Origin of the sequence: Phycicoccus flavus (assembly GCF_004025965.2) — a bacterium.
GTDB lineage: Bacteria > Actinomycetota > Actinomycetes > Actinomycetales > Dermatophilaceae > Phycicoccus > Phycicoccus flavus.
The window spans coordinates 1-56,051 of record NZ_SAYU02000022.1 but is presented as its reverse complement, the minus strand read 5'-3'; the positions used below and the strand labels follow the sequence as shown (position 1 = coordinate 56,051).

The 56,051-nt window shown below is 74.6% G+C and carries 48 protein-coding genes and 1 pseudogene; 37 read left to right on the top strand and 12 right to left on the bottom strand.

The genetic code is table 11. The features are described 5' to 3' along the window. Positions 1–128: 128 nt before the first annotated feature. Entirely contained in the window at positions 129–806 is a 678-nt protein-coding gene (locus EPD83_RS08570; protein ID WP_128368513.1) for a maleylpyruvate isomerase family mycothiol-dependent enzyme, read from the bottom strand. A gap of 58 nt (positions 807–864) precedes the next feature. On the opposite strand from EPD83_RS08570, the gene EPD83_RS08565 reads away from it, so the two are divergent. Further along, positions 865–1,353 (top strand): MarR family winged helix-turn-helix transcriptional regulator, encoded by a 489-nt coding sequence (locus tag EPD83_RS08565; RefSeq protein ID WP_128368512.1) that lies wholly within the window; start codon positions 865–867, stop codon positions 1,351–1,353. A 146-nt stretch (positions 1,354–1,499) separates the two neighbouring features. Here EPD83_RS08565 and ppc read toward each other — a convergent pair whose 3' ends face one another. Both ppc and EPD83_RS08555 read right to left on the bottom strand, forming a co-directional pair. Next, entirely contained in the window at positions 1,500–4,328 is a 2,829-nt protein-coding gene (gene ppc / locus EPD83_RS08560) for a phosphoenolpyruvate carboxylase (protein ID WP_205859470.1), read from the bottom strand. 214 nt (positions 4,329–4,542) lie between these two features. Continuing rightward, the gene (locus EPD83_RS08555) at positions 4,543–5,484 is read right to left on the bottom strand and encodes a 1,4-dihydroxy-2-naphthoyl-CoA synthase (protein WP_128367474.1); all 942 of its coding nucleotides are present in this window, start codon (positions 5,482–5,484) and stop codon (positions 4,543–4,545) included. A gap of 105 nt (positions 5,485–5,589) precedes the next feature. On the opposite strand from EPD83_RS08555, the gene EPD83_RS08550 reads away from it, so the two are divergent. Next, positions 5,590–6,591: an o-succinylbenzoate synthase gene (locus tag EPD83_RS08550; protein WP_165566469.1), complete on the top strand. Its 1,002-nt coding sequence runs from the start codon at positions 5,590–5,592 to the stop codon at positions 6,589–6,591. Between the two features lie 81 nt (positions 6,592–6,672). Here the strand turns inward: EPD83_RS08550 and EPD83_RS08545 are convergent, their stop codons facing one another. Further along, the gene (locus tag EPD83_RS08545) at positions 6,673–8,070 is read right to left on the bottom strand and encodes a mycothione reductase (RefSeq protein WP_165566468.1); all 1,398 of its coding nucleotides are present in this window, start codon (positions 8,068–8,070) and stop codon (positions 6,673–6,675) included. A gap of 133 nt (positions 8,071–8,203) precedes the next feature. On the opposite strand from EPD83_RS08545, the gene EPD83_RS08540 reads away from it, so the two are divergent. From EPD83_RS08540 to menD, 4 genes are all read left to right on the top strand, one after another. Further along, positions 8,204–8,476 carry a hypothetical protein gene (locus EPD83_RS08540; RefSeq protein WP_128368321.1) on the top strand — a complete coding sequence of 91 codons (273 nt, stop codon included), beginning with the start codon at positions 8,204–8,206 and terminating at the stop codon, positions 8,474–8,476. Continuing rightward, positions 8,473–9,633, top strand: coding sequence for an alpha/beta hydrolase family protein (locus tag EPD83_RS08535; RefSeq protein ID WP_165566467.1), 1,161 nt, complete (start codon positions 8,473–8,475; stop codon positions 9,631–9,633). The genes EPD83_RS08540 and EPD83_RS08535 overlap by 4 nt, the downstream gene beginning before the upstream one ends. Before the next feature lie 41 nt (positions 9,634–9,674). Further along, positions 9,675–11,789: a PQQ-dependent sugar dehydrogenase gene (locus EPD83_RS08530; RefSeq protein WP_165566466.1), complete on the top strand. Its 2,115-nt coding sequence runs from the start codon at positions 9,675–9,677 to the stop codon at positions 11,787–11,789. A 105-nt stretch (positions 11,790–11,894) separates the two neighbouring features. Beyond that, the gene (gene menD / locus EPD83_RS08525; RefSeq protein WP_128367379.1) at positions 11,895–13,625 is read left to right on the top strand and encodes a 2-succinyl-5-enolpyruvyl-6-hydroxy-3-cyclohexene-1-carboxylic-acid synthase; all 1,731 of its coding nucleotides are present in this window, start codon (positions 11,895–11,897) and stop codon (positions 13,623–13,625) included. 9 nt (positions 13,626–13,634) lie between these two features. On the opposite strand, the gene EPD83_RS08520 is transcribed toward menD, so the two are convergent. Continuing rightward, on the bottom strand, positions 13,635–14,891 hold the full coding sequence (locus EPD83_RS08520) for a GNAT family N-acetyltransferase (protein ID WP_164896551.1): 1,257 nt from the start codon (positions 14,889–14,891) through the stop codon (positions 13,635–13,637). A gap of 98 nt (positions 14,892–14,989) precedes the next feature. Here EPD83_RS08520 and EPD83_RS08515 point away from each other — a divergent pair, with 98 nt between their 5' ends. Next, the gene (locus EPD83_RS08515) at positions 14,990–16,225 is read left to right on the top strand and encodes a geranylgeranyl reductase family protein (RefSeq protein WP_165566465.1); all 1,236 of its coding nucleotides are present in this window, start codon (positions 14,990–14,992) and stop codon (positions 16,223–16,225) included. An 87-nt stretch (positions 16,226–16,312) separates the two neighbouring features. Here the strand turns inward: EPD83_RS08515 and EPD83_RS08510 are convergent, their stop codons facing one another. Further along, complete coding sequence (locus tag EPD83_RS08510; RefSeq protein WP_165566464.1) at positions 16,313–17,623, bottom strand: isochorismate synthase; 1,311 nt, start codon at positions 17,621–17,623, stop codon at positions 16,313–16,315. A gap of 59 nt (positions 17,624–17,682) precedes the next feature. On the opposite strand from EPD83_RS08510, the gene EPD83_RS08505 reads away from it, so the two are divergent. The 17 genes and pseudogenes from EPD83_RS08505 (at position 17,683) to EPD83_RS08430 (ending at position 36,215) form a co-directional block, all read left to right on the top strand. After that, positions 17,683–18,396 carry a demethylmenaquinone methyltransferase gene (locus EPD83_RS08505; protein WP_165566463.1) on the top strand — a complete coding sequence of 238 codons (714 nt, stop codon included), beginning with the start codon at positions 17,683–17,685 and terminating at the stop codon, positions 18,394–18,396. 239 nt (positions 18,397–18,635) lie between these two features. Beyond that, positions 18,636–18,998 carry an NADH-quinone oxidoreductase subunit A gene (locus tag EPD83_RS08500; RefSeq protein ID WP_128367584.1) on the top strand — a complete coding sequence of 121 codons (363 nt, stop codon included), beginning with the start codon at positions 18,636–18,638 and terminating at the stop codon, positions 18,996–18,998. 40 nt (positions 18,999–19,038) lie between these two features. Continuing rightward, positions 19,039–19,638, top strand: coding sequence for a NuoB/complex I 20 kDa subunit family protein (locus EPD83_RS08495; protein WP_128367583.1), 600 nt, complete (start codon positions 19,039–19,041; stop codon positions 19,636–19,638). Next, positions 19,635–20,486 (top strand): NADH-quinone oxidoreductase subunit C, encoded by an 852-nt coding sequence (locus EPD83_RS08490; RefSeq protein ID WP_128367582.1) that lies wholly within the window; start codon positions 19,635–19,637, stop codon positions 20,484–20,486. The genes EPD83_RS08495 and EPD83_RS08490 overlap by 4 nt, the downstream gene beginning before the upstream one ends. After that, positions 20,486–21,889, top strand: a complete 1,404-nt coding sequence (locus EPD83_RS08485) for an NADH-quinone oxidoreductase subunit D (protein WP_128367581.1) — start codon at positions 20,486–20,488, stop codon at positions 21,887–21,889. Before EPD83_RS08490 ends, EPD83_RS08485 begins: the two co-directional genes overlap by 1 nt. Continuing rightward, positions 21,889–22,692, top strand: a pseudogene (nuoE, locus tag EPD83_RS08480) (NADH-quinone oxidoreductase subunit NuoE); the annotation flags it as partial. The gene EPD83_RS08485 and the pseudogene nuoE, both read left to right, overlap by 1 nt. A gap of 180 nt (positions 22,693–22,872) precedes the next feature. After that, positions 22,873–23,280, top strand: coding sequence for a sunset domain-containing protein (locus tag EPD83_RS21125; RefSeq protein WP_456107191.1), 408 nt, complete (start codon positions 22,873–22,875; stop codon positions 23,278–23,280). Next, positions 23,277–24,605 carry an NADH-quinone oxidoreductase subunit NuoF gene (nuoF, locus tag EPD83_RS08475; RefSeq protein ID WP_128365592.1) on the top strand — a complete coding sequence of 443 codons (1,329 nt, stop codon included), beginning with the start codon at positions 23,277–23,279 and terminating at the stop codon, positions 24,603–24,605. The genes EPD83_RS21125 and nuoF overlap by 4 nt, the downstream gene beginning before the upstream one ends. Next, positions 24,602–27,082, top strand: a complete 2,481-nt coding sequence (locus EPD83_RS08470; protein ID WP_128365593.1) for an NADH-quinone oxidoreductase subunit G — start codon at positions 24,602–24,604, stop codon at positions 27,080–27,082. The genes nuoF and EPD83_RS08470 overlap by 4 nt, the downstream gene beginning before the upstream one ends. Then, positions 27,079–28,467 (top strand): NADH-quinone oxidoreductase subunit NuoH, encoded by a 1,389-nt coding sequence (gene nuoH, locus EPD83_RS08465; protein WP_128365594.1) that lies wholly within the window; start codon positions 27,079–27,081, stop codon positions 28,465–28,467. The genes EPD83_RS08470 and nuoH overlap by 4 nt, the downstream gene beginning before the upstream one ends. After that, positions 28,460–29,077, top strand: a complete 618-nt coding sequence (gene nuoI / locus EPD83_RS08460) for an NADH-quinone oxidoreductase subunit NuoI (RefSeq protein WP_128365595.1) — start codon at positions 28,460–28,462, stop codon at positions 29,075–29,077. The genes nuoH and nuoI overlap by 8 nt, the downstream gene beginning before the upstream one ends. Next, the gene (locus EPD83_RS08455; RefSeq protein ID WP_128365596.1) at positions 29,074–29,850 is read left to right on the top strand and encodes an NADH-quinone oxidoreductase subunit J; all 777 of its coding nucleotides are present in this window, start codon (positions 29,074–29,076) and stop codon (positions 29,848–29,850) included. Before nuoI ends, EPD83_RS08455 begins: the two co-directional genes overlap by 4 nt. Then, positions 29,847–30,146: an NADH-quinone oxidoreductase subunit NuoK gene (gene nuoK / locus EPD83_RS08450; RefSeq protein WP_128365597.1), complete on the top strand. Its 300-nt coding sequence runs from the start codon at positions 29,847–29,849 to the stop codon at positions 30,144–30,146. Before EPD83_RS08455 ends, nuoK (EPD83_RS08450) begins: the two co-directional genes overlap by 4 nt. 9 nt (positions 30,147–30,155) lie before the next feature. Further along, positions 30,156–32,087 carry an NADH-quinone oxidoreductase subunit L gene (gene nuoL / locus EPD83_RS08445; RefSeq protein ID WP_128365598.1) on the top strand — a complete coding sequence of 644 codons (1,932 nt, stop codon included), beginning with the start codon at positions 30,156–30,158 and terminating at the stop codon, positions 32,085–32,087. Next, on the top strand, positions 32,084–33,625 hold the full coding sequence (locus EPD83_RS08440; RefSeq protein WP_128365599.1) for an NADH-quinone oxidoreductase subunit M: 1,542 nt from the start codon (positions 32,084–32,086) through the stop codon (positions 33,623–33,625). Before nuoL ends, EPD83_RS08440 begins: the two co-directional genes overlap by 4 nt. Next, the gene (gene nuoN / locus EPD83_RS08435; RefSeq protein WP_128365600.1) at positions 33,625–35,196 is read left to right on the top strand and encodes an NADH-quinone oxidoreductase subunit NuoN; all 1,572 of its coding nucleotides are present in this window, start codon (positions 33,625–33,627) and stop codon (positions 35,194–35,196) included. Before EPD83_RS08440 ends, nuoN begins: the two co-directional genes overlap by 1 nt. Continuing rightward, positions 35,193–36,215, top strand: a complete 1,023-nt coding sequence (locus EPD83_RS08430) for a polyprenyl synthetase family protein (protein ID WP_128365601.1) — start codon at positions 35,193–35,195, stop codon at positions 36,213–36,215. The genes nuoN and EPD83_RS08430 overlap by 4 nt, the downstream gene beginning before the upstream one ends. A gap of 8 nt (positions 36,216–36,223) precedes the next feature. On the opposite strand, the gene rarD is transcribed toward EPD83_RS08430, so the two are convergent. The 3 genes from rarD to EPD83_RS08420 are packed head-to-tail and all read right to left on the bottom strand — an operon-like array spanning position 36,224 to position 40,166. Further along, complete coding sequence (gene rarD / locus EPD83_RS08425; protein WP_235950417.1) at positions 36,224–37,219, bottom strand: EamA family transporter RarD; 996 nt, start codon at positions 37,217–37,219, stop codon at positions 36,224–36,226. After that, complete coding sequence (locus tag EPD83_RS20640; RefSeq protein WP_128365602.1) at positions 37,216–38,304, bottom strand: 2-oxoacid:ferredoxin oxidoreductase subunit beta; 1,089 nt, start codon at positions 38,302–38,304, stop codon at positions 37,216–37,218. The genes rarD and EPD83_RS20640 overlap by 4 nt, the downstream gene beginning before the upstream one ends. Further along, positions 38,301–40,166, bottom strand: a complete 1,866-nt coding sequence (locus tag EPD83_RS08420; protein WP_128365603.1) for a 2-oxoacid:acceptor oxidoreductase subunit alpha — start codon at positions 40,164–40,166, stop codon at positions 38,301–38,303. The genes EPD83_RS20640 and EPD83_RS08420 overlap by 4 nt, the downstream gene beginning before the upstream one ends. Before the next feature lie 150 nt (positions 40,167–40,316). Here EPD83_RS08420 and ndhC point away from each other — a divergent pair, with 150 nt between their 5' ends. Genes ndhC through EPD83_RS08405 form a run of 3 tightly spaced genes read left to right on the top strand, consistent with a single transcriptional unit; the run spans position 40,317 to position 41,670 of the window. Further along, complete coding sequence (gene ndhC / locus EPD83_RS08415) at positions 40,317–40,682, top strand: NADH-quinone oxidoreductase subunit A (RefSeq protein ID WP_128365604.1); 366 nt, start codon at positions 40,317–40,319, stop codon at positions 40,680–40,682. Continuing rightward, on the top strand, positions 40,679–41,260 hold the full coding sequence (locus EPD83_RS08410) for an NADH-quinone oxidoreductase subunit B (protein ID WP_128365605.1): 582 nt from the start codon (positions 40,679–40,681) through the stop codon (positions 41,258–41,260). The genes ndhC and EPD83_RS08410 overlap by 4 nt, the downstream gene beginning before the upstream one ends. Next, a complete protein-coding gene (locus EPD83_RS08405) occupies positions 41,257–41,670 on the top strand; it encodes a DUF2568 domain-containing protein (protein WP_165566462.1) in 414 nt (137 codons plus the stop codon). The genes EPD83_RS08410 and EPD83_RS08405 overlap by 4 nt, the downstream gene beginning before the upstream one ends. 72 nt (positions 41,671–41,742) lie before the next feature. Here EPD83_RS08405 and arr read toward each other — a convergent pair whose 3' ends face one another. Continuing rightward, positions 41,743–42,204, bottom strand: a complete 462-nt coding sequence (arr, locus tag EPD83_RS08400; RefSeq protein ID WP_128368518.1) for an NAD(+)--rifampin ADP-ribosyltransferase — start codon at positions 42,202–42,204, stop codon at positions 41,743–41,745. Positions 42,205–42,414: 210 nt separating this feature from the next. On the opposite strand from arr, the gene EPD83_RS08395 reads away from it, so the two are divergent. The 9 genes from EPD83_RS08395 to htpX are packed head-to-tail and all read left to right on the top strand — an operon-like array spanning position 42,415 to position 51,083. After that, on the top strand, positions 42,415–42,936 hold the full coding sequence (locus EPD83_RS08395; RefSeq protein WP_128368517.1) for an NADH-quinone oxidoreductase subunit C: 522 nt from the start codon (positions 42,415–42,417) through the stop codon (positions 42,934–42,936). After that, positions 42,933–43,889 (top strand): complex I subunit 1/NuoH family protein, encoded by a 957-nt coding sequence (locus EPD83_RS08390; protein WP_205859469.1) that lies wholly within the window; start codon positions 42,933–42,935, stop codon positions 43,887–43,889. The genes EPD83_RS08395 and EPD83_RS08390 overlap by 4 nt, the downstream gene beginning before the upstream one ends. Beyond that, the gene (locus tag EPD83_RS08385; protein ID WP_235950416.1) at positions 43,886–44,521 is read left to right on the top strand and encodes a NuoI/complex I 23 kDa subunit family protein; all 636 of its coding nucleotides are present in this window, start codon (positions 43,886–43,888) and stop codon (positions 44,519–44,521) included. Before EPD83_RS08390 ends, EPD83_RS08385 begins: the two co-directional genes overlap by 4 nt. Further along, entirely contained in the window at positions 44,518–45,045 is a 528-nt protein-coding gene (locus tag EPD83_RS08380) for an NADH-quinone oxidoreductase subunit J family protein (protein ID WP_165566460.1), read from the top strand. The genes EPD83_RS08385 and EPD83_RS08380 overlap by 4 nt, the downstream gene beginning before the upstream one ends. Beyond that, on the top strand, positions 45,042–45,356 hold the full coding sequence (gene nuoK / locus EPD83_RS08375) for an NADH-quinone oxidoreductase subunit NuoK (protein WP_128367838.1): 315 nt from the start codon (positions 45,042–45,044) through the stop codon (positions 45,354–45,356). The genes EPD83_RS08380 and nuoK (EPD83_RS08375) overlap by 4 nt, the downstream gene beginning before the upstream one ends. After that, on the top strand, positions 45,353–47,233 hold the full coding sequence (locus EPD83_RS08370) for an NADH-quinone oxidoreductase subunit 5 family protein (RefSeq protein ID WP_165566459.1): 1,881 nt from the start codon (positions 45,353–45,355) through the stop codon (positions 47,231–47,233). The genes nuoK (EPD83_RS08375) and EPD83_RS08370 overlap by 4 nt, the downstream gene beginning before the upstream one ends. Continuing rightward, a complete protein-coding gene (locus EPD83_RS08365; RefSeq protein ID WP_128368386.1) occupies positions 47,224–48,702 on the top strand; it encodes a complex I subunit 4 family protein in 1,479 nt (492 codons plus the stop codon). Before EPD83_RS08370 ends, EPD83_RS08365 begins: the two co-directional genes overlap by 10 nt. Continuing rightward, positions 48,699–50,153: a proton-conducting transporter transmembrane domain-containing protein gene (locus EPD83_RS08360; protein WP_128367077.1), complete on the top strand. Its 1,455-nt coding sequence runs from the start codon at positions 48,699–48,701 to the stop codon at positions 50,151–50,153. Before EPD83_RS08365 ends, EPD83_RS08360 begins: the two co-directional genes overlap by 4 nt. Positions 50,154–50,192: 39 nt before the next feature. After that, positions 50,193–51,083 (top strand): zinc metalloprotease HtpX, encoded by an 891-nt coding sequence (htpX, locus tag EPD83_RS08355; protein ID WP_128367076.1) that lies wholly within the window; start codon positions 50,193–50,195, stop codon positions 51,081–51,083. A 41-nt stretch (positions 51,084–51,124) separates the two neighbouring features. Here the strand turns inward: htpX and EPD83_RS08350 are convergent, their stop codons facing one another. Then, positions 51,125–51,913 carry a glucosamine-6-phosphate deaminase gene (locus EPD83_RS08350; RefSeq protein ID WP_128367075.1) on the bottom strand — a complete coding sequence of 263 codons (789 nt, stop codon included), beginning with the start codon at positions 51,911–51,913 and terminating at the stop codon, positions 51,125–51,127. A gap of 50 nt (positions 51,914–51,963) precedes the next feature. Here EPD83_RS08350 and pepN point away from each other — a divergent pair, with 50 nt between their 5' ends. After that, positions 51,964–54,462 (top strand): aminopeptidase N, encoded by a 2,499-nt coding sequence (pepN, locus tag EPD83_RS08345; RefSeq protein ID WP_165566458.1) that lies wholly within the window; start codon positions 51,964–51,966, stop codon positions 54,460–54,462. 22 nt (positions 54,463–54,484) lie between these two features. Here the strand turns inward: pepN and EPD83_RS08340 are convergent, their stop codons facing one another. After that, entirely contained in the window at positions 54,485–55,663 is a 1,179-nt protein-coding gene (locus tag EPD83_RS08340; RefSeq protein ID WP_235950415.1) for a zinc-binding dehydrogenase, read from the bottom strand. Positions 55,664–56,051 lie beyond the last annotated feature (388 nt).

Genomic DNA, 56,051 nt, shown 5'->3' with positions numbered 1-56,051 from the left:
AGTCAGACGAGCGTTAGCGTGGGCCACGAGAACCTCCGGGCGGAGTAGGACTTAGACACCCACACCCCACCCGGAGGTTCTCCTCGTCGTCAACGCCTATCCGTCACCAACGTCCTGGCCGGGTACATCTAGGCGGGGGCGCCCTTCGGCTCGGCGACCACCGCGCGGGCCCGGTCGGCGCCGGGGCCCTCGAGGCGCGGGTAGGCGCCCCGTCGACCCGTGGACACCAGCAGCAGGTCGGTGACCGGGCCGCGGACCTCGTCGCCGGCACCGCGGGCCCAGTCGACGTCGGTGGCGACGAGACGCAGCCCGCGCAGCCGCCAGGTGGGCAGGAACGGGAAGCCCAGCGGCGGCCGGCCCCACGCCCAGTCGGCGGCGGTCGCGGCGGCCTCGGGATGCTCGGTGACCGGGAGTCCGAGCGGGTCGGCGAGGTCGTGGACGTGGACCAGCGCGTCGATGAGCGGGTCGCGCCACATGGTGCTGGGGGCCAGCCGGCGGACCCCGACGAGCCCGCGCAGGCTGCCGCTGACGGCGGCGTCGTCGAGGCCGCGGGACCACGCGAGGGTGCCCTCCCGGATGACGGCGTCGAACCGGAAGCCCTGCCGGGCCGCGGTCCGGAGGGCGAACCCGGTGCTCGCCAGGGCCGCCATCGACAGGTGCGCGGCGACGTCGCGCACCGTCCAGGCGTCGCACAGGGACGGCCGGCGCCGCTGCTCGGGGGTCAGGCCGTCGAAGAGGTCCGCGACCTCGACCCGGACCGCGTCGATGACGCGCCAGCTCTCATCCTGCGTGATCGGTGTCGGCACGGCGTCCTCCCGTTGGTCGTCAGGCTATCGAACCAATTAGTACGATACTCTGACGATCATGGCGCGGCAAGGGTGGCGGGCAGATGGCGACGGACCGGGTGTGGGGGTGCTCATGTTCGTCGCTCACCGGGCCATGGAGCAGCGGATCCTCGCCGCGGTCCACGCCGCCGGGTTCACCGACACGACGATCGCGCAGGGGCGGGTGGCCGCCCGGATCCGCGGCGACGGGGTCCGGCTCGGCGAGCTCGCGGAGTCGGCGCAGGTGACGAAACAGACGGCGTCCTTCCTCGTCGACCGCCTGGAGGAGAACGGCTACGTCGAGCGGGTCGTCGACCCCGACGACGCGCGGGCGCGGATCGTCCGGATGGCCGCGCGCGGGCGGGCCGTCCAGGAGGTCGCCGCCCGCGAGGAGGCCGCCATCTACCGGGAGTGGGCCGAGCACCTCGGCGCCGACGAGCTGGCCCGGCTCGTCGAGACCCTGCACCGGCTGCGCGAGGTCACCGACCCCTACCGCCACCTCGACCCGGACGTGCCCGCCGAGCGCTGACCTGCCGGCGCCGGCGGCCGGGGGACGGCGGCCGGGAACGGGCGGACGACACGCAGCGGCCGGTCGGCCTCCGGTGCGGCGGGTCGACGGTCGGCGGCCCCGTGCTGGTCGTCGGCCCGTTCCCGGGACCCAGCCCGGCAGCCGGGTCAGCCGGTGTTGCGCAGCCCGGCGGCGATGCCGTTGATGGTCAGCAGCAGCGCGCGCTGCAGGTCGCTGTCCTCTGGCAGGTCCCCGCCGGCGTCCCGTGCGCGAGCCAGGAGCGAGGTCTGCAGCGCGTGCAGCGGCTGGAGGTAGTCGTCGCGGATCTCCAGCGTGCGCTTGAGCAGCGGCGCGGACTCCAGCAGCTCCGACTGCCCGGTGACGGCCAGCACCTCCTCGACGGTGCGGGCGTGCTCCTCGCGGATGGCGTCGAACAGGTGCGACGCCTCGTCGGGCACGAGGTCGCGGACGTACCGGGCGGCGATGTCGAGGTCGGTCTTGGTCAGCGTCATCTGCACGTTGGACAGGAAGGTGCGGAAGAACGGCCACGAGCCGTACATCTCGGCCAGCGTGTCGCCGCGGCCGTCGGCGCGGGCGGCAGCGAGGCCGGACCCGACGCCGAACCACCCGGGCAGGATGATGCGGGACTGGGTCCAGCCGAACACCCACGGGATGGCGCGCAGGTCCGACAGGTCGCCGTCGCCGCCGGGACGCCTGGCCGGCCGCGAGCCGATGTTCATCTTCCCCAGCTCCTCGACCGGGGTGGCGGTGACGAAGAAGCGGAACAGCGACGGGTCGCGCACGAGGGCGCGGTAGGCGGTCTTGCCGTGCTCGGCGACGAGGTCCATCGTCGCGTTCCAGCCGTCGAGGACGTCCGGCGGCAGCAGCTGGCGGCGGTGCAGGACCGAGGCCTCGAGGACGGCGGCCAGCGCGGTCTCGAGGTTCCAGCGGCCCAGCCCGGGGAGGGTGTACTTGTCGGAGATGACCTCGCCCTGCTCGGTGATCTTGATCGGGCCGTCGAGGCTGCCGTTGGGCTGGGCCATGATCGCCTCGCCGGTCGGGCCACCGCCGCGGCCCACCGAGCCGCCGCGGCCGTGGAACAGCCGCAGGACGACCCCGTGCTCGCGGGCGATGTCGCGCAGCCCCCGTTGGGCCCGGTGGATCTGCCACTGCGAGGCCGCGATCCCGGCGTCCTTGGAGGAGTCGGAGTAGCCGAGCATGATCTCCTGCACGTCGCCCCGGGCCGCGACGACGCGGCGGTAGGCGGGGTCGGCGAGCATGGCCTCGAGCAGCGGGCCGGCCTGCTCGAGCTCGGCGACGGTCTCGAAGAGGGGCGCGAACCCGATCCGGGCGCTGGCCGGCACAGAGTCGCTCCCGGTGTCGACGAGCCCGGCCTCCCGGGCCAGGACGACGACGGCGAAGATGTCGTCGACGTCGTGGGTCATCGAGACGATGTAGGTCTCGACGACGTCCGGGCCGAAGCGGTCCAGCGCCTCGCGGACCGCGCCCATGAGCTCGAGCGAGGCGGCCGACGCCTCCGGCAGGTCGAGCCGGTTGGTCCCGAGCAGCGGCCGGCGGGAGGCGAGCTCGCGGGAGAGGACCGCGGTGCGCGCGGCGCGGTCGAGGTCGGCGTAGGGGGTGTCGAGCTCGCCGATGCGGTCGAAGAGGCCGGCCAGCGCCTCGTGGTGCTTCTCGCTGTGCTCGCGCACGTCGAGGGTGGCCAGCCCCATGCCGACGGCCGTCGCGGTGCGCAGCAGGCGCAGGATGCCCCCGTCGGCGGTGAGCCGGTCGCCCTCGGCGAGCATCGCGTCGCGGACCAGGGCGAGGTCGTCGACGAGCTCGGAGAGGCCGAGGTAGTCGCGGCCGGGCTCGTGCGGCGAGCCGTGCGCCAGCCGGTCCCGGGTGCGCTGCAGCCGGACCCGCACGTAGGTGAGCTTGAGCCGGTAGGGCTCCTCGGCGTTGAGGCGCTTGACCGCCTGGTAGGTGATGGGCAGCGCCTCGGCGTCGCGCTCCAGGCTCTCGCGCAGGGCGTCGGTGACGCCGACGACCCGGCTGGAGGGCGACATCTCGACGAGCAGGGCGTCGACGGCGTCGGCGAGCGCCCGCAGCCCGAAGTCGTGCTGCAGGCCGAGGACCTCGAGGGTCACCTGCGGCGTGACGAAGGGGTTGCCGTCGCGGTCGCCGCCGGCCCAGCTGCCGAACCGCAGCGGGCGCGCGCCGACCGGCAGGGTGACGCCGATCGACCCGAGGGTGCGGTCGAGCTCCTGCAGCAGGTCGGGGACGACGTCGTGGGTCAGCGAGCGCAGGTAGTAGATGGCCGTGCGGGCCTCGTCCTTGGGCTCGGGGCGCGAGACACGCAGCTCGTCGGTCTGCCAGAGCAGGTCGACGAGCTCGGCCAGGCGCCGCTCCAGCCGGGGGGTGTCGGCGCGCGGGCGCAGCGGGTCGGACAGGTCGGCGACGGTGTCGGCGGTCTTGCGCAGCAGCTCGAGCACCGACCGGCGGCTGGCCTCGGTCGGGTGAGCGGTGAAGACCGGGCGGTACTCGACGCGGGCCAGCACCTGCTCGACGAGGTCGCGGTCCAGGACACCCTCGTCGACGGCGTTGCCGATGCGGGTGGCGGTGGCGGCCAGCGGCCCCTCCTCGGCGCCGGCCAGCTCGCGCCAGCGGTGCAGCTGCTCGGTGATGTTCACGAGCTGGAAGTAGGCGGTGAAGGCGCGGGCCAGCCGGACGGCCGTCGCGTCGTCGACCCCGGTGAGGACCTCGTGCAGCTCGTCCTCGCGGTTCTCGCGGGAGAGCAGGCGCACCCGCTCGACGAGGTCGAGGAGCTCCTGGCCCTCGTGCCGGATGAGGGCCTCGCCGAGCAGCCGCCCGACGAGGCGGACCGAGGCCCGCAGCGCCGCGTGGTGGGCGTCGCTGGACACCCCGCCCGCGTACTGCGCGACGTCGGGGACGCGGCGGTCGGCCTGGATGAGCTGCTCGGTGCTCGGATCCGTCATGCCGCCCATCTTGCGCGAGTCACGTGACGGGCGTGTGTCCGCGTCCGACCGGCGAACCCGCAGAGGCGGTGCGGGTGGTGCGGGTGGGGCGGGCGGGGACGCCGACGGGCGCGACACCCCGGTTCGTCACCGAGACCCCGGTTTCGTCACGGGGGTCTCGGTGACATTTCGGGGTCACCCCGAAATGTCACCGAGGCCGGGAGGCGGTGAGGGGTCAGAAGTGCCAGGGGAAGGGGGACCAGTCGGGGTCGCGCTTCTCGAGGAACTGGTCGCGGCCCTCGAGCGCCTCGTCGGTCATGTAGGCGAGGCGGGTGGCCTCGCCGGCGAAGACCTGCTGGCCCATGAGCCCGTCGTCGACGAGGTTGAAGGCGAACTTGAGCATCCGCTGCGCCTGCGGCGACTTGCCGAGGATCTCGCGGGCCACGGTGACTGCCTCGGACTCCAGCGACGCGTGGTCGGCGACGAGGTTGACCGCGCCCATCTCGCGCATGTCGTCGGCGGAGTAGGTGCGCCCGAGGAAGAAGATCTCCCGGGCCCGCTTCTGCCCGACCATCCGGGCGAGGTAGGCCGACCCGTAGCCGCCGTCGAAGGAGCCGACGTCGGCGTCGGTCTGCTTGAACCGGGCGTGCTCGCGCGAGGCGATCGTCAGGTCGCAGACGACGTGCAGGCTGTGCCCGCCGCCGGCCGCCCAGCCGTTCACGACGGCGACGACGACCTTGGGCATGGTCCGGATCAGGCGCTGCACCTCGAGGATGTGCAGCCGCCCGCCCTCGGCCTTGACCCGCAGGGTGTCGACGGTGTCGGCGGTCTCGCCGGCGGCGTACTGGTAACCCGACCGGCCGCGGATCCGCTGGTCCCCGCCGGAGCAGAAGGCCCGCTTGCCGGCCGCCCCGGTGCCCTCGGGCCCGGGTCCGTTGCCCGTGAGGAGGACGACGCCGACGTCGGGGGTGCGGCGGGCGTGGTCGAGGATGCGGTACAGCTCGTCGACGGTGTGCGGCCGGAAGGCGTTGAGGACCTCGGGGCGGTCGAAGGCCACCCGCACGCACCCGAGCCCGGCGGCGCGGTGGTAGGTGACGTCGGTGAGGCCCTCGAAGCCCGGCACCGGCTCCCAGGCCGCGGGGTCGAAGGTCTCGCTCACGCCGTCGATCGCCGTCACGGGGGTCAGGCTAGCCGGGCCCGGGTGCCGGGCCGGTCGCCCCGGCGACCACCCGGGCACCCGACCCGGGACCGCCGGGGCGGCGCCGGGCCCTACGGTGGCCGGGTGCCCGTCCCGCCGCTCGCCGACCTCCTCGACGGCCTGCACGTCGTCGCGGTCCCGATGCGGATGCCCTTCCGCGGCCTGCAGGTGCGCGAGGCCGCGCTGTTCCGTGGGCCGGCCGGCTGGGGCGAGTTCGCGCCCTTCCTCGAGTACGAGGCGCCCGAGGCCGCACGCTGGCTCGCCGCCGCGGTCGAGTCGGCGTGGCAGGCCCCGCCGGCGCCGGTGCGCGACCGGGTACCCGTCAACGCCACCGTCCCGGCCGTCGCCGCGGCCGACGTGCCGGCCGTGCTCGCCCGCTACCCGGGCTGCACGACGGCCAAGGTCAAGGTGGCCGAGCCCGGGCAGACCCTTGCCGACGACCTCGCCCGGGTCGCCGCCGTCCGCGACGGGCTCGGGCCCGCCGGCCGGGTCCGGGTCGACGCCAACGGCGCGTGGGGTGTCGACGCCGCCGCCGACGCCCTCGCCCGCTTGGCCGTCCACGACCTCGAGTACGCCGAGCAGCCCTGCGCCGGCGTCGAGGAGCTGCGCGACCTCCGGCTCCTGCTGGCCCGGCGCGGCGTCGAGGTCCCGGTGGCCGCCGACGAGTCCATCCGCAAGGCCGAGGACCCGCTGCGCGTGCGCGACCTGGAGGCTGCCGACCTCGTCGTCGTCAAGGTCGCCCCGCTCGGCGGGGTGCGGCGCGCCCTGGAGGTCGTCGACGCCTGCGGCCTGCCCGCCGTCGTGTCCTCCGCCGTCGACACCAGCGTCGGCATCGCCGCCGGGGTGGCCCTGGCCGCCGCGCTGCCCTCGCTCGAGCACGCCTGCGGCCTCGGGACCGTCGCGCTGCTGGAGGGCGACGTCGCCGCCGACCCGCTGCTGCCGCGGGACGGCGCGCTGCCGGTCCGCCGGGTCGACGCCGACCCCGGTCTGCTGGAGCGCTGGGCCGCCGCGCCGGACCGCGTCGCCTGGTGGCGCGAACGGGTCGCCGCCGCCCACCGCCACCTCACCGGGGGAGACCGCCGATGACCCCGCCGCTCACCGTCCGCCGGACCCGGCTGTTCCTCGGCACCCCGCGCGCCGACGGCCACGACCGCGCGGCGCCCGGCGTCAGTGCTCGAGCGGCAGCCCGAGCAGCGCGTTCTCGACGACCTCGGCGAGCGCCGGGTGGATCCAGTACTGGCCGCGGGCGACCTCCGCGGCGGTCTGCCCGAGCGAGGCCGCCTGCACGAGCGGCTGGATGATGCTCGAGGCCTGGTGGCCGACCATGTGCGCCGCGAGGAGGTGCCCGTCGGGGGAGGCGTGGACGGTGAGGTGCCCGACCTCGTCCTCCAGCGCCCAGCCGTAGGCGACGTCGCCCACCTGCTGGGTGTAGGTGACGTACGGGGTGCCGTCGGCCTCGAGCTCGCGGGCCGTCGGGCCGAAGGAGGCGACCTGCGGGTTCCCGAAGACGGCGTGGGGCACGGGGAAGAGGTCGTTGTGTTGCGGCGGTCCGGGGACCCGGCCGAGGTCGACGGCCAGGTTGTGGGCGACGACCTTCGCGTCGTGGTTGGCGACGTGCTTCAGCTGCCACTCCGAGCTGACGTCGCCGAGGGCCCAGACCCGCTCGGCGCTCGTGCGCTGCTGGGAGTCGACGACGATCCGCCCGTCCGGGTGGGTGTCGATGCCGCCGTCGACGGCGTCGACGAGGTCGGCGTTGGGCCGGCGGCCGACGGCGAGCAGCACGGCGTCGGTCTCGAGCGTCGACGAGCCGTCCGGGCCGGCGATCTCGAGGAGCCAGCCGCCGTCGACGGGCGTCGCGCTCGTCACCGTCGAGCGGAGCCGGACGTCGTAGCGGCCGCTCGCGACGTCGGTGTAGGTCTGCGAGACGGCCTCCTCCTCGTTCATGAGCAGCCGCGACGAGCGCTGGACCTGGGTCACCTGCACCCCGAGCCCGGCGAACACGTGCGACATCTCGCAGGCCACGTAGCCGCCGCCGATCATCACCATCCGCTCGGGCAGGGTGTCCATGCGCATGACGGTGTCGGAGGTGTGGATGCCGCGCTCGGGGTCGGGGCCCTCGAGGTGCTCGACGGGCAGGCCGACGGCGCGGCTGCCGGCGGCGACGACGACCCGGTCGGCCGTGAGCTCCTCGCCGGTGTCGAGGGCCAGGCGGCGCTCGCCGACGAAGCGGGCCCGGGTGCGGTACAGGGTCACGTGGTCCTGGCCGCGCCGGTACTCCTCGCCGCCGCGGGAGATGGGGTCGATCCGGCCGAAGATGCGGTCGCGGATCGCCGGCCAGTCCACGCTCGGCGCGGGGAAGTCCACGCCGAGCCGGGAGGCGTCGTCGGCCTCGACCACCCGGTCGGCGGGCATGACGAACATCTTCGTCGGGATGCAGCCGACGTTGAGGCAGGTGCCGCCGAAGACGCCCTTCTCGACGATGGCGACGTCCAGCCGGGCGAGGTCGGGGGTGAGGAGCGAGTTGCCCGACCCGCTGCCGATGATGACGAGGTCGTGGTGCGGCATGGGGCTCAGCGTAGGTGCCGCCACCGTCATCCACAGGGGACGGGGTGGGCCGTCGTCGTCCACATCCTCGCCGGTCGGGGTGGTGTCCGGCCGGTCCGCGGGGTGGGGTGGAGGCGAGGAGAGGGGGCGGCCGGTGGGGCACGCGACGGGGGAGATCGAGGCGCTGGCGGTCCGGGTGCGGCTGGCGCGCGAGTCGGTGGAGGCACGGCGGGTGGCCCTGGCCCGGTACGCCCTGGTGTGGTGGGAGGGGGAGGCCGCGGACCGCTACCGGGAGCTCGTGGACGAGCGCCGCGCCGGGCTGGCCCGCCTGGCCGACGAGCTCGGGTGGCTGGAGGAGTCGGTCGTGGCCCTCGCGGCCGTGGCCCGCGCCGAGGGGGCCGCGGACCCCGTGCGGGAGGCGTCGTGAGCCGGGTCTCGGTGCGCTCCGAGGCGTTGGCGGCGGTCGCGGCGCGGCTCACCGAGGCCGCGGAGCTGCTGCGCGAGGACGCGGCGCTGCTCGCGGCCGCGGTGCAGCGGTGCCGCAGCCCGGACCTGATCCGCCGGCCCGGGCTGCTCGGGTCCTGGCTGCGGGTCGAGGCCGACGGGGTGCGGCTGACGGGCCCGACGGGCCTGTGGGGTGCGGCCCTCGGCCTCGAGGTGCTGGCGGCGCGGCTGTCGGTCACGGCACGGGCGTACGTCGAGGTCGAGCGGGCGGTGACGGCCGTCCTCGATGGGGTGCACCGGGGCGCGGTGACGGCGGCCCGGGCCGGGCTGCTCACGGACGGTCCCCGCGGGGTGGACGTCCGTCCCGTGCCGGTGGACCGGGCGGTGCCGTCCCCGGCCGGCCCGGCGGACCTCGTCGCCTTGGGCGAGGGGCTGGACGGCGGGCGGGTGCGCGTCGTCGAGCTCGACGACGGAGCCGGCGGGTCGGCCTGGGTCGTGGCCGTGCCCGGGACCCAGCAGTGGTCACCCCGTGCCGGCGACAACCCGTTCGACGCGACGAGCGACGTCCGGGCGGTCACCGGCGACGCCACGCTGGCCGCGGCCGGCGTCGTGGCCGCCCTCGACCGGGCCCGGGCCGCGTCGGGGCGGGCCCGCCCGGACGACCCGGTGCTGCTCGTCGGCCACAGCCAGGGCGGCATCCACGCGGCGGCGCTCGCTGCCGACCCCGGCTTCACCCGCACGCACCACGTGACCCACGTGCTGACGACCGGGGCTCCGGTCGGGGTGTTCGCCGTGCCGGAGACCGTCCGGGTCCTCTCGGTCGAGCACGCCGACGACCCCGTGCCCACCCTGGACCTCACGCCCAACCCCGCCACGCCGTCCTGGCTCACCGTCCGGGCCGGGGCGGGACCACCGGTGGACGTGCGCCGCCATGCCCTGTCCGGGTACGAGCGCACGGTGCGCGCCGCCGAGGACGCGCCGGCGGGCGCCGTCCCGGGGCTGGCGGCCTGGGAGGTCTCGGCGGCGGCCTTCCTCCACCGCCCGGTCCGCGGGGTCACGGAGGTGGCGGTGACCCGGTCGGCCGGCGGCGCGGCCCGGCTCGGCAGGGTCCGCCCGTCCGGGGTGCGGGCCCCGCCGTGAGCACCTACCGTTCTCTCACGCTCTCGGAGGGGATGACCACCATGACCTCACGCCGGTCCGTCCGCATCCGCCGGCCCGCGGCCCTCGCCGCCCTGCCGGTCCTCGTCCTGGCCCTCGCGGCGGCCACCGCGACCCCCGCTCCGGCGCTGCCGGTCGCGACCCCGGTCGCCCGGGCCGACGTGGCGCCGACCACGACGACGCGCACGGTCCTCGACCAGAGCGTGCCGATCCCGTGGGACGTCGGCTTCCTCCCCGACGGACGGATGGTGACGACCCTGCGCGAGGGCAGGCTCGTCTTCTCCAGCGACGGCGTGCCGGGGCCCGAGGAGGAGCGGGTCGTCACCATCCCCGACGTGCGGGCCTCCGGTGAGTCCGGCGCGCTCGGCGTCGCGGTCGACACCGACTACGAGCGCCACCCCTACGTCTACGTCTGCGCCTCCCGCGACCCCGACGGCCCGACGGGCGGCGCGCCGTGGGTCAACGAGGTGCTGCGCTACCAGGTCCTCCTCGGGCCGACGCTCTCGGTCGGCAGCCCCACGGTCATCCTCACCGGCATGGCGGCCGCGACCACCCACAACGGGTGCGCCCTGGAGATGGACGGCGACGGCCTGCTGTGGGTCGGCATGGGCGACGCGGCCGTCGCCTCCCGGGCCCAGGACCGGGGCAGCCTCAACGGCAAGGTGCTGCGCATCACCCGCACCGGCAGGGTTCCGGTCGGCAACCCGGTCATCGACGGTCGCCGGGACGCCGTGTGGTCGATGGGGCACCGCAACCCGCAGGGGATCGCCTTCCAGCCCGGTACCGGCCGCGTCTACGAGGTCGAGCACGGGCCGAGCGTCGACGACGAGGTGAACCTGCTGCGGCCCGGCGGGAACTACGGCTGGCCCTGCTACACCGGTGCCGGTCGGCCGAACAGCACGTCCGGGTGCGGGCCCGCCGGTGACTACCTGCCGCCGGTCTGGGCGTCCGGGGACCGCACGGTCGCGACGTCCGGGGCCTCCTTCGCCCGCGGCTCGCAGTGGCAGGACTGGCAGGGCGACCTCTTCGTCAGCGTCCTCAAGGACTCCGAGGTGCTGCGCTTCGACGTCGCGGCCGACGGCTCCCTCGGTGCACCCCAGATCCTCCTGAAGAACGCCTACGGCCGCCTCCGCGGCTCGGTCGCCGGACCGGGGGGCCGGCTGTACCTCACGACGTCCAACGGCAGCGACACCATCCTCCAGGTCTCGCCCGCCACGACGTCGTCGTCCCGCGTCGACGGGGCGAACCGGTACGTCGTCGCGGCGAACGTCAGCCGGATTACCTACCCGGGCGGCGCCGACGAGGTGATCGTCGCGACGGGCTCCCGGTTCCCCGACGCGCTGGCCGGCAGCGCCGCCGCGGCGAAGCGGGGGGCGCCGGTGCTGCTCACCGGGCGCAGCGGCCTGCCCGTCGTCACGCGCGAGGAGATCGCGCGGCTCGCGCCGGACCGGATCGTCGTCGTCGGGGGCGCCGAGGCCGTGGACGACGACGTCCTCGTCGAGCTGCGGCGTCTCGCGCCGACGGTCGAGCGGGTCGACGGCGCCGACCGGTACGCCGTCGCCGCGGGCGTCGCGGCCCGGCCCGGCTGGTTCCCCGCCGGCGCCTCGCCCGTCTTCCTGACCTCCGGCGAGGACTTCCCCGACGCCCTCTCGGCGACGCCGGCAGCGGCGCGCAGCGGGGCGCCGGTGCTCCTGACCCGCGCCGGCCGGCTGCCCGCGGCGACCGAGCGGGCGCTGCGTGACCTGCGGCCGACCCGCGTCTACGTCCTCGGCGGCGAGCAGGCCGTGCGCTCGGAGGTCCTCGCGCGCGTCGGCGAGATCCTGCCGGGCACCGGGGTCGAGCGGGTCGGCGGCGAGAACCGCTACCAGGTCGCGCGGAAGGTCGCCGAACGGTTCTGGTCGAGCTCGCGCGGTGCCTGGGTCGCCTCGGGGCGGACCTTCCCCGACGGGCTCACCGGTGGGGCCGCGGCGGGCCGGGGCGGGTTCCCCGTGCTGCTCACCCGGAGCGTCGCCGTCGCCCCCGACGCGGGCCAGGCCCTGCTCGAGCTCGCGCCCACGCGGGTCACGGTCGTCGGCGGGACGAGCGCGGTCAGCGGGTACGTCGGGCTGCGGTTCGGCGCGCTGGTCGGTGACGCCTGAGCCCGCCCCCGCCCCGTCCCGGTGACGGGACGCGCCCGAGGCCTCGCCGACGCCGTCGGACGTCGTGACCGGTCCGAGGCGCCCGGGCTGGAAGACTCGACACCCGTGAACCCCTCGACCGCGCTCGCGACCGTCCTCGTCGACGAGCTCGCGCGCGGGGGGGTGCGCGACGTCGTCCTCTCGCCCGGGTCGAGGTCGGCTCCGCTGGCGTACGCCGTGCTCGCGGCCGAGGCCGCCGGCCGGCTGCGGCTGCACGTGCGGGTCGACGAGCGCTCCGCCGGGTTCCTCGCCCTCGGGCTGGCCAAGGGGTCGGGGCTGCCGGTCGTCGTCGTCACGACGTCGGGGACGGCGGTCGCGAACCTGCACCCGGCCGTCCTCGAGGCGTCGCACGCCGGCGTGCCGCTCGTCGTCCTCTCCGCCGACCGCCCGCACGAGCTGCGGGGCACCGGCGCCAACCAGACGACGACCCAGCCGGGCATCTTCGGCCGGGCCACCCGCTTCGACGCCGACCTGCCCGCCCCCGACGTCGTCCCCGAGGCCGCGGGCGGCCGGGCGGCCTCGTGGCGGACGACGGTCGTCCGCGCGCTGAGCGCCGCGCAGGGCGCTCTCGGCGGCCCCGCGGGACCCGTCCACGTGAACGTCGGGTTCCGCGAGCCGCTCGTCCCCGACCTCGGTGACGACACCCTGCCGGACGCCCTCGCCGGCCGTCCGGACGGCTCGCCCTGGAGCCGCGCCACCGGGGCGGCGGAGGTGGTCTCCGAGGGGATCGCGGACGTCGAGCGCACCCTCGTCGTCGTCGGCGAGACCGGTCGCGAGGACGCCCTCCGCGCCGTCGCGTGGGCGGAGGGACGCGGGTACCCGGTCCTCGCCGAGCCCTCCGCCGGACCGGTCGCCCGTTCGCGCGCCCTGCCCCACGGGCCGCTGCTGCTCACCCCGACGGAGTGGGTCGACGCGCACGCGCCGGACCGGGTCGTCGTCGTCGGCCGGGTCACCCTGGCGCGCCCGGTCGCGGCGCTGCTGCGGCACCCGGGCCTGGCCGTCGAGGTCGTGACGACCCGCGCGGACTGGCCGGACCCGTCCCACGTCGCGGGCCAGGTCCACCCCTGGGCCGCCCTGGCGGCGGGGCCCGACGACGTGCGCGGCGAGCGGCCGCGGTCGGCGTGGGCGCGGGCCTGGGACGACGCGGGCCGCCGGGTCGCGGACGCCGTCGCGGCGGCCGGGCTGCCCTGGCCGAGCGGGCTCGCCGTCGCCTCCGTCGTCCACGACGCCCTGCCCGCCGACGGCGTCCTCGTCGTCGGCTCCTCGAACCCGGTGCGCGACCTCGACCTCGCGACGACGGGGCGTCCGCTCGAGCCGCACGGCCCGGTCCGGCTGTCCGCCAACCGCGGGCTGGCGGGGATCGACGGCCTCGTGTCGACGGCCGTGGGCGTCGCCCTCGGAACGGGCCGGCCGACCCACGGCCTGATAGGCGACCTGACCTTCCTCCACGACGCGAACGGCCTGCTCGTCGGCCCCGACGAGCCTCGGCCGGACCTCACCCTCGTCGTCGTCGACGACGACGGGGGTGGCATCTTCACGACCCTCGAGCCGGGCGCCCCCGAGCGGGCCGGGTCGTTCGAGCGGGTCTTCGGCACCCCGACCGGCACCGACCTCGCCGCCCTGTGCGCCGCGCACGGCGTGCCCTTCCGGGACGTGACCACCCGCGAGGACCTCGCCGCCGCCGTCGCGCAGCGCCCCGCCGGCCTGCGGGTCGTCCGGGTCCGGGTCGACCGCACCACCCACCGGCGGGCGCACGCCGACCTGCGGGCCGTGGCCGCCGCGGCCCTGCGCGACTGACCGGCCGGGTCAGAACTCCAGCGCCGCCGCCGGGGGAGAGGTGGTGACGAACGCGCGCGCGAGCCGCTCCACCGCGTCGGCCGTCCCCGTGACGACGCCCTGCCGCGCCATCTCTGCCAGCGACCGGCCGCCGAGGTACGCCCCGGCCAGGGCCTGGACCGGCAGCGCGACGTCGGCGGGATCCTCGGTGCGCTCGCACGACGCCGACCCGGCGGTCGCCCTGAGCCGCCAGCGGCCGGCGTTCCACGGGCAGCGCTCGTCGCTGACGTCGAGGACGACGTCGACGTCGGCGGCGTACCCGCGCAGCGACAGGGCGGCGGGCAGGTCGACGATCCGCAGCCACAGCGCGTCGTGGACCCGGGCCTTGACCGCCCGGGGACCGCCCAGCCACCACACGACCTCGTCCTCGACCGAGTCCGCCGGGAGCGAGACCCTCCCGATGAGGTCGAAGGCGACGAGCCGTCGCAGCAGGGCGAACCGGGCGGCCGGGTGGACCGTGACCAGCGCGTCGCAGGTCAGGGAGCCCTGGGGCAGCGAGTCGGCCCAGCGGTGCCTGCGGCGCACGAGCGCGTACCCGACGTCGACGCCGCCCCGGACCGCGAACAGAACCCGGCGCGGCTCGCTGTCCCGCTCCGCCGCGGGGTGGCGGCGCAGGATCCGCCCCACGTGCCGCTCGGTGAGCGTGACGTGGCCGACGTGGGCGGCCGCGGCGGCGTGCTGGACGGCCAGGACGCGCGCGGCGAGGTCATTGGCGTCGCTGCTCGCGAGCTCGGTACGGACGTCAGCGTCCTCCAGCCCCTCCGGCGCCGTGACCTCGGCGCCGCCGCCGACCTCGACGTGCACGCCGAACGAGGCCTGGGCGTAGCCGAAGCGCCCGTAGATCGAGGTCTCCGAGGCGTGCAGCGCCCCGAGGGGCACGCCCTGGGCGTGCACGTCGGCGAGGTGGTGCTCCAGCAGCGCGGTGAGCACGCCGCGGCGCCGCTCGTCGGGGTGGACCCCGACCCAGGTGAGCCCGGCGCTGCGGACCTGCCGCGGCCCGCCCGGGCCCGGCACGGTGAGGCGCTGGTCGAACCACGAGGAGATCCCGGCGAACGGCGGGTCCCCGGTGCGGCTGGCCGCGAAGCTGCGCCCGGGGTCGAGCCCGCCGCTGGGGTCCTCGTCGGTGGGGTCCGGCTCGTCGAACCAGACGATCTCGTCGACGGCCTCGAAGGCGGCCTTGCTCTCCGGCGTGACGCCGACGACCCGCCACGGACTGCGCTGCTCCATGCCGCCCATCGTCACGGACGCCCGCCCCCGCGTCGACCGGGTTCCGCGCTGTCGAACCCCGGCTCGGTCACGGGCGCCGCTGTTGCGAGAATCGACCCGTGCCCGACACCCCCGCCTCCACCGACGTCCTCGTCGTCGGCGCCGGCCCCGCCGGGTCCGCGGCCGCGGCCTGGCTCGCCCGCGCCGGGCGCGACGTCGTCCTCGCCGACGCCGCGACCTTCCCGCGCGACAAGACCTGCGGCGACGGCCTCACCCCGCGGGCCATCCACGAGCTGGACCGGCTCGGCCTCGGCGACTGGGTGCGCGGCCACGCCGTGAACCGAGGGCTGCGGGCGCACGGGTTCGGGCAGACGCTGCACCTGCCGTGGCCGGGCGGCACCCTGCCCGACCACGGCTCGGCCGTGCCGCGCACCGAGCTCGACGCCGGCATCCGGCAGGCGGCCCTGGACTCCGGCGCCACCGGCGTCGAGGACGCCAAGGCCGTCGACGCGACGGTCGAGGACGGGCGGGTGCGCTCGGTGACCTTCCGGCGGTCCGACGGCACGACGGACGAGATCGCCTGCGAGCGGCTCGTCGTCGCCGACGGCGTGCGCTCCGGGCTCGGCAAGGTCCTCGGCCGGCAGTGGCACCAGGACACGGTGTACGCGGTGGCCGGGCGCTGCTACGTCGACTCCGAGCGCTCCGACGACCCGTGGATCAGCAGCCATCTCGAGCTGCGCGGCGAGTCCGGCGAGGCGCTGCCGGGCTACGGCTGGATCTTCCCCCTCGGCGGCGGCCAGGTGAACGTCGGCGTCGGCACGCTCGCGACGACCAGGCGTCCCGCGGCGGTGGCGATCAAGCCGCTCATGCGCCACTACACCGAGGAGCGGCGGGCCGAGTTCCGCCTCTCCGGCGAGGGCCGGATGCCGACGAGCGCGCTGCTGCCGATGGGCGGCGCCGTCAGCGGGGTGGCCGGACGCAACTGGGCGCTCGTCGGCGACGCCGCGGCCTGCGTGAACCCGCTCAACGGCGAGGGCATCGACTACGGGCTCGAGACCGGCCGGCTCGTCGCCGACCACGTCGACGAGGACCTCTCGGCGGTGTGGCCGGCGCTGCTGCGCGAGCAGTACGGCGAGGCGTTCTCCGTCGCCCGGCGGCTGGCCGGGGTGTTCACCGTGCCGCGGATCCTCTCGGCCCTCGGGCCGGTGGGGATGCGCAGCGACTGGCTCATGACGCTGGCGCTGCGGTGGATGGGCAACCTCATCACCGACGAGGACCGCGACACCGCCGCCCGCGTGTGGCGCTGGGCGGGCACCCGGTCGGTCGCCGTCGACGCCCGGCCGCCCTTCACCTGACCCCGACCCCCCCACCTCTCCCGAACGTGTGTGAACACGCCGGGGATCCCCGGCGTGTTCACACACGTTCGGGAAGAAGCAACGAGGTCAGCGGGGCGCGGCGGTGAGGGCGTCGCGCATCGGGACGAGCTTGGCCGAGGACTCGGCGAGCTCGGCGTCCGGGTCGGACCCGGCGACGATGCCGCAGCCGGCGAAGATCCGCATCCGGCTCGGGTCGAGCGGGTCCACCGCGCCCGAGCGCAGCGCGATGCCCCACTCGCCGTCGCCCGCGGCGTCCACCCAGCCGACCGGGCCGGCGTAGCGCCCGCGGTCGAGCTGCTCGAGCTCGGCAATGACGGCGTCCGCGGCGGCGGTCGGGGTGCCGCACACCGCCGCCGACGGGTGCAGCGCGGCGGCCAGCGCCAGCGAGGACGTCGCGTCGTCGAGGACGCCGGTGACGTCGGTGGCGAGGTGCATGACGTTGGAGAGGTGCAGGACGAACGGCGCCTCGGGGACGTTCATCGACGAGCAGTGCGGCGCGAGCGCGTCGGCCACCGACCGCACGGCGTACTCGTGCTCCTCGAGGTCCTTGCTCGAGCGCGCCAGCGACGCCGCGAGGGCGAGGTCGTGGGCGTCGTCGCCGGTCGGCCGGATCGTCCCGGCGAGCACCCGGGAGGTGACCAGGCCCTTCTCGCGGCGCACGAGCAGCTCCGGGGTGGCCCCGACGAGGCCGTCGACGGCGAAGACCCACGTCGTGTCGTACCGCTCGGCGAGCCGCCGCAGCAGCCAGCGCACGTCGACCGGGGCGCCGGTGCTCACCTCGAGGTCACGGGCCAGGACGACCTTGTCCAGCTCGCCCGCGGTGATCCGCCGGACGGCCTCGGCGACGGCGCCCGCCCAGTCGCCGGGGGAGAGGGCGCCGTCGGCGAACGCGACGTCGCGCGGCGGGTCGGCCTCGGGCCGGGGCCGGACGTCGACGGGGCCGGGGAGGCCCGCGACGTCCGGGCCGACGGCGACGGTGGTGATCCACGCCCGCCCGCCGCGCCGGCCGACGACGACCTGCGGCACGACGAGCGTCGCCCCGGCGGGCGAGGCCTCGGAGTAGGCGAAGGAGCCGAAGGCCACCGGCCCGGTGCCCGGCAGCGCGACCTCGTCGCGGACGACGGCCGAGCCGGCCAGCGCCGACCACCACCGCTCCAGCTCGGCGAACCGGCCGGGTCCCGACGCCGACGCGGACGCGGCCCGGCCCCAGCCGACGACGCCCTCGCCGCGGCGCACCCACGAGGCGGACGAGGTCGGGTCGCCGGGCGGGAGGAGCGCGAGCAGGTCGGCGGCCAGTGCCGGGTCGAGCGGCACGGTGCGGGCGACGAGCGGGGCGGCCGCGGGGTGCGCGGAGCGGTCCGCGGGCAACGTGGTCATCGGGACCCCACGATACGGCGCACCGGCGGGCTCCCCGGCAGCGGTGCGAGGATGGCGGCATGTCCCGCGCCTCCCTCGAGAAGGACCCCCGCGACGTCGCCGCGATGTTCGACGACGTCGCGCGCCGCTACGACGTGACCAACGACGTGCTCTCCCTCGGCCAGGACCGGCTGTGGCGGCGGGCCGTCCTCGCCGCCTGCGCCGCCGAGCCCGGCGAGCGGGTCCTCGACATCGCCGCCGGAACGGGCACGAGCAGCGAGCCCTTCGCGGACTCCGGCGTCGACGTCGTCCCGGCCGACTTCAGCCTCGGGATGCTGCGCGAGGGCCGGCGCCGGCGCACCGACCTCGGGTTCACCGCCGCCGACGCGATGCGCCTGCCCTTCGCCGACGGCTCCTTCGACGTCGTGACGATGTCCTTCGGGCTGCGCAACGTCGCCGACCCCGCCGCCGCGCTGCGGGAGTTCCTCCGGGTCACCCGGCCCGGCGGACGCCTCGTCGTCTGCGAGTTCAGCAGCCCGACCCTCGCCCCGCTGCGCACCGTGTACTCCCGCTACCTCATGGGCTCGCTGCCGCGGGTCGCCCGGCGGGTCAGCAGCAACCCCGACTCCTACGTCTACCTCGCGGAGTCGATCCGGGCCTGGCCGGACCAGCGGGGGCTCGCCGAGCAGGTCGCCGACGCCGGCTGGACCGGGGTGCAGTGGCGCAACCTCTCCGGCGGGATCGTCGCGCTGCACCGGGCGCGCCGGCCGGGCGGAGGCACCGTCGAGGGTTAGGTGAGCCTCAGTGCGCGTCGCTGGGGGCCCGTCCTAGACTCGGGGCGTTCGTGAAGACGTTCACAAGCGAAGGCACCGGTGACCGGCACAGAGCGCGCGCAGCGCAGCGACCCCAGGGGCGTCCCGCCCCTGGATGCGGCGTCGGTCCCTCCCCCTAGGATGACCAGGGACCAGCACGTGGACCAGGCGCCCGGCGCCCACCCGACGCAGTCGAGCAGCGAAAGGGGAGTTCTCCCGCGATGAGCAACCCCTACGTCCCTCTCCTCATCCTCCTCGCGCTCGGCTTCGGCTTCGCGGTGCTGTCGGTGGGGACGAGCCTCGTCGTCGGGCCCAAGCGCTACAACCGGGCCAAGCTCGAGGCCTACGAGTGCGGGATCCAGCCCACGCCGCGCGCGGTGGGCGGCGGGCGCGTGCCGATCAAGTATTTCCTCACGGCGATGCTCTTCATCATCTTCGACATCGAGTCGGTGTTTCTCTACCCGTTCGCGGTCGCCTTCGACCAGCTCGGGCTCTTCGCCCTCGTCGAGATGGTCCTGTTCATCGTCACCGTGTTCGTCGCGTACGCCTACGTGTGGAAGCGGGGCGGTCTCGAGTGGGACTGAGCACGGACCACCTATTCCTGACGACCGCCGAGGAGGCGTGATGGGACTCGAGGAGAAGCTGCCCGCGGGGTTCGCCCTCACGACGTTGGAGAACGTCGTCGGCTACATGCGCAAGGGCTCGATCTGGCCCGCGACCTTCGGGCTCGCGTGTTGCGCCATCGAGATGATGGCCGTCGGCACCCCCGACTACGACATCGCGCGCTTCGGCATGGAGCGCTTCGCCGCCACGCCGCGCCAGGCCGACCTCATGATCGTCGCCGGACGGGTGAGCCAGAAGATGGCGCCCGTCGTGCGGCAGGTCTACGACCAGATGCCGAACCCCAAGTGGGTCATCTCCATGGGCGTCTGCGCGTCCTCCGGCGGCATGTTCAACAACTACGCCATCGTCCAGGGCGTCGACCACGTCATCCCGGTCGACATCTACCTGCCCGGCTGCCCGCCGCGCCCGGAGATGCTGCTCAACGCCATCATCGAGCTGCACGGCCAGATCCAGCACAGCAAGCTCGGGGTCAACCGGGTCGCCGCCGCGCGCGCGGCCGAGGCCGCCGCCCTCTCGGCGACGCCCACCTCGCAGATGGCGCCGACGCACGACCACTTCGCGCACATCGCGGCGCCGGCCGGGAAGAACCTCCTGGCATGAGCGACGAGAAGGCCGAGAAGAACACCTCCCCCGAGGGCACCGGGCTCGAGTCCGGCGAGGGCACGACGCTGCCCGACAAGGAGGTCGACTCCGCTGACACCCGCACCGACGACGACCGCCAGGCCGTCGACGTCGCGCACGCCACCGGCGTCGGCCGCTGGGCCGAGCTGTCGCCGGTCGACAGCGAGCCGGTGAAGATCGGCGAGCGGCGCGGCATGTTCGGGGCCACCCGCGGCCAGGACACCTCCGGCTACGGCGGGCTCGTCACCCCGACCCTCCTGCCCGGCGCCAGCGCCCGCCCGTACGGGTCCTACTTCGACGAGGTCGCCGACATCCTGGGCCGTGCCCTCGGCGAGTCCGTCGGCTACGACGACGCCGTCGAGAAGGTCGTCGTCGACCGCGGCGAGATGACCCTCTTCGTGGCCCGGGAGCACCTGGTCGCCGTCGCCCGGGTCCTGCGCGACCACCCCGACCTGCGTTTCGAGTTGTGCATGGGCGTCTCCGGCGTCCACTACCCCGGCGAGCCCGGCCGCGAGCTGCACGCCGTCTACCCGCTGCTGTCGATCACCCACGGCAGCCGCCGCCTGCGCCTCGAGGTCACCTGCCCCGACGACGACGCGCACGTCCCGTCGGTCGTCGAGGTCTGGCCCGGCAACGACTGGCACGAGCGCGAGGTCTGGGACATGTTCGGCATCGAGTTCGACGGCCACCCGGCCCTCACGCGCATCCTCATGCCGGACGACTGGCCCGGCCACCCGCAGCGCAAGGACTACCCGCTCGGCGGCATCCCCGTCGAGTACAAGGGCGGCGTCGTCCCGCCGCCCGACGAGCGGAGGGCGTACAGCTGATGACGACCCACGACGAGACGATCTACGACGACACCGCCGCGAGCCCCGGGCTCGACCCGGCGCTGCCCGGCGACCCCTACGGGGCGTCGGTCGACGACGACACCGACGACGCGCCGGTCTTCACCGTCTCCGGTGGCGACTGGAACGACCTCGTCGACGAGGCCACGGCCCTGTCCGAGGAGCGCATCGTCGTCAACATGGGCCCGCAGCACCCGTCGACGCACGGCGTGCTCCGGCTCATCCTCGAGCTCGACGGCGAGACCGTCACCGAGGCGCGGGCCGGCATCGGCTACCTGCACACGGGCATCGAGAAGAACATGGAGTTCCGGACCTGGACGCAGGGCGTGACGTTCTGCACCCGGATGGACTACCTCACCCCGATGTTCCAGGAGGCGGCGTACTGCCTCTCCATCGAGCGGCTGCTCGGCATCACCGAGCGCATCCCGGAGCGCGCGTCGGTCATCCGCGTGCTCATGATGGAGCTGACCCGCGTCAGCAGCCACCTCATCGCCCTCGGCACCGGCGGCATGGAGATGGGCGCGACGACGGTGATGACCGTCGGCTTCCGCGAGCGCGAGCGGATCCTGCGGGTCTTCGAGGCCGTCACCGGCCTGCGGATGAACAACGCCTACATCCGTCCCGGCGGCGTCGCCCAGGACGTGCCGCACGGCGCGGTCGACATGGTCCGCGGCGTCGTCACCGAGCTGCGCACCGGCCTCGGCGAGCTCGAGAAGCTGCTCGTCGAGAACCCGCTGCTCAAGGGCCGCACGGTCGGCGTCGGCTACCTCGACCTCACCGGCTGCACGGCGCTCGGCGTCACCGGCCCGGTGCTGCGCTCCACCGGCCTGCCGCACGACCTGCGCAAGTCCGCCCCGTACTGCGGCTACGAGACCTACGACTTCGAGGTCATCACCCGCAGCGGCTGCGACGCCTACGACCGGCTCCGCATCCGCATCGACGAGATGTACGAGTCGCTGAAGATCGTCGAGCAGACCCTCGACCGGCTCCAGCGCACCGAGGGCCAGCCGGTCATGGTCGAGGACAAGAAGATCGCCTGGCCCGCCCAGCTCGCCATCGGCGGCGACGGCCAGGGCAACAGCCTCGACCACATCCGCGAGATCATGGGCACCTCGATGGAGGCCCTCATCCACCACTTCAAGCTCGTCACCGAGGGCTTCCGCGTCCCGCCGGGCCAGGCCTACGCGGCCGTCGAGTCCGCGAAGGGCGAGCTGGGCTGCCACACCGTCTCCGACGGCGGCACCCGTCCCTACCGGGCGCACTTCCGCGACCCGAGCTTCAACAACCTGCAGGCCGTGGCCGCGATGTGCGAGGGATCGCAGGTCGCCGACGTCATCGTCGCCGTGGCCTCCATCGACCCCGTCATGGGAGGTGTCGACCGCTGATGGCCGGAGACTTCGGTCTGCAGTCCGCCTCCGGGCACCTCACGGTGCCCGAGGTGTCCAAGGAGCCCTACCCCGCCGACGTCGAGGCGCGCTTCCGCGCCGACGCCGCTGAGGTCATCGCCAAGTACCCGCAGAAGCGGTCGGCGCTGCTCCCGCTGCTGCACCTCGTGCAGTCGGTCGACGGCTACGTCACCGGGCGCGGCATCGACCTGTGCGCCGAGCTGCTCGACCTCACGACCGCCGAGGTCTCGGGCGTCGCGACGTTCTACACGCAGTACAAGCGCCACCCCAACGGCGAGTACACCGTCGGGGTCTGCACGAACACGCTGTGCGCGATCATGGGCGGCGACGAGATCTGGGAGACCCTCTCGGACCACCTCGGCGTCGGCCACGACGAGACCACCGAGGACGGCACCATCACCCTCGAGCGCGTCGAGTGCAACGCGGCGTGCGACTACGCGCCGGTCGTCATGGCCAACTGGGAGTTCTTCGACAACCAGACGCCGCAGTCGGCGACGCAGCTCGTCGACGACCTGCGCGACGGCCGCGACGTGCGCCCCACCCGGGGCCCCAACCGGGTGTGCTCGTTCAAGGAGATGAGCCGCACCCTCGCCGGGTTCTCCGACGGCCTCGCCGACGAGGGCGTCGCCGCGGGCCCCGCCTCGCTCGTCGGCCTCGAGATCGCCAAGCGCAACGGCTGGACCGCCCCCGAGGGCGCCGGCGGCCGCGACCACAACGAGGCCCCCGAGCTCGACGCCCAGGGCAGCACCGAGGTCACCCCCGCCCACGACGAGGCCAAGGCCGAGAAGGCCGAGCCCGCCGCCGAGCGCGACGAGACCGACGACACCCCGGGCGAGAAGCACGCCGCAGACGCCGGCGGCAAGGCCCCCGAGAAGGGCGAGAAGGAGGCGAAGGAGGAGGCCCCGGCCGGACCGCCGGTCGTCTCCACCGGTGACGGCGTCTCCGGCGTCGCCCGTGAGCCCGTGCGCAAGGCCGACGCCGTCGACATCGCGCCCGCCCAGTCCGCGGACCTCGAGCATGCCAAGGACCGGGCCGCGAACGTCTCGGCCCAGAGCGCCAGCGTGCCGGCCGACCACGACGCCTCGCCGTCGGCGAGCCTGTTCGACGAGACGACCGAGCGCGCCGAGGACCGCAGCGGCTTCGAGGACGGCGGCTTCGGCGACCTGTCCGCGCGGTCCGGCCCCGACGGCACCGGCCCCCGTGGCTGGGACGTCAAGGGCAACGCCGACTCCATGCTCTTCCACACCCCGCAGTCGCCCTGGTACGGGCGCACCCGCGCCGAGGTGTGGTTCCGCGACGCCGAGGCGGCGCGGGCCGCGGGCTTCACCGACGCCCGCGACCGCCGCCGCGACGGGAAGGGTGACCGATGACCGACACGCTGACCCCGATCCTCACCCGCACCTGGGACGACCCGCGGGCCTGGACGCTGCAGAGCTACCGGGACTCCGGCGGCTACCGCGCGCTGGACAAGGCCGTCGGCATGGAGCCCGAGGCCATCCTCACCGCGGTCAAGGACTCCTCGCTGCGCGGCCGCGGCGGCGCCGGGTTCCCCACCGGGATGAAGTGGTCGTTCATGGCCCCGCCCGACGGCGGGCCGCGCTACCTCGTCGTCAACGCCGACGAGTCCGAGCCGGGCACGTGCAAGGACACCCCGCTCATGCTCGCCAACCCGCACGTCCTCATCGAGGGCGTCGTCATCAGCTCGATGGCCATCGGTTGCGAGCACGCGTTCATCTACATCCGCGGCGAGATCGTCCACGTCTACCGTCGGCTGCTGCGCGCGGTCGAGGAGGCCCGCGAGGCCGGCCTCGTCGGCGAGAACGTCCTCGGCAGCGGACGCACCGTCGAGATCACCGTCCACGCCGGCGCCGGCGCCTACATCTGCGGCGAGGAGACCGCGCTCCTCGACAGCCTCGAGGGGCGCCGCGGCCAGCCGCGCAGCAAGCCGCCGTTCCCCGGCGCCGCGGGGCTGTACGCCCGCCCGACCTCGGTGAACAACGTCGAGTCCATCGCCTCGGTCCCCGGGATCGTCCTCGAGGGCGCCGACTGGTTCACCGGCATGGGCACCGAGAAGTCCACCGGTTTCGGCATCTTCAGCCTCTCCGGGCACGTGAAGAACCCCGGCCAGTTCGAGGCGCCGCTCGGCATCACGATGCGCGAGCTGCTCGACCTCGCCGGCGGGATGCGCGACCCGGACAAGGAGCTCAAGTTCTGGACCCCGGGCGGCTCGTCCACCCCGATCTTCACCGCGGAGCACCTCGACGTCCCGCTCGACTTCGAGTCCGTCGCCGCGGCCGGGTCGCTGCTCGGCACCCGGGCGCTCCAGGTGTTCGACTCCACCGTCTGCGTCGTGCGCGCCGTCGACCGTTGGACCGACTTCTACAAGCACGAGTCCTGCGGCAAGTGCACCCCGTGCCGCGAGGGCACGTGGTGGCTCAAGCAGATCCTCGGCCGGATCGAGCACGGGGAGGGCAGCGAGGAGGACTTCGACAAGCTCCTCGACATCTGCGACAACATCCTCGGCCGCAGCTTCTGCGCGCTCGGTGACGGCGCGACGAGCCCGATCACGAGCTCCATCGAGTACTTCCGCGACGAGTACCTCGCCCACCTCACCCACGGCGGCTGTCCGTTCGACCCGGCGGCCTCGACGCTGTGGGCGAAGGACGGCCACGCGAAGGAGACCGTCTCCGCATGACCGCGACGACGCAGACCCAGGCCCCGGCCGAGCTCGTCACGCTGACGATCGACGGCCTCGAGGTGTCGGTGCCCAAGGGCACCCTCATCATCCGGGCCGCCGAGCAGGCCGGGATCGATATCCCGCGCTTCTGCGACCACCCCGGCCTGGACCCGGTCGGCGCGTGCCGCCAGTGCCTCGTCGAGGTGTGGATGCCCGGCCGCCCCGGCCCCGACGGCACCCCCGGCGAGCCCACGCAGATGCAGGGCCCGCCCGGACGGATGAAGCCGCAGGCCTCGTGCACGATGACCGTCGCCCCGGGCATGGTCGTCAAGACGCAGTACACGTCCGAGGGCGCCGACAAGGCGCAGAAGGGCGTCATGGAGCTGCTGCTCATCAACCACCCGCTGGACTGCCCCGTCTGCGACAAGGGTGGCGAGTGCCCGCTGCAGAACCAGGCGATGAGCAACGGCCGCGGCGGCTCCCGGTTCGAGGACGTCAAGCGGACCTACCCCAAGCCGATCAACATCTCCAGCCAGGTGCTGCTGGACCGCGAGCGCTGCGTGCTGTGCGCCCGCTGCACCCGCTTCTCCGACCAGGTCGCCGGTGACCCGTTCATCGCCCTCGTCGAGCGCGGCGCGCTGCAGCAGGTCGGCATCTACGAGGAGAAGCCGTTCGAGTCCTACTTCTCCGGCAACACCGTCCAGATCTGCCCGGTCGGCGCGCTCACCGGCGCGGCCTACCGCTTCCGCAGCCGCCCCTTCGACCTCGTGTCGACCCCGAGCGTCTGCGAGCACTGCGCCAGCGGCTGCTCGCAGCGCACCGACCACCGGCGCGGCTCGGTGCTGCGCCGGCTGGCGCAGGCGGACCCGGAGGTCAACGAGGAGTGGAACTGCGACAAGGGCCGCTGGGCCTTCGCCTACACCCAGGTCGGCGACCGCGTCGAGCTGCCGATGGTGCGCGGCGAGGACGGCGAGCTGCGGGTCGCCTCCTGGCGTGAGGCCCTGGAGCGCGCCGCCGAGGGCCTGCGGGCCGCGCACTCGCCGGCGGTGCTCGTCGGCGGCCGGGTGAGCGCCGAGGACGCCTACGCGTACGGCAAGTTCGCCCGCACCGTCATCGGCACGAACGACGTCGACTTCCGCGCCCGCCCGCACTCGGCGGAGGAGGAGCAGTTCCTCGGCTCGCAGGTCGTCGGCACCGGCCCGGGCGACGGCTCGGTCACCTACGCCGACCTCCAGGCGGCCGCGGGCGTCCTGCTCGTCGGGCTGGAGCCCGAGGACGAGAGCCCGATCGTCTTCCTGCGGCTGCGCAAGGCGTACCGCAAGACCCGCACCCGCGTCTTCGCGGTGTCCCCGGTCGCCACCCGCGGCCTGGCCAAGATGGGCGGCACGCTCATCCCCACCGCCCCGGGCACCGAGCCCGAGGTCCTGCGCGCGGTCGCGGCCGGCTCCGGCGGGGACCTCGTCTCCGACGCGGCCGACGCGCTGCGCGAGGGCGGGGTGATCCTCGTCGGCGAGCGGCTGGCCACGGTGCCAGGCGCCCTGTCGGCCGTCCTCGCCCTGGCCGAGGCCACCGGCGCCCGTCTCGCGTGGGTGCCGCGGCGCGCCGGCGAGCGCGGCGCCCTCGAGGCCGGCGCGCTGCCGAGCCTCCTGCCCGGCGGCCGTCCCGTCGCCGACGCCACGGCGCGCGAGCAGGTTGCCTCGGTCTGGGGGGTCGGGGACCTCCCGGCCACGCCGGGCCGCGACACCGCCGGCATCGTCGCGGGCGCCGCCTCCGGCGAGGTCGACGCGCTCGTCGTCGGGGGGGTCGACCCCGCCGACCTCGGCATCCCGGGAGCCGCCTTCGCCCTGGCCCGTCCGTTCCTCGTCTCCCTCGAGCTGCGCCGCTCCGCGGTCACCGAGGTCGCCGACGTCGTGCTGCCCGTCGCGGCGCACGCCGAGAAGGGCGGCACGTTCGTCGACTGGGAGGGCCGCCTGCGACCCTTCGAGGAGGCGCTGGAGACCACCTACGTCAGCGACTACCGGGCCCTGGCCATGCTCGCCGACGAGATGGGCGAGTTCCTCGGCACCCGGACGCTGCGCGAGGTGCGCGGCGAGATGCAGCAGCTCGGACCGTGGGTCGGGGCGCGTCCGCAGGCCCCGACGGTCGAGCCGGGCCAGGTGCCCGAGCTCACCGACGGCACCCTCGTCCTCGCCACCTGGCGCCACCTGCTCGACCGAGGCCGGATGCAGGACGGCGAGCAGTTCCTCGCCGGCACGGCCCCGGCGGCCGTCGCGCGGGTCTCCCCGGTCACCGCCACCGCGCTCGGTGTGGTCGAGGGCGACGCCCTCACCGTGCGGGGCGCCGAGGGCGTCACGGTCACCGCCCCGGTCGTGCTCACCGAGATGGCCGACCACGTCGTGTGGCTGCCCACGAACTCGCAGGACTGCGACCTGCGGGGCACGCTGGGCGGCGCGCCCGGCACGCTCGTCTCCGTCACCAAGGAGGGTGTCTCATGAGCCTGCCCGCCAGCGCGCTCCCGGACCTCGCGGCGCTGACCGCCGCGACCAACGACAACCCGGTCGCGGACTTCACCGACACCCCGCTCTGGCTGACCCTGGTCAAGGCGCTGCTGATCTTCGTCTACCTGCTGCTCTCGACCCTGCTCGTCATCTGGTTCGAGCGGCGCGTCATCGGCCGGATGCAGCAGCGTCCCGGCCCGAACCGCAACGGCCCCTTCGGCCTGCTGCAGACCCTCGCCGACGGCATGAAGCTCATGCTCAAGGAGGACGTGCGGCCCAAGGCCTCGGACGTCATCGTCTTCACCCTCGCCCCGCTCATCACCGCGACGATGGCCTTCGTCTCGTTCGCGATCATGCCGATGGCGGGCGAGGTGTCGATGTTCGGGCACACGACGCCGTTCCAGCTCACCGACACCCCCGTCGCCGTGCTGCTCGTCCTCGCCGTCGCGGGCGTCGGCATCTACGGCGTCGTGCTCGCCGGCTGGTCCTCGGGCTCGACCTACCCGCTCATCGGCGGCCTGCGCAGCTCGGCGCAGATGATCTCCTACGAGATCGCCATGGGGCTCTCGCTCGTCGCTGTGTTCCTCTACGCCGGCTCGATGTCGACCTCGCAGATCGTCGCGGCGCAGAGCAGCCTGTGGTTCGTCGTCCCGGCGTTCTTCAGCTTCTTCGTCTACGTCATCACCATGGTCGGCGAGACCAACCGCCTGCCCTTCGACCTCGCCGAGGGCGAGGGCGAGCTCACCGGCGGCTTCCACACCGAGTTCGGCTCGATGCGCTTCGCCATGTTCTTCCTCGGCGAGTACATCAACATGTTCACCGTCTCGGCGCTGGCCACGACGATGTTCCTCGGCGGCTACGCGGCCCCTCCCGGCATCGCGGCCATCAACGGCGGCATGTTCGACGAGGGCTGGTGGGGCCTGTTCTGGTTCACCGCCAAGCTCTGGGCCTTCATCTTCGTCTTCGTCTGGCTGCGCGGGTCCCTCCCGCGCGTGCGCTACGACCAGTTCATGCGCTTCGGGTGGAAGTTCCTCATCCCCTCGACCCTGCTCTGGGTCGTCCTCGTCGCCTTCTTCCGCGCCGGCCAGAACGGCTGGATGACCTTCCTGCCCGATGTCACCGTCGCCGGCCGGGTCTTCCCCGGCAGCTCGCTGGCGCTCGTCGGCGTCGTCGCCGTCCTCGCCCTCGTCGGCGGCTGGATGTGGGACGCGCGCGCCGAGCGCAAGGAGGCCGCGCTGCACCCGCACGTCGAGGACGAGATCGACCCGTACGCGGGCGGCCACCCCGTCCCCCCCATGCCCGGCCAGCGGTTGCGGGAGCCCTCGCTCTCCGCGCCGGCCCTGACCGGGACGTCCGACACCGAGGAGGCCACTCGTGGCTGACGAGCAGAGGGGCAAGGGCTTCTTCTCCGACCTGTTCGCCCCCGTCGCCGGGTTCGGCGTCACGTTCTCGACGATGTTCCGCAAGGTCGCGACCGAGGAGTACCCCGAGGAGAAGCGCCCGACCCAGCCGCGCTTCCACGGTCGCCACCAGCTGAACCGCCACCCCGACGGGCTCGAGAAGTGCGTCGGCTGCGAGCTGTGCGCCTGGGCCTGCCCGGCCGACGCGATCCTCGTCGAGGGCGCGAACAACGACGACACCGGCGACGGGGCGGGGCGCTTCAGCCCCGGCGAGCGCTACGGGCGCGTCTACCAGATCAACTACCTGCGCTGCATCTTCTGCGGGCTGTGCATCGAGGCCTGCCCCACCCGGGCGCTCACGATGACCAACGAGTACGAGCTCGCCGACGACAACCGCGCCGACCTCATCTACACCAAGGACCAGCTGCTGGCCCCGCTCCAGCCGGGGATGCTCCAGCCGCCGTTCCCCATGGTCGACGGCCTGGAGGAGCGCGACTACTACCTCGGGAAGGTCACCGAGGCCACCGACGCCCAGCGCGAGGTGGTCGCGGGCCGGACCCGCAGCGACGACGACGCGGAGGTGACCTCGTGACCGGCTCCGGTGAGGAGGTGATGTTCTGGATCCTCGGGCCGCTGTCGGTGCTCGGCGCCCTCGGGCTCGTGTTCGCCCGCAAGGCCGTCCACGCCGCCCTCGGGATGGCGCTGACGATGATCATCCTCGGGGTGTTCTACATCGCCCAGGACGCGGACTTCCTCGGGGTCATCCAGATCTTCGTCTACACCGGCGCGGTCATGATGCTCTTCCTCTTCGTGCTCATGCTCGTCGGCGTCGACTCCAGCGACAGCCTCGTCGAGACCATCACCGGCCAGCGCTGGGCCACGGCGGTCCTCGCCGTCGGGCTCGGGCTGCTCCTCGGCCTCCAGGTCGGCAAGGCCAACATCGGCGGGGCCGACGTCACGGCGCTGGCCACCCTCAACGCCGAGAACGGCAACGTCTCCGGCGTCGCCGAGCTGATCTTCGGCCGGTACGTCTGGGTCTTCGAGATCACGAGCGCCCTGCTCATCACGGCCGCGCTCGGCGCCATGGTCCTCGCTCACCGCGAGCGGCTCGGCAAGGGCCCGGACCAGAAGGAGTGGAGCCGCCGCCGCTTCCGCGAGGGCAAGCACCTCGCCGGCCTGCCGGCCCCCGGCGTCTACGCCCGCCACAACGCCGTCGACACCCCGGCGCTGCTGCCCGACGGCACGCCCGCCGAGCTGTCGGTCTCCCGGGTGCTCACCGCCCGCGAGCAGAACGTCAGCCCCGAGCTGTGGGTCGAGGACGAGCGCGACATCGAGCGCGACGTCGCGGAGGGGAGGGACCGATGAGCCTCGTCAACTACGTCTACCTGGCGACGGTCCTCTTCGTCATCGGCGGCGCCGTCGTCCTCACCCGCCGCAACGCGATCATCGTCTTCATGGGCGTCGAGCTCATGCTCAACGCCGCGAACCTCGTCTTCGTCACCTTCGCCCGCATGCACGGCAACCTCGACGGCCAGGTCCTCGCCCTGTTCGTCATGGTCGTCGCCGCCGCCGAGGTCGTCGTCGGGCTCGCGATCATCATGGCGATCTTCCGGTCCCGCCGGTCGGCCTCGGTCGACGACGCGAACCTGCTGAAGCTGTAAGGAGCACTGGTGCACTCACTCATCACCGCGGAGGGCGTCCCCGCGGCGGCGGACGCGAGCGGCGCGGCCTCGGCCGCGTGGCTGCTCGTCGCGCTCCCGCTGCTCGGCGCGGCGATCCTCCTCCTCGGCGGCCGCCGGACCAACCGGTTCGGTCCGGCGCTGGCCACCGGGATGTCCTGGGCGAGCTTCGCGTTCGGTGTCGTCGTGCTCGTCCAGCTGCTCGGCGCCTCCGCCGAGGAGCGCGCGCACCACCTGACGCTGTGGAGCTGGATCCCGGCGGGCTCCTTCGACCTCGACCTCGGGCTGCTCGTCGACCCGCTGTCGGTGGCGTTCGTCATGCTCATCACGTTCGTCGGGTCCCTCATCCACGTGTACTCGCTCGGGTACATGGAGCACGACCCCGACAAGCGGCGCTTCTTCGCCTACCTCAACCTCTTCGTCGCGGCGATGCTGCTGCTCGTCCTCAGCGACAGCTACCTCCTGCTGTTCGTCGGCTGGGAGGGCGTCGGCCTGGCGTCCTACCTGCTCATCGGGTTCTGGAACTGGAACCCCGCCTACGCCACCGCGGCGAACAAGGCGTTCATCGTCAACCGGGTCGGCGACCTCGGCCTGTCGCTGGCCATCATGACGATGTTCATCAGCTTCGGCGGGGTCTCCTACGCCACCGTCAACGAGGGCGTCGCGAACGCCGGCCAGGGCACGCTCGTCGCCATCGGCCTGCTGCTGCTCGTCGGCGCCTGCGGCAAGTCCGCGCAGTTCCCGCTCCAGTCCTGGCTCGGCGACGCCATGGCCGGCCCGACCCCGGTGTCGGCGCTCATCCACGCGGCGACGATGGTCACCGCCGGCGTCTACCTCGTCGTGCGCTCGCACGTCATCTACGACGCCGCACCGGACGCCGCCCTGGCCGTCGCGCTCGTCGGCGCCGTGACGCTGCTCTTCGGGGCGGTCGTCGGCTGCGCCAAGGACGACATCAAGAAGGCCCTCGCCGCCTCGACGATGAGCCAGATCGGCTACATGATGCTCGCGGCCGGGCTCGGGCCGGTGGGGTACGCCTTCGCGATCTTCCACCTGCTCACCCACGGCTTCTTCAAGGCCGGCATGTTCCTCGGCGCCGGCTCGGTGATGCACGGCATGAACGACCAGGTGAACATGCGCCGGTTCGGCGGGCTCTCCGGGGCCATGAAGATCACCTGGGCGACCTTCGGCCTGGGCTACCTCGCGATCATCGGGCTGCCGCCGTTCTCCGGCTTCTGGTCCAAGGACGAGATCATCCACTCCGCCTTCACCGGCGAGGGCTGGCGGCCGTGGGTCCTCGGCGGCGCGGCGCTCGTCGGCGCCGGCATCACCGCCTTCTACATGTCGCGGCTGTTCTTCATGACCTTCCACGGCGAGAAGCGCTGGACCGAGGACGTCCACCCGCACGAGTCGCCGAAGATCATGACGATCCCGATGATGGTCCTCGCCGTCGGTTCGGCCTTCCTCGGCCTCGCGCTCGGCCCGACGCACGCCATCGAGCACTGGCTGGAGCCGGTGGTCGGTGAGCACCCCGAGGCCGACGCCGTCATCGGCACGCTGCCGCTCATGGGCATCACGCTGCTCCTCGTCGTCGGCGGCATCTACCTGGCCTGGCGCTCCTACTGGCGCGAGGACGTCCCCGAGGTCGCGCCCCGCGCGTCGGTGCTCACCCGCGCCGCCCGGGTCGACCTCTACCAGGACGCCGTCAACGAGGGCCTGTTCATGCGGCCCGGCACCCACCTCACCCGCTCCCTCGTCTTCGCCGACGCGCGGGGGGTCGACGGTGCGGCCGGCGGCATGGCCGCCCTCGTCGGTGGCTTCTCCTCGCGGCTGCGCCGGCTCCAGACCGGCTACGCCCGCTCGTACGCCCTGACGATGCTCACCGGTGTCGTCGCCGTCCTCGGTGCTCTGTGGGTGATCCAGTGACCTCCCTGCCCCTGCTCACGCTGATGATGGTCGTGCCGGTGCTCGGCGCGGTCGTCGTCGCGGCGCTGCCCACCGGCTCGGTGCGGCTGGCCCGTCCGGTGGCGCTCGGCGCCTCGCTCGTGACGCTCGTCCTCGCCGTGCTCGCCTGGGTCGCGTTCGACGCCGGGTCCGGCCGGATGTTCCAGCTCACCGAGACCCACTCGTGGATCCCCCAGTTCGGGGTGTCCTACGCGCTCGGGGTCGACGGCATCGCCCTGGCGCTCATCGTCATGGCCGCGATCCTCACCCCGGTGTGCATCCTCGCGGCGTGGAACGACGAGGTCGTCGACACCCCCGGCCGGTTCAAGCGCTACTTCGCGCTCATGCTCGTCCTCGAGGCGTTCATGGTCGGGGTGTTCGCGGCCACGGACGTGTTCCTCTTCTACGTCTTCTTCGAGGCCATGCTCATCCCGGTGTACTTCCTCATCGGGCTCTACGGCGGCCCGCAGCGGCAGTACGCGGCCGTGAAGTTCCTCCTCTTCAGCCTGGCCGGCGGGCTCGTCATGCTCGTCTCGGTCATCGCCGTGTACTTCGCGGGCCCGGGCGGCGAGAACGGCTTCCTCGTCGAGCAGCTCGTCGGCAACGTGAACGGCTCCACCGGGGCGCTGCGCTGGATGTTCGTCGGCTTCTTCATCGCCTTCGCGGTCAAGGCGCCGATGTGGCCGGTCCACACCTGGCTGCCGGACGCCGCCACCGAGGCCCGCCCGGCCACCGCCGTGCTGCTCGTCGGCGTGCTCGACAAGGTCGGCACCTACGGGATGATCCGCTTCTGCCTCCAGCTCTTCCCCGAGGCCTCGCAGTGGGCGACGCCGGTCGTGCTCACCCTCGCTGTCATCTCCGTCGTCTACGGCGCGCTGCTCGCGATCGGCCAGACCGACATGATGCGGCTCATCGCGTTCACCTCGATCAGCCACTTCGGCTTCATCGTCCTCGGCATCTTCGCGATGACGAGCGTCGGCGGCGCCGGCGCCAACCTCTACATGATCAACCACGGCTTCTCGACGGCCGCGCTGTTCCTCATCGCCGGGTTCCTCGTGACGCGCCACGGCAGCAAGCGGATCCCGGACTACGGCGGCTGGCAGCGGGTGACGCCCGTGCTCGCCGGCACCTTCCTCGTCGCCGGCCTGTCCTCGCTCGCCCTGCCGGGCCTGTCGACCTTCGTGTCGGAGTTCCTCGTGCTCCAGGGCACGTTCATGCGCTACAAGGTGGCGGCCGTCATCGCCGCGCTCGGCATCGTCCTCGCGGCGCTCTACATCCTCCTCATGTACCAGCGGGTCATGACCGGCCCGAAGCCGGCGTTCCCCGAGGACGCGGTCCCGGCCGACCTCAGCCACCGCGAGCGGTGGGTCGTCGCGCCCATCATCGCCGCGTTCGTCGTGCTCGGCTTCTACCCCAAGCCCGTGCTCGACGTCCTCAACCCGGCGGTGCGGACGACGATGGAGATCGTCGGCGTCACCGACCCGTCCCCCGCCGCCGAAGCCTCCGGGAGTGCGAAGTGATGCCCGCCGTCGTGTCCGCCGCCCTGCCCGCCGCCTTCGAGCAGGTGCAGATCGACTACCTCGCGATCGCCCCGATGATGGTCGTCGTCGCCGGTGCCCTCGTCGGTGTCCTCGTCGAGGCCTTCGCGCCGCGCGAGCGCCGGCACGGCATCCAGGTCGGGCTGACCATCGGGACGCTGCTCGTCGCGCTGGCCGTGCTCGCCGTCTGGAGCCGCGACCACCTCGCCGTGACCCTTGGCGGGTCGATGGCCATCGACGGTGTCGCCCTCTTCCTCCAGGGCACGCTGCTCGGCCTCTCGGTCATCGGCGTCCTCGTCATGGCCGAGCGCTTCGGCGGCACCGGGTCCGACGCCTTCACCCCGATGGGTGCCTCCACGCCCGGCTCGGCCCAGGAGACGGCCGCCACCCGGGCCGGCTACGCGACCTCCGAGGTCTTCCCGCTCACCCTCTTCGCGGTGCTCGGGATGATGGTGTTCGTCGCCGCCAACGACCTCATCACGATGTTCGTCGGGCTCGAGGTCCTCTCGCTGCCGCTGTACGTGATGACCGGGCTCGCGCGCCGGCGGCGGCTGCTGTCGCAGGAGGCGGCGCTGAAGTACTTCCTCCTCGGCGCGTTCTCCAGCGCGTTCTTCCTCTTCGGCGCGGCCCTGCTCTACGGCTACGCGGGGTCCTCCGACCTCGGCCGGATCGGGACGGCCATCACGACGAACGCCGGCGAGCTCGACGGCCTGCTGCTGCCGGGCGTCGTGCTCACCCTCGTCGGGCTGCTCTTCAAGGTCGGCGCCGTGCCCTTCCACTCGTGGACCCCGGACGCCTACCAGGGCGCCCCGACCCCGGTCACCGGGTTCATGGCCGCGTGCACCAAGCTCGCCGCCTTCGGCGCCATCCTCCGGCTCACCTACGTCGGCGTCGGCTCGAACCGGTGGGACTGGCAGCTCGGCGTCGTCGTCGTCGCCATCCTCACGATGGTCGTCGGGGCGGTGCTCTCGGTGACCCAGACCGACGTCAAGCGGCTGCTCGCGTACTCCTCGGTCGCGCACGCCGGGTTCATCCTCGTCGGCGTGCTCGCCTTCTCGAAGGCCGCCATCGGCGGGGTGATGTTCTACCTGCTCGCCTACGGCGCGACGACCATCGCCGCCTTCGCCATCGTGACGATGGTCCGCCAGGACGGCTCGGAGGCCTCGCACCTGTCGCAGTGGGCGGGCCTGGGGCGCAACCACCCGGTCGTGGCCGGCGCGTTCGCCTTCCTGCTGCTGGCCTTCGCCGGCATCCCGCTGACCTCCGGGTTCACGGCCAAGTTCGCGACCTTCGCGCCGGCCGTCCAGTCCGGCACGGCGGGGGTCGTCATGGTCGTCGTCGGCGTGCTGGCCTCGGCGGTCACGGCGTTCGTCTACGTCCGCCTCATCGTGCTCATGTACTTCACCGAGCCGACCCCCGGCGTCGTCGCGCTGACCCCGTCGGTGCCCTCGACGGTCGCCATCACCCTGGGCGTGCTCATCACCGTCGTCGCCGGGGTGTTCCCGACCTGGGTCCTCCAGCTCGCCGGGAACGCCTCGTCCTTCCTCCTGTGAGCGCCGGGCCGCAGGCCCAGCGGGGAACGCCGTCGGTGCTCGCGCTGCCGGGCGCGGGCGAGGACCTGCGTGAGCGGCTCGTCGCCGGGCTGGCCGCCGTCGAGGACCTCATCGCCGCGCGGGTCGACGTCGAGGACCCCTTCGTCGCCGAGGCCGCCTCGCACCTGGCTCTCGCCGGGGGCAAGCGGTTCCGGCCGCTGCTGACCCTGCTGGCCTCCGAGCTCGGCACCGGCGCGGACGATCGGGTCGTCGCCGCCGCCACCGGCGTCGAGCTCACCCACCTGGCCTCGCTGTACCACGACGACGTCATGGACGAGGCCGACGTGCGCCGCGGGGCGCCGTCGGCCAACGCCCGCTACGGCAACTCGACGGCCATCCTCGTCGGGGACCTGCTCTTCGGCACGGCCTCGGACATCGTCGCCGACCTCGGACCCCAGGCCGTGAAGATCCAGGCCCAGACGTTCGTGCGGCTGTGCTCCGGCCAGATCCGCGACGACCGGCCCTGCCCCGAGGGCACCGACCCCGTGGCGTACTACCTCTCGGTCCTCGAGGACAAGACCGGCGTGCTCATCGCCACCGCCGCCCGCTACGGCGCGATGTTCGGCGGCTGCGACGAGCACACGGTCGAGGTGATGCGCGAGTACGGCGAGCGGCTCGGCATGGCCTTCCAGCTCGCCGACGACCTCATCGACATCGCGTCCGGCGCCGACGAGACCGGCAAGACGCCCGGCACCGACCTGCGCGAGGGCAAGCGCACCCTGCCGGTCCTCTACGTCCTCGCCTCGCAGGACCCGGCCGACGCGCGCCTCCGGCAGCTCCTCGCCGGCGACCTCGACGACGACGCCGCGCTCGAGGAGGCCCTCACCCTCCTGCGCGTCAACCCCGCGATGGACCGGGCTCGCGAGCACGCCCTCGCCGCGGCCGCCCGGGCCCAGGAGGTCCTCGGGTCGCTGCCCGGCAGCGAGGCCCGGGACGCGCTGCACGCCCTGGCCACGGGGGTCGTCACCCGCGTCGGCTGACCCGCGGGTCAGCGCGTCGGCTCCGGGACCTCCGGGGCGACGGTCCGGCGGGCGCGGCGGTGGCGGCGGGCGGCGGTCACCGAGTCGTAGGACAGGACGAGCAGCGCGACCCAGACGATGCCGAAGCCGATCCACAGCCGGCCCGAGACGTGCTCACCGAGCAGGGTGACGCCGACGACGAGCTGGAGCACCGGCGTGACGAACTGGATGAGCCCGACGGTGACGAGCGGGATGCGCCGGGCGGCGGCGGCGAAGAGCAGCAGCGGAACGGCCGTGACGACGCCCGCGAGCACGAGCAGCGCGGCGTGCACCGGGCCGCCCGTCGTGAAGGTCGTCGCCCCCTGCGCCGCGAGCACGAGGAGGACGACGACCGCGACGGGCGAGAGGGCGGCGGTCTCGGCGGCGAGCGAGCGCATGGCGGTGAGCGAGGCCCCGACCCGCTTCTTCGTCAGCCCGTACAGGCCGAAGGAGAACGCCAGCGCGAGGGGGATCCACGGCACGACGCCCCCGGCGACGGCGAGCCACACCGACGCGAGGGCGCCGATGCCGACGGCGACCCACTGCAGCGGCCGCAGCCGCTCGCGCAGGACGAGGACACCGAGGGCGACGGTGACGATGGGGTTCAAGAAGTAGCCGAGCGCGGCCTCGTAGGTCCGGTCGGTGAGGACCGCGAGGACGTAGATCGTCCAGTTGGCGGCGATGAGCAGGCCGGCCACCGTGATGCCCGCCGCCAGTCGCGGCCGGGCGAGGAGGTCGCGCACCCACCGCAGGTCGCGGCGGACGAGGAGGACGAGGGAGCAGACCGCGAGCGTCCACAGGATCCGGTGGGCGAGGATCTCGAAGGCCCCGGCCGGCGCGAGGGCCGCGAAGTAGAGCGGGAACAGCCCCCAGATGCCGTAGGCGAGGAACCCGTAGCCGGTGCCGCGGCGGACCTCCGCGGCCGCGTCGGACCCGTCGTCGGGGGCCGCGCCGGGGGCGGGGGGCGTCGAGCCGCCCTCGGTCACCCCACGGTCCAGGTGTCGCGTCCTCGCAGGAGCGCGGCGAGGTCGTCGTCCGTGGCGGGCCCGCCCGCGGTCTCGACCGCGGCGTCGACCTGGGCCCGGACGAGGTCGTCGTACGTCGGCCGCGAGACCTGCCGGAAGATCCCCATCGGCACGTGCGTCATCTCCGGGGAGTCCAGCCGCGACAGGGCGAAGGCCCCGGACGGGTCGTCGGCGGCGGCGTCGTGGACGACGACCTCGCGCGCGCCGACCTCGGCCTCCGGGACGAACTCCGAGGCACCGCCCGCGACCCGGACGAGCACGCGGCGGTCGTCCTCGGGCCCGACCGTGACGGGCTCCCCGGAGCGCAGCCGGACGATGCGGGCCGCCTGCTGGGTGCGGTCCTTGAGCACCTCGAACGCGCCGTCGTTGAAGATCGGGCAGTTCTGGTAGATCTCGACCAGTGCCGTGCCGCGGTGCTGGGCGGCGGCCTTGAGCACGGTGGTGAGCTCGGCGCGGTCGGACTCCATGGCCCGCGCGACGAACGTCGCCTCGGCCCCGAGGGCCAGCGAGGCGGGGTTGAACGGGGCGTCGACCGACCCCAGCGGGCTCGACTTCGTCACCGTGCCCGGCCGCGAGGTGGGGGAGTACTGGCCCTTGGTGAGTCCGTAGATCTGGTTGTTGAACAGCAGGATCGTCATGTTGACGTTGCGGCGCAGCGCGTGGACGAGGTGGTTGCCGCCGATGGACAGCGCGTCGCCGTCCCCGGTGACGACCCACACCGACAGGTCGGGCCGGGAGGTCGCGAGGCCGGTGGCGATGGCGGGCGCCCGTCCGTGGATGGAGTGCATCCCGTAGGTGTCGAGGTAGTACGGGAAGCGCGAGGAGCAGCCGATGCCGGAGACGAAGACGATGTTCTCCCGGCGCAGCCCGAGCGAGGGCAGGAAGGACTGGACGGCGGCGAGGATGACGTAGTCGCCGCAGCCGGGGCACCAGCGCACCTCCTGGTCGGAGGTGAAGTCGCGCTTTGTCTGCGCGGGCGCGTCGTCCGGCAGGTGGGGGACGTGCTGGAGGCCGGTCGTGGGCAGGCCGAGGTCGACGGTGGTCATCGGATCTCCTCGAGGGTCGTGGAGAGGACGTCGGCGAGCTCGACCGTCGTGAACGGCAGGCCGCGCACGGAGGTGTGGGAGCGGACGTCGACGAGGTACTTGGCGCGCAGGAGGAGCGCGAGCTGTCCGGTGTTCATCTCGGGGACGACGACGCGGTCGTAGCGGCGCAGCACGTCGCCGAGGTTGCCCGGGAAGGGGTTGAGGTGACGCAGGTGCGCGCGGGCGATGGCGCTCCCGGCGTTGCGGACGGTGCGGGTGGCCGCGGCGACCGGCCCGTAGGTCGAGCCCCAGCCGAGGACGAGGACCCGGGCGTCGCCGGTGGGGTCGTCGACCTCGAGGTCGGGGACGGTGATGCCGTCGACCTTGGCCTGCCGCAGCCGGACCATGCGGTCGTGGTTGTCCGGGTCGTAGCTGATGTCGCCGGTGACGTCGGCCTTCTCGATGCCGCCGATCCGGTGCTCCAGGCCGGGCGTGCCGGGGACCGCCCACGGCCGGGCCAGGGTCTCGGGGTCGCGCAGGTAGGGGCGGAAGACCGGCTCGCCGGCGTCGTCGGTGGCGTTGGGCTCGGTGGCGAGACCGACGTCGAGCGCCGGCAGGTCGGCGACGTCCGGGACCGACCACGGCTCGGAGCCGTTGGCGAGGTAGCCGTCGGACAGCAGGACGACCGGCGTGCGGTACGTCGTCGCCATCCGCACGGCGTCGAGGGCGGCGGCGAAGCAGTCGGCCGGGGTCTGTGCGGCGACGACGGGGACGGGCGACTCGCCGTTGCGGCCGAACATCACCTGGAGCAGGTCGGCCTGCTCGGTCTTGGTCGGCAGCCCGGTGGAGGGTCCGCCGCGCTGGATGTCGACGACGACGAGCGGCAGCTCGAGGGAGACGGCCAGGCCGATGGTCTCCGACTTCAGCGCGATGCCCGGCCCCGAGGTGGTCGTGACGCCGACCGCGCCGCCGTAGGACGCCCCGAGGGCGATCCCGACCCCGGCGATCTCGTCCTCGGCCTGCACGGTGGTGACGCCGTGCCGCTTCATGCCGGAGAGCGCGTGGAGGATGTCGGAGGCGGGCGTGATCGGGTAGGAGCCGAGGACCAGCGGCCGCCCGGCGCGGTGCGCGGCGGCGACGAGCCCGAGGGCGAGCGCGGTGTTGCCGGTGACGTTGCGGTAGGTGCCCGGCGGCATCGGGGCGGGCCCGACGACGTAGGTCGAGGCGAAGTCCTCGGTGGTCTCGCCGTAGCTCCAGCCGGCCTCGAGGGCGGTGAGGTTGGCGGCGAGGAGCTCGGGGTTGGCGCCGAACTTCTTCGTGAGGAAGCTCTTCGTGCCGTCGGTGGGGCGGGTGTACATCCAGGAGAGCAGGCCGAGGGCGAACATGTTCTTCGCCCGCTCCTTCTCCTTGCGCGACAGCCCGCCGTACTCCGCGAGCGCCTCGACGGTGATCGAGGTGAGCGCCACCGGGTGCAGGTGCCAGGAGTCGAGGCTGCCGTCGTCCAGCGGGCTCGCGGCGTAGCCGACCTTCGCGAGGTTGCGCTTGGTGAACTCGTCGGTGTCGACGATGAGCACGGCGCCGCGGGGCAGGTCGCCGAGGTTGGCCTTGAGCGCCGCCGGGTTCATCGCGACGAGGACGTCGGGGGCGTCGCCGGGGGTGAGGACGTCGTGGTCGGCGAAGTGCAGCTGGAAGCTCGAGACGCCGGGCAGCGTGCCCTGGGGGGCGCGGATCTCGGCCGGGAAGTTCGGCAGCGTCGACAGGTCGTTGCCGACCGCCGCGGTCTCGGAGGTGAAGCGGTCGCCCGTCAGCTGCATGCCGTCCCCGGAGTCACCGGCGAACCGGATGACGACGCGGTCGAGGGTCTGGGCGGTCTTGCTGGTCACGGTGGTCCTGGGAGCTTGGAAGTCGTGGGTCGGTGCCCTCCCCGCGGGGCAGGCGCACCGCCTTCCATGCTACGTCCGGGCCGCGGGCCGGCTCACCCGCGTCCCGCGCTGCGGCACGGACGTCGAAGCCCGCTCGCTAGGGTGGGCGCCGTGGAGGGCTACCTCGCGGTCGCGGCCGTCGTCCTCGCGGGCGTGCTGCTCGTGACGGCGGCGATGCTCGCGCGCCGGCTCGTCGCGCCCCGGGCCGCGACGCCGGCCGGGCGCACGACGTACGAGTCGGGGGTGGACCCCGTGGGCGCCGGCTGGGCCCAGTCGCAGGTGCGCTACCTCTCCTTCGCCTTCCTCTACGTCGTCTTCGCCGTCGACGCCGTCTACCTCTTCCCGTGGGCGCTGGTCCTGCGCGACGCCGACCTCGGGGTGGCCTCGCTCGTCGAGGTGCTCGTCTTCGTCGGGGTCGTCCTCCTCGGCCTGGTCCACGCCGCCCGCCGCGGCCTCCTGCGCTGGGACCTGCCGTGAGCGTCGACCTGCCCACGCCGAAGGTCGGCCCGGTCTCCCGGTACGCTCCCAAGCCGGTGCGCGTGGTGCTGAACTGGGGGCGGCGCTACTCGCTGTGGGTCTTCAACTTCGGGCTCGCGTGCTGCGCCATCGAGTTCATCGCGACGTCGATGGGCCGGCACGACTTCATCCGCCTCGGGGTCATCCCGTTCGCGCCCGGGCCGCGCCAGGCCGACCTCATGGTCGTGTCCGGCACGGTGACCGACAAGATGGCGCCGGCCATCCGGCGCCTCTACGACCAGATGCCCGAGCCGAAGTACGTCATCTCCTTCGGGGCCTGCTCCAACAGCGGCGGGCCCTACTGGGACAGCTACTCGGTGACCAAGGGCGTCGACCAGATCGTCCCCGTCGACGTCTACGTGCCCGGCTGCCCGCCGCGGCCCGAGGCGCTGCTCCAGGGCATCATCCGGCTGCAGGAGAAGATCGCCGACGAGCGGCTGAGCGGTCCCGCCATCGCCGCCCGCCGGGCCGGGCGCTTCGCCGGGCACCGGGCGGCCACCGCCGCCGACGTCACCCGCGGGCTGGTCGCCCGGCCGTGAGCGCCGACGGACCGCCGCGCGGCCCCGCCCACGACGCCGCGGCCATCTCGACGCCCGCGCTCCTGCTGCTGGCGGTCGCCGCCTTCGTCACCGAGCTCGCCCTCTTCGGCGGGGTGGGGGTCGTCGTCCACGACCTCGTCGGCGGGGGCGTCGCCGGCTGGGTCGCCGGAGCGGTCGCCGTCGGGCTCGTCCTGCTCCTGTGGGGGAGGTTCATGGCGCCGAAGGGCGCGCGGCGGCTCGCGGCCGGCCCGCGCTCGGCGGTGGCCGCCGTGCTCGTCGTCGCCGTGGCGGCCAGCCTCGCCGTCAGCGGTCACGCCGCGTGGGCCTGGGTCGTCGGGCTGCTCGGCGTCGTCGTCGTCGCGGCTCAGTCCGTCCTGCACCGGCCGGTGGACCCGACTCCGCAGGACTGAGGCACGGAGGGTGGGCGGACCCGACGGTTCCGGGATCGGGCGAGAGTCTGGGGCCGCGGCCCGGGGACGCGCCTAGTCCTCGATGACGGCGAGCCCCTGCTCCCGCAGCCGGGACAGGCTGTCGAGCATCGTCGCGAGCGCCTCGGGGGAGTGCGCCTCCCAGTCGCGCAGCTCGGAGACCACCCGCAGCGGGGTGCGGGCCCGGAAGGAGCGCGTGGGGTTGCCGGGGAAGCGCTTGTCCGTGACGTTGGGGTCGTCCTCGAAGGGGCCCGTCGGCTCGACGACGTAGACGTGGCCCCGGTCCTCGCGGCCGCGCAGCGCGGCGGCCAGCTGGGCGCCCCACGCGGCCGTCGCGACGAGCGAGGTGAAGTAGACGTGGTTCATCACCCGGGTCGTCTCGACGTTCGACCGGTGCCCGGGGACCAGCTCGGCTCCGGGCTCCAGGAGCGCTGCCGTCCCGTGGTAGAAGGGGCCGCCGATCCCGTCGCAGGAGTCGTAGGTGACGCGCGGGTGGTCGCTCGAGGGCTCCTGCACGGCGGGGCTCCTCGGACGGTCGGGGCTGCTGCTGCTGTCGGGCCAGACCCTAGCGCCCGCTCGCGCTGGACGGGCCGTCCTCCGGGCGTCAGGGGGAGGACCTGCGCGCCGGAAGCTTCGGGTTCGCCGGGGAACGGAGGGTGGGCGAACCCGAGGGTCGCGGGATCAGGCGAGAAAGTGGGGGCGCGGGGGCTCGCTAGAGTGCCGGGCGTGGTCGACGAGGCGAGGACGGTGGAGCGCGCGGCGTGGCGCGGGGCCGTCGCCGCGGCCCGTGACGAGGGCTTCGCCTTCCTCGACTGGCTGAGCGCCGTCGACCGCACCTACGACGAGGCCGCCCCCGGTTACGACGTCGTCTGCCACCTCTACGACGTCCGGTCGCCCGGTGCGCTGCGCGGCCTCCTCCTCACGACCCGCCTCGCCGACGGTGAGGCCCTCCCGTCCGTCACCGGCGTCTTCCCCGGCGCCGCCTGGCACGAGCGCGAGACCCACGAGATGTTCGGCATCGACGTCGAGGGCTTCGACGACGGCACCGGCCTCGGCCTGCGCCCGCTCCTGCTGCCCGACGGCTTCGAGGGGACGCCGCTGCGCAAGTCCTTCCAGCTCGCCGCCCGCGCGAGCCGGCCCTGGCCGGGCGGCAAGGAGCCGGGGGAGGGCCACGAGTCCTCCCGCTCGCCGAGCCGCCGCCGCGTCCAGGCACCCGGCGTCCCGCCGCCGGAGTGGGGTCCGCGGTGACGCTGCTCGAGGCCGCCCTGCGCGCGGTCGCCGCCCTCGCCGCCTTCCTCGTCCTGCCGCTGCTCGTCGGCCAGGCCGAGCACAAGGTCATGGCCCACATGCAGGGCCGCCTGGGCCCGATGTACGCCGGCGGCTTCCACGGCTGGGCCCAGCTCGTCGCCGACGGCGTGAAGTTCCTCCAGAAGGAGGACGTGACCCCGGCCGCCGCCGACCGCTGGGTCTTCCGGCTGGCCCCCGCGGTCGCCCTCGTGCCCTACCTGCTGGCGCTCGCCCTCGTCCCGGTCCACCCGGGCCTCGCCGCGGTGGACGTGCCGGGCTCGGTGCTCCTCGTCCTCGCCGCGACGTCGGTCGGCGCGCTCGGCACCCTCATGGCCGGCTGGTCCAGCGCGAACAAGTACTCCCTCATCGGCGGGCTGCGGGCCGCCGCCCAGCTCGTCTCCTACGAGCTGCCGCTCGTCCTCGCCGTCGCGTCGGTCGCCCTGGCCGGCGGCTCGCTCTCGCTCGTCGCGCTCGCGGACGCCTGGAGCCCGTGGTGGCTGCTCTGGCAGCTGCCGGGGGCGGTCGTCTTCCTCGTCGCCGGCGCCGCGGAGCTGCAGCGCCCGCCCTTCGACATGCCGGTGGCCGACGCCGAGCTCGTCATGGGCGCCTGGACCGAGTACACCGGCCTGCGCTTCGCCTTCTTCCTCCTCGCCGAGTACGCCGGCATCGTCGTCGTCTCCCTCCTCTTCGCGGTGCTGTGGCTCGGCGGCTGGCACGGCCCCGTCCCGGACGCGCTCGGCTGGCTGTGGACGCTGCTCAAGGGGCTCGCCGTCGCGCTCGTCGTCGTCTGGGTGCGGGTGGCGTGGCCGCGGCTGCGCGAGGACCAGCTGCAGCGCCTGGCCTGGCTGTGGCTCGTGCCGCTGGCGCTGGCGCAGCTCGTGCTCACCGGCACCGGGGTGGTGCTGGGCTGGTGAGCGAGAAGCACCGCGGCCGCCACGAGCAGCCGAAGGACACCCGCGGCTCGGGCGGGCTGCCCGGCGTCCTCAAGGGCTTGGCCACGACGGCCCGCACCGCCATGCGGCCGGCGCACACCGCGGAGTACCCGGACGTCGCGCCGAGCCTCCCGCCGCGCAGCCGCGGCGTCATCGCGCTGCTGGAGGAGAACTGCACCTCGTGCATGCTCTGCGCCCGCGAGTGCCCGGACTGGTGCATCCACATCGACTCGCACAAGGAGACCGTCCCGGCCCCCACGCCCGGCGGCCGCGAGCGGCAGCGCAACGTCCTGGACCGCTTCGCCATCGACTTCTCCCTGTGCATGTACTGCGGCATCTGCATCGAGGTCTGCCCCTTCGACGCGCTGTTCTGGAGCCCGCAGTTCGAGTACGCCGAGACCGACATCCGCGACCTGCTGCACGAGAAGGAGCGCCTGGGGGAGTGGATGGCCACCGTGCCGCCGCCGCCCGCCCTCGACGACAAGGCCGCCGAGCCGGCCGAGGTCGCCGCCGCGAACCGGCCGGCGCGCACCCCGCGGGCGCCCGGGGGCGCGGCGGCGGCCCGTCCGCCCCGCACCGTCCGTCCGAAGGTCGTGCGGGAGGACCCGACGTGACCGCGCTCGACACCGCCTTCGCGGCGAGCGGCGTGCTCGCGGTGGTCGGCGGTCTCCTCGCCGTGACCACGCGCCACGTCGTCCACGCCGCGCTCTGGCTCGTCGTCGCCCTGCTCGGGGTGGCCGGCGCGCTGCTCGTCCTCGGGGCCGAGCTCGTCGCGCTCGTGCTCGTCCTCGTCTACGTCGGCGCCGTCGTCGTCCTCGTCCTCTTCGCGCTCATGCTCACCCGGGCCCCGGTCGGACCCGACCTCGCGCACACCGTCGGCCCCTGGCGACGCCTCGGCTCCGGGCTGCTCGGCCTGGCGAGCGCCGGGCTGCTCGCCACCGTCCTCGTGCCGCTGGCCGACGGCACCGTGCAGCGCGCCGACGTCGGCTCCCAGCAGGTCGCCGGGCAGCTGTTCGGCACCTGGGTCTGGCCCTTCGAGCTGCTCTCGCTCCTGCTGCTCGCCGCCCTCGTCGGGGCACTGGCGGTCGCCCGCCGCCCGGACGCCGGCGCCCCTTCCCGGCGGAGGGGGGCGTCGTGATCCACACCCTCGGCCCGGTGCTCCTGGCGTCGCTGCTCGTCGGTCTCGGCGTCACCGGCATCGCCGGGCGCCGCAACGCCGTCCTCGTCCTCGTCGGGGTCGAGCTCGTCCTCTCCGGGGCGCTCGTCCTCCTCGTGGCCACCCAGGCCGCCGGTGCGGACCGCTGGGCGGCCGGCAGCGTCCTGCCGCTCTTCGTCGTCACCATCGCCGCGGCCGAGGTCGTCGTCGCGCTCGCGGTGGTCCTCGCGGTCTTCCGGCAGCGGGGGAGCATCGACCTCGACGCCCGCAGCGACGCGGAGCCGGGCGCGTGACCCCCTGGGTGCTCGTCGGCGTGCCGGCACTCGCGGCTCTCGTCGGCCTGGCCGTGCGCGCCGACGACCGGGTCGCGCGGTTCGCCGCCGTCGCGCCCGGCGGGTTCACGCTGCTCGTCGCGGTCGTCGGCTGGGCCGAGGCCGACGGCAGCACCCTCACCGAGGGCCCGGGGCTCCGGGCCGGGGCCCTCGCCGTCCCGCTGGACCTCGTCCTGGACCCCACCCGGGCGGCCCTGGCCACCGTCGTCGTCCTCGTCGCGCTCGCCGTCCAGGTGTACTCGACGTGGTACCTGGCGACCGACGACCGCTACGGGCAGTTCGCGGCCACCGTGTCCCTGTTCACCGCCGCGATGCTCCTCGTCGTCCTCTCCGCCGACCTCGTGCTCACCCTCGTCGGGTGGGAGGTCATGGGCTGGTGCTCCTACCTCCTCGTCGGGCACTGGTCGCGGCGGCCGTTCGCCCGCCGCGCCGCCCTCAAGGCCTTCCTCGTCACCCGGGTCGCCGACGTCGGGGTCGTCCTCGCGTTCGTCGGTCTCGCCGCGGGGGCGACGAGCACCTCGATCCCGGACGTCGTCTCGGCCTGGGTGCAGCCCACCGACTGCATCGACGCCGCGCTCGGGCAGGGCCTCTACCCGAGCGAGGCCTTCGCCGCCTGCTCCGCCCCGGACGGCCGGCTGCGCGCCGTGCTGCTCGTCCTGCTCGTCGTCGGCGTGCTCGGCAAGTCCGCCCAGGTGCCGTTCCAGGACTGGCTCGCCGACGCCATGGAGGGCCCGACGCCCGCCAGCGCGCTCATCCACGCCGCGACGATGGTCGCCGCCGGCACCGTCGTCCTCGGCTCGCTCTACCCGGCCCTGGCCGACAGCCCGACGGCGCGCTGGGTGCTCGGCGTCGCGGTGTCGGTGACGATGCTGTTCGCCGCGCTGCTCGCGTTCGCCCAGAGCGACCTCAAGCGGATGCTCGCCTGGTCGACGGTGAGCCAGGTCGCCGTCGTGCTCTCCGCGGTCGCCGCCGCCCCACCCGAGGCCGGGCCGGACGCCGGCCTGCTGCACCTGTTCGCGCACGCGCTCTTCAAGTCACTGCTCTTCCTCGCCATCGGCTGGGCCGCCCTGGCCGCGGGTGACACCGCGGCCACCGCCCTGCGCGGCAGCGCGGGGGCGGCCCCGGTGCTGCGCAGCGCCTTCCTCGTCGGCTTCCTCTCCCTCGCCGGGGTGCCGCTCGTCGTCGTCGGCGGGCTGTCCAAGGAGAACGTCCTCGCGGTCTCCTGGGACGGGGCGGTGGGCTCCGACGGGCCGGGGGTGCTCGTCCTCGTCGCGCTCGTCGTCACCTCGGCGGTCACCGCCGCCTACAGCGTCCGCGGCTACCTCGTCCTCACCGCGCACGTCCGCCGGGCGCCGTCGGCGGCCGGCGTCACCGCCGCCGTCCGGGCCGTCCTGTGGACCCTCGCCGGGCTCACCGTCCTCGGTGGGCTCGTCGTCCTCACCGGCGCCTTCACCGTCGAGCCCATGTCGCCGCTCTGGGTGCTGCTGTCGGTCCTCGTCATCGGCGTCGGCGTGGCCGTCGCCCTGCGCGGCGGGCTGGACCGCGACCCCGCCGAGGTCCTGGCCCGCCGCCTCACCCCGGCCGCCGACCGCGGCCTCGGGGCCGACCTGCTCTACCGGCGGCTCGTCGCCCGGCCGGTGCTGCGGCTGGCCCGGGTCGTCGCCTTCGTCGACACCGAGGTCGTCGACGGCTACGTGCGAGCCGCCGCCGTCGGCACCCGCGCCGCCGGGTGGGCCGGCGACCGCCTGCACCGGGGCGAGCGGCCGAGCGCCGGCGTCGGCCTCGTTCTCGCCGCCGTCGTTCTGCTCGGCCTCGCGGGGGTGCTCGCATGGTCGTGAGCCTGCTGCTCGCGCTGCCGGCCGCGGCCGGGCTGTGGCTGCTCACCGGTGCCCGTGGGCTCGACGTCCGCCCGGCCCGCCGGACCGCGCTCGCCGCGGCCGTCGGCACGCTGGTGCTGGCCGTCGCCGTCGTCGTCGCCGACTCGGCGGTCGACCGGCCCTGGCTGCCCGAGCTCGGGGTGCGCTGGTCCTTCGGGGTCGACGGCGTCTCGGTCCCGCTCGTGCTGCTCACGGCGGCGGTCGGGGTGCTCGTCGCCGGCCACGCCTGGGTCGAGGTCCCGGCCGGCGGCTCGCCCGCGACGTTCCTCGGCTGCCTCCTTCTCGTCGAGGCCGGCGCGCTCGCCACCTTCACCGCCCGCGACGCCGTCCTCTTCTTCGTCGCCTTCGAGGTCGTCCTCGTCCCGATGTGGCTGCTCATCTCCCGGTACGGCGACGGGCACGACCCGCGGGCCCGCACCGGGGCCGCGCAGCGCTTCGTCCTCTACACCGCCGTCGGCTCCACGGTGATGCTCGTCGGCATCCTCCTGCTCGTGGCCCGCGCCGGGACCTCCGACCTCGTCGCGCTCGCCGCGGCCCGGGGGTCCGGCCTCGGCGGGGCCGGCTTCGCGGTGGCGCTGCTGCTCGTCGTCGGCCTGGCCGTCAAGGTGCCGGTGTTCCCGCTGCACACCTGGCTGCCGCCGGCCCACACGACGGCGCCGACGGCCGGGTCGGTGCTCCTCGCCGCCGTGCTGCTGAAGATGGGGACCTACGGGCTCGTCCGGCTGCCCGTGTCCGTCACCCCGGACGGCGTCGCCACCCTCGCGCCGGCGCTCGCCGTCGCCGGCACGGTCGGCATCCTCTGGGGCGGGCTCGTCTGCCTCGTCGAGCGCGACCTCAAGCGCCTCGTCGCCTACTCGTCGGTGGCGCACATGGGCTTCGTCGTCCTCGCCCTGGCCACCGGGTCCGAGACCGGGCTGCAGGCCGCGCTCTACGGCAACGTCGCGCACGGGGCGGTCTCGGCGCTGCTCTTCGTCCTTGTCGGCGGGCTCAAGCAGCGGTGGGGCTCGGTCGACCTCGCGGTGCGACGGCCGGCCCTGCGCGAGACCTCGCCCCGGCTCGGCTTCCTCCTGCTCCTCGGGCTCGCCGCGAGCCTCGGCCTGCCCGGTCTCGCCGGGTTCTGGGGCGAGTGGCTCGCGCTCTACGCCGCCTGGGTCCCGGCGGGCGACCGGCCCCGGGTCGTGTTCGTCACCTGCGCGGTGCTGGCGGCGGTCGGGGCCGCCCTCGCCGCGGCCTACGCCCTGCGCGTCGCGGGGATCGTCTGGGCCGGGGACCGCCCGGACCCCGAGGCCGCCCGCACCCCGGACACCACCGGCCCGGAGCGCTGGGTCCTCGGGGTGCTCGCCGTCGCCGTCGTCGCGCTCGGGGTCGCGCCGATGGTCCTCCTCACGACCACCGGCGACGCCGTCGCCCGGATCGTCGGGGCCCGATGAGCGCCCTCGTCACCGTCGACCCCCTCGTCCTCGCCCCCGCGCTGGCGCCGGCCGTCGGCGTCGTCCTCGTCCTCCTCGGCGACGCGCTGCTGCCGCGCCGGGGCGGCGGGCGGTGGGCGCTGCCCGCGGCGGCGGCCGTCCTCGTCGTCGGGGCGGTCGCGGCCGCCACCGGGCCCCTGCGGGCCGGCGGCGCGACACTGCGGACGCTGTGCCTGCCCGCCCCCGACGGCGCCTGCCTGTGGACCGCCGACCCGCGCACCTCGGCCCTCCAGACCGGCGTCCTGCTCGCGGCCGCCGCCGCGCTCGCCGTCCGGCACGACGGTCGACCCCGGCCGCGCGACGGCGCGGTCACGGCGACGCTGCTGCTCGCGGCGACCACCGGCGGCGTCGCCGTCGCCGCCGCCCGCGACCTCGGGAGCTGGCTCGTGGCGCTGGAGCTCGCCACGGTCCCCGCCGTCGCCCTCGTCGCGCTGCGCGGCACCCGCCCGGCCGCGCACGCCGCCCTGAGCCTGCTGGTCACCTCGCTCGTGTCGTTCGCGCTGCTCGTCCTCGGGGCGGCCCTCTGGCTCACGGCGACCGGCGACGCCGCGTTCGCGTCCGACACCGCGGGTCTGGCCTGGACCGACCCGCAGCGGCGCGCGGTCCTCGTCCTCGCGCTCGTCGTCCTCGTCGCCGGGCTGGGGTTCAAGCTCTCGCTCGTGCCCTTCCACGCCTGGACCCCGCAGGCCTACGCGCACGCCGACCTCGGCACGGCGCTCTTCCTCGCGGCGGCCTCGAAGCTGTCGGCCGCGGCCGCGCTGCTCGTGCCGGTCTCGGCCCTCGCCGGCGCGCAGATCGGCGGCCTCGCCCCCACCGCCGTCCTGGCCGCCCCGGCGCTGGCCTCGCTCGGGCTCGGCACCGTCGTCGCGCTGCGCCAGCGGGACCCGGCCCGGCTGCTCGCCTGGTCGACGGTGGCGCAGGCCGGGTGGGTCCTCGTGCCGCTCACCGCCCCCACCGCCGAGGGACTGCGGGCCTCGGCGGCCTACGTCCTCGTCTACGCCACCGCGACCACCGTGGCCTTCGCCGCGCTCGCCCGCACCGGTGCGCGCAGCCTCGAGGACCACCGCGGGCTGGTGCGCCGCGACCCGCTGGCCGGCGGCGCGCTCGCCCTGGCGCTGCTCGTCCTCGCCGGGCTGCCGCCGGGTGTCGTCGGGCTCGTCGTCAAGGTGCTCGCGCTGGCGCCGCCCGTCGCCGCGGGGCTCTGGCCGGTGGCGCTCGTCGGGGTGCTCGCCGTCGTCGTCGGGCTCGCGGTCTACCTGCGGTGGTTCGCGGTGCTGCTGGCGCCCGCCCCGGACGAGGGCGGCGCACGGCCGGCCCGCCCGCGCTCCACCGCCGTCGTCCTCGTCCTCGGGACCGCGGTGCTCGCCCTGACGAGCGCGCTGCCGCACCTGCTGCTCGGCTCGCTCGGCTAGGCGCGGAACCGAATCGCCTCCCGGCAGCGTTCACCCGACATGCACAACCACTTCAACGGGCTGAAGACGGCGGCCCTGTTCGGCGGGCTGTGGGCGATCCTCCTCGGCATCGGCTACTTCATCGCCGTGCGGACCGGCAGCAGCGTCTTCATCCTGCTCTTCGCCCTCATCGCGGTCGGGACCAGCGCCTACGGCTACTGGAACTCCGACAAGCTCGCCATCAAGGCGATGCACGCCTACCCCGTCACCGAGGCCCAGGCCCCCGCGATGTACCGCATCGTCCGCGAGCTCTCGACCCGCGCCGGCAAGCCGATGCCGCGGCTGTTCGTCTCGCCGACCCAGGCCCCCAACGCCTTCGCGACCGGCCGGAACCCGGAGAACGCCGCCGTCTGCTGCACCGAGGGCATCCTCGGCCTCCTCGACGAGCGCGAGCTGCGCGGCGTCCTCGGCCACGAGCTCATGCACGTGTACAACCGCGACATCCTCACCGCCTCCGTCGCCGGGGCCATCGCCGGTGTCATCTCGACCATCGGTCAGTTCCTGTCCTTCGGCATGATCTTCGGGGGCGGCGACCGCCGCGACGGCGGCAACCCGCTGGCCGGCCTGGCCCTGGCCATCCTCGCGCCGATCGCGGCGATGTTCGTCCAGATGGCGATCTCCCGGACCCGCGAGTACGACGCCGACGAGGACGGCGCGAGCCTCACCGGCGACCCCCTGGCCCTGGCGAGCGCCCTGCGCAAGCTGGAGTCCGGGACCGCCCGGGCCCCGCTCGCCCCGTCGCGGCAGCTCGTCAACGCCAGCCACATGATGATCGCCAACCCGTTCCGGGCCCAGGACGTCTCGCGGCTCATGGCCACCCACCCGCCGATGGCCGAGCGCATCGCCCGCCTGGAGCAGATGGCCTACGGCCACCGCATCGACCCCTCCTGAGGGCGACCCGCCCTCCACAGGGCGGGAGTGAGGGGTGAGGGTCAGGACTCCGGGAGGCCGGCGGCGGAGTCGTCGTAGTACTGCCGGTTGCGCAGCCCCGCGGCGGCGTCCTCGTCGAGGCAGACGACGGTGTCGGGGTGCCACTGGAGCACCGAGGCCGGCACCGACGCCGTGAGCGGGCCCTCCAGGGCGGCGGCGACGGCGTCGGCCTTGCCGTCGCCGGTGGCGACGAGGACGAGGCGGCGGGCGTCGAGGATCGTCCCGAGGCCCTGGGTGAGGCAGTGCGTCGGGACGTCGTCGGCGCCGGGGAAGAAGCGGGCGTTGTCGCGGCGGGTGCGGGCCGAGAGGCGCTTGACCCGGGTGCGCGAGGCGAGGGCCGACCCGGGCTCGTTGAAGCCGAGGTGGCCGTTGGCGCCGATGCCGAGGATCTGCACGTCGACGCCTCCGAGCGCCGCGATCCGGGCCTCGTAGTCGGCGGCCGCCCGCTCCAGGGCGTCGAGGTCGGCGACCGAGCCGTCGGGGACGGCGAGCCGCTCGGGGGCGAGGCCGACGACGGAGCACACCTCGCGCAGCAGCACCTGCCGGTAGCCCTCGGGGTGACCCGGGGGCAGCCCGACGTACTCGTCGAGGGCGACGCCGTGGGTGTCGGCGAAGTCCGCACGCCCCTGCGCGACGGCCCGCCCGAGCGCGCGGTAGAGCCCCAGCGGCGAGGAGCCGGTGGCGAGGCCGAGGACGGGTGCGGGGCCGGCGGCGCGGGCCAGGCCGTCGAGGACGGCGGCGGCGGCACGCTCGGCGGCCTGCTCGGGACCGGGTGCGACGAGGACCTCCATCGCCGCCAGCCTAGGCCCCCGCGCCCGGTGGGTCTGGTTGGCTGGGGTCCATGCCGTCCCTGACCCGCGACGAGGCCGTCGCCCGTGCCCGCCTGCTCCGCGTCGACGCCGCGGAGGTCGACCTCGACCTGGACCGCGGGGCGGAGGAGTTCGGCTCGCGCACCGTGCTGCGCTTCACCTGCCACGAGCCCGGCGCCGACACCTTCCTCGACCTCGCGCCCGTGCGGCTGCACCGGGTCGTCCTCAACGGCACCGAGCTCGACCCCGCCGACCTGGCCGACCGCCGGCTCCCGCTCACCGGACTCGCCGCCGAGAACGTCCTCACCGTCGAGGCCGACATGTCCTTCGGGCACGACGGCCAGGGCCTGCACCGGTCCACCGACCCGGCCGACGACGAGGACTACGTCTACGGCCACCTCTTCCTCGACGCCGCCCCCCGCGTCTTCGCCTGCTTCGACCAGCCCGACCTCAAGACGCCCTACACCGTGCGCGTCACCGTGCCCCGGCACTGGAGCGTCGTCGGCAACGGCGCCGCCCGCGAGGTCGAGCCCGGCCGCTGGCAGCTGGCCACGACGAGACCGCTCTCGACGTACTTCGTCACCGTCTGCGCCGGGCCGTGGGTGTCGGTCACGGCCGAGCACGACGGCGTCCCGCTCGGCATCCACGCCCGCCGCTCGCTGCAGGACGCGCTGCGCGCCAACGCCCCCCGCCTGCTCGACGTCACGACCCGCTGCCTCGACGGCTACCAGCGGCTGTTCGACATCCGGTACCCGTTCGGGGAGTACCACCAGGTCTTCGTGCCGGAGTTCAACGCCGGCGCGATGGAGAACCCCGGCTGCGTGACGATCCGCGACCCCTACCTCTTCCGCGGCGCGGCGACGCCGGACCAGGTGTTCGCCGTCGACAACACCGTCGCGCACGAGATGGCGCACATGTGGTTCGGCGACCTCGTGACGATGCGCTGGTGGGACGACCTGTGGCTCAACGAGTCCTTCGCCGAGTACATGGCCTACCGGATGTGTGTCGAGGTCCTCGGCCTCGACGAGGCGTGGGTCGAGTTCGGGATGGTCCGCAAGCAGTGGGGCTACGCCGCCGAGCGCTCGCCGAGCACCCATCCCGTCGCCGGCTCGCCCGCGCCGGACGCGCTGTCGGCGCTGCAGAACTTCGACGGCATCTCCTACGCCAAGGGCGCCTCGGTGCTGCGCCAGCTCATCGCCCACATCGGCGACGACGCGTTCGTCGCGGGCGTCCGCGACCACCTGGAGTCGCACGCCTTCGGCAACGCCGACCTCGGCGAGTTCCTCGGCGCGATGGCCCGGGCCGCCGGCCGGCCCCTCGACGACTGGGCCGTCGCCTGGCTCGGCACCGCCGGCGCCGACCGGCTGGCGCTCGACCGCGCCGGCACCCTCACCCGCACCGTCCCGGCCGACCACCCGGCGCGCCGTCCGCACACCCTCGACGTCGCGGCCTTCGCCGCCGACGGGGCGCCCGCGCTACGCGAGACGGTGACCCTCGGGGCCGACGACGACACCGTCGCCGTGCCCGGCCTGGCGCAGGCGGACGTGAGTGCGCTGCTCGTCCCGAACGCCGCCGACCTCACCTGGGCCGAGGTCGTCCTCGACGAGGCGACCCTCGCGGCCCTCCCGGACACCATGGCCGACCTGCCCGACCCCGTGGCGCGGCAGGTCCTGTGGGTCGCGCTGCTCGGCGGCGTCCACCGTGGCGACGTCGACCCGCGGCTGCTGCTCGACGTCGTCGACGCCGCCTGGGCCCGCGAGGACCAGCCCACGGTGCTGCAGCGCGTCGGCCTGGCCGTGACGGGCACCGTGGCGCCGGTCTTCCTGCCGCCGGACGAGGCGCCGGACGCGCTGGCCCGGATGGCGGCGGCCGCCGACGAGCTCGCGGCCCGGGTGGCCGGGGCGTCGGGCTCCGAGGCCGACGGCACCGCCCTTGTCGCCGCCCGGACCTCGGCCCGTTCCAGCACCGACGTCGCGCGCCTGCGGGGCTGGGCCGCCGGCGACGGCCTGCCGGACGCGCTCGTCGGCGACGACGACTTCCGTTGGCTCGTCCTGCGGCGGCTGTCCGCGCTGGACGCCCTCGACGACGCCGCGCTGGCCGAGGCCGAGGCCGCCGACCGGTCCCTGGCCGGCCGGCTCGCCGCGCACGGCGTGCGGGCGGTGCGGCCGACCGAGGAGGCCAAGACCGCGACCTGGGACCGGCTCCGCGACGACGCCTCGCTGTCGAACTACGAGGCGCTGGAGATCGCCCGCGGCTTCTGGGCGAGCCCGGACCCCGACCTCGTCCGGCCCTACGTCGGGCGGGTCGGCGACTGCCTCGCCCGCCTGGACGACCGGATGGGCGAGGACGCGGTGTCGCGGGTCGCGACGGCGCTCTTCCCGCTGACCGTCGTCGAGGACGCGACCCTCGAGGCGTCCGCCGCGATCCTCGCCCGCGACGACCTCTCGCCGGGCGTCCTGCGCTCGGTCCTCGACGCCGACCACGTGCTGAGCGAGGCCCTGGCCAGCCGGGCCCGCTTCGACCCCCGCTGAACGGTCCCGGCGGGCGGGGCGCTCAGGGCAGGAGGACGAGCTTGCCGACGTGTCGCCGGGACTCCAGCTCCTGCTGGGCCTGCGCGGCGTCCGCGAGCGGGAAGGTCCGCGCGACGACGGGCCGCACCTCGCCGCGGCGGGCGATGCCGACGAGCAGGTCGAAGTGCGCGGGGGTGTGCATGGTCGAGCCGAGCAGCACCCGGTTGCGCAGGTAGAGCCGGCGGACGTCGAGGGTGACCTCGGGGCCGCCGAGGGCACCGGCGACGACCCAGCGCCCGCCGTCGCGCAGCGTCTCGACGCCGGCCTCGAGGGTCTCGCCGGCGACGACGTCGACCGCGACGTCGATGCCGTCCGGTGCGGCCTCGCGGACCTGCTCGGTGAGCGACCCGGCGGTGCGGTCGAGGACGACGTCGGCCCCGGCGTCGCGCACCGCGTCCAGCGACGCGGTGCTGCTCAGCGCGAGGACCCGGGCGCCGCGGGCCGCGCACAGCTGGACGGCGGCGAGCCCCACGCCGCCGGAGGACCCGGTGACGAGGACGGTGTGCCCGGCCCGGACGCCGCCGCGCTCGACCATGCCGAGCGCGGTGCCGTAGGCGATGGGCAGGCAGGCGAGCTCGGCGTCGGTGAGCGGTGAGCCGTCCACCCGGTGCACGCGCTCGGCCGGCAGGACGCAGAACTGGGCGTAGCCGCCGTCCCGCTCGCTGCCGAGGATGTCGACGGGGTGGGCGTCGGGGCCGTCGCCGTCGTAGACCGCGGGGTCGACGAGCACCCGCGCGCCGACGAGCGCGTCGTCACCTCCCGGGCCCACGGCGGCGACGGTGCCGGCGACGTCACCGCCCTGGATCCGCGGCAGGTTCATCGGCCCCAGCCATCCGGCCGGCGGCCCGGGACGCCCGTAGGCGCCCTCGCGGGTCCAGACGTCGGTGTTGTTGAGGGCCGCGGCCGCGACCTGGACGAGCACCTGACCGGGGCCGGGCTCCGGCCGCGGCACCTCACGGACCTCGAGCACCTCGGGCCCGCCGTGCCGGGTCAGCAGCACCGCCCGCATCGTCGCCGCGTCGGCCATCGTCGTCCCTCTCTCGGTGCCGGCCGAGGAGGCCGGTGCCCGGGCCCAGCCTAGGGAGACCGAGCGGCCCGGGTCGGCCGCAACGGTGACCACGCGGGTGCGCCGGGTGACACCGGAGCCGGTGGCCGGGGACACGAGATCGGCTTGCCGCCCTCTGCCGTCCACCCCGGTGACTACCCCCGGGTAGGAGATGCATCCGGATCGGAGGGGATCCGTTCCACTGCGGGAGCGTTTCCCACGAGGGACATTGTTCGACGTCCGCCCTCTGACTTCTGGCTTCCGCCTCCATTCTCCCGCCTCCCGCCTCAGTGGGTGCCCCCGGTGAGAGATGCGTCCGAATCGGAAGCGATTCGTTCCGCTGCGGGAGCGTTTGCCGTGAGGGACCCCATCCGACGTCCGACAGCGTCCCGTGGAGTGGTGGGGTTTGGGGTGACGGCGCGGCTCTCTGACTGAAGGGGGCCACCGGCGAGATTCTCGATGTGTACCGCCAAGTACTCGTCGAGAAGGAGCCTCACCGATGGCC

Coding starts and splice junctions, on each gene's coding strand:
- EPD83_RS08500 (WP_128367584.1), top strand. CDS start 18,636: ATGAGCAACCCCTACGTCCCTCTCCTCATCCTCCTCGCGCTCGGCTTC.
- EPD83_RS08565 (WP_128368512.1), top strand. CDS start 865: ATGGCGCGGCAAGGGTGGCGGGCAGATGGCGACGGACCGGGTGTGGGG.
- EPD83_RS08350 (WP_128367075.1), bottom strand. CDS start 51,913: ATGGAGGTCCTCGTCGCACCCGGTCCCGAGCAGGCCGCCGAGCGTGCC.
- nuoK (WP_128365597.1), top strand. CDS start 29,847: ATGAGCCTCGTCAACTACGTCTACCTGGCGACGGTCCTCTTCGTCATC.
- EPD83_RS20640 (WP_128365602.1), bottom strand. CDS start 38,304: ATGACCACCGTCGACCTCGGCCTGCCCACGACCGGCCTCCAGCACGTC.
- nuoH (WP_128365594.1), top strand. CDS start 27,079: ATGAGCCTGCCCGCCAGCGCGCTCCCGGACCTCGCGGCGCTGACCGCC.
- ppc (WP_205859470.1), bottom strand. CDS start 4,328: ATGACGGATCCGAGCACCGAGCAGCTCATCCAGGCCGACCGCCGCGTC.
- EPD83_RS08470 (WP_128365593.1), top strand. CDS start 24,602: ATGACCGCGACGACGCAGACCCAGGCCCCGGCCGAGCTCGTCACGCTG.
- EPD83_RS08520 (WP_164896551.1), bottom strand. CDS start 14,891: ATGGAGCAGCGCAGTCCGTGGCGGGTCGTCGGCGTCACGCCGGAGAGC.
- EPD83_RS08485 (WP_128367581.1), top strand. CDS start 20,486: ATGACGACCCACGACGAGACGATCTACGACGACACCGCCGCGAGCCCC.
- EPD83_RS08510 (WP_165566464.1), bottom strand. CDS start 17,623: ATGACCACGTTGCCCGCGGACCGCTCCGCGCACCCCGCGGCCGCCCCG.
- EPD83_RS08495 (WP_128367583.1), top strand. CDS start 19,039: ATGGGACTCGAGGAGAAGCTGCCCGCGGGGTTCGCCCTCACGACGTTG.
- EPD83_RS08530 (WP_165566466.1), top strand. CDS start 9,675: ATGACCTCACGCCGGTCCGTCCGCATCCGCCGGCCCGCGGCCCTCGCC.
- EPD83_RS08545 (WP_165566468.1), bottom strand. CDS start 8,070: ATGCCGCACCACGACCTCGTCATCATCGGCAGCGGGTCGGGCAACTCG.
- nuoF (WP_128365592.1), top strand. CDS start 23,277: ATGACCGACACGCTGACCCCGATCCTCACCCGCACCTGGGACGACCCG.
- nuoN (WP_128365600.1), top strand. CDS start 33,625: ATGCCCGCCGTCGTGTCCGCCGCCCTGCCCGCCGCCTTCGAGCAGGTG.
- EPD83_RS08490 (WP_128367582.1), top strand. CDS start 19,635: ATGAGCGACGAGAAGGCCGAGAAGAACACCTCCCCCGAGGGCACCGGG.
- EPD83_RS08365 (WP_128368386.1), top strand. CDS start 47,224: ATGGTCGTGAGCCTGCTGCTCGCGCTGCCGGCCGCGGCCGGGCTGTGG.
- htpX (WP_128367076.1), top strand. CDS start 50,193: ATGCACAACCACTTCAACGGGCTGAAGACGGCGGCCCTGTTCGGCGGG.
- EPD83_RS08360 (WP_128367077.1), top strand. CDS start 48,699: ATGAGCGCCCTCGTCACCGTCGACCCCCTCGTCCTCGCCCCCGCGCTG.
- pepN (WP_165566458.1), top strand. CDS start 51,964: ATGCCGTCCCTGACCCGCGACGAGGCCGTCGCCCGTGCCCGCCTGCTC.
- EPD83_RS08505 (WP_165566463.1), top strand. CDS start 17,683: ATGTCCCGCGCCTCCCTCGAGAAGGACCCCCGCGACGTCGCCGCGATG.